The sequence below is a fragment of the Pseudomonas sp. HMSC057H01 genome (assembly GCF_001836405.1).
Lineage (GTDB): Bacteria > Pseudomonadota > Gammaproteobacteria > Pseudomonadales > Pseudomonadaceae > Pseudomonas > Pseudomonas aeruginosa.
The window spans coordinates 346,779-391,117 of sequence record NZ_KV828511.1 but is presented as its reverse complement, the minus strand read 5'-3'; the positions used below and the strand labels follow the sequence as shown (position 1 = coordinate 391,117).

General features: G+C 65.1%; 37 protein-coding genes (1 of these 37 only partly in view). 18 read left to right on the top strand and 19 right to left on the bottom strand.

Annotation, left to right across the window (positions count from 1 at the left end; genetic code table 11):
- A partial coding sequence (locus tag HMPREF2581_RS32520) for an S-type pyocin domain-containing protein (protein ID WP_177345069.1) occupies positions 1-573 on the top strand: 573 nt, incomplete at its 5' end.
- On the top strand, positions 573-1,034 hold the full coding sequence (gene imm3, locus HMPREF2581_RS32515) for a pyocin-S3 immunity protein (protein WP_003140552.1): 462 nt from the start codon (positions 573-575) through the stop codon (positions 1,032-1,034). The genes HMPREF2581_RS32520 and imm3, both read left to right, overlap by 1 nt.
- A 352-nt stretch (positions 1,035-1,386) precedes the next feature.
- On the opposite strand, the gene HMPREF2581_RS24640 is transcribed toward imm3, so the two are convergent.
- The 4 genes from HMPREF2581_RS24640 to HMPREF2581_RS24630 form a co-directional block, all read right to left on the bottom strand.
- Positions 1,387-1,941 (bottom strand): BRO-N domain-containing protein, encoded by a 555-nt coding sequence (locus HMPREF2581_RS24640; protein ID WP_003140549.1) that lies wholly within the window; start codon positions 1,939-1,941, stop codon positions 1,387-1,389.
- A gap of 782 nt (positions 1,942-2,723) precedes the next feature.
- Entirely contained in the window at positions 2,724-4,511 is a 1,788-nt protein-coding gene (locus HMPREF2581_RS32510; RefSeq protein WP_003140547.1) for an ATP-dependent nuclease, read from the bottom strand.
- Between the two features lie 115 nt (positions 4,512-4,626).
- Positions 4,627-5,874: a ribonucleotide-diphosphate reductase subunit beta gene (locus HMPREF2581_RS24635; protein WP_003086547.1), complete on the bottom strand. Its 1,248-nt coding sequence runs from the start codon at positions 5,872-5,874 to the stop codon at positions 4,627-4,629.
- A 263-nt stretch (positions 5,875-6,137) separates the two neighbouring features.
- Positions 6,138-9,029, bottom strand: a complete 2,892-nt coding sequence (locus tag HMPREF2581_RS24630) for a ribonucleoside-diphosphate reductase subunit alpha (RefSeq protein ID WP_003082358.1) — start codon at positions 9,027-9,029, stop codon at positions 6,138-6,140.
- A gap of 732 nt (positions 9,030-9,761) precedes the next feature.
- Here HMPREF2581_RS24630 and HMPREF2581_RS24625 point away from each other — a divergent pair.
- From HMPREF2581_RS24625 to HMPREF2581_RS24615, 3 genes are all read left to right on the top strand, one after another.
- Entirely contained in the window at positions 9,762-10,472 is a 711-nt protein-coding gene (locus HMPREF2581_RS24625) for a winged helix-turn-helix domain-containing protein (RefSeq protein ID WP_003082360.1), read from the top strand.
- An 83-nt stretch (positions 10,473-10,555) separates the two neighbouring features.
- A complete protein-coding gene (locus HMPREF2581_RS24620) occupies positions 10,556-12,172 on the top strand; it encodes an ATP-binding protein (protein ID WP_003109067.1) in 1,617 nt (538 codons plus the stop codon).
- A 319-nt stretch (positions 12,173-12,491) separates the two neighbouring features.
- Positions 12,492-12,701 (top strand): cold-shock protein, encoded by a 210-nt coding sequence (locus HMPREF2581_RS24615; RefSeq protein ID WP_003082372.1) that lies wholly within the window; start codon positions 12,492-12,494, stop codon positions 12,699-12,701.
- A 105-nt stretch (positions 12,702-12,806) separates the two neighbouring features.
- Here HMPREF2581_RS24615 and HMPREF2581_RS24610 read toward each other — a convergent pair whose 3' ends face one another.
- The 4 genes from HMPREF2581_RS24610 to ndvB form a co-directional block, all read right to left on the bottom strand.
- The gene (locus HMPREF2581_RS24610; protein ID WP_003082373.1) at positions 12,807-13,190 is read right to left on the bottom strand and encodes a hypothetical protein; all 384 of its coding nucleotides are present in this window, start codon (positions 13,188-13,190) and stop codon (positions 12,807-12,809) included.
- A 17-nt stretch (positions 13,191-13,207) separates the two neighbouring features.
- Positions 13,208-14,011, bottom strand: coding sequence for a putative RNA methyltransferase (locus HMPREF2581_RS24605; protein ID WP_003140543.1), 804 nt, complete (start codon positions 14,009-14,011; stop codon positions 13,208-13,210).
- Positions 14,011-15,162 carry a succinyl-diaminopimelate desuccinylase gene (gene dapE / locus HMPREF2581_RS24600; RefSeq protein WP_003140540.1) on the bottom strand — a complete coding sequence of 384 codons (1,152 nt, stop codon included), beginning with the start codon at positions 15,160-15,162 and terminating at the stop codon, positions 14,011-14,013. The genes HMPREF2581_RS24605 and dapE overlap by 1 nt, the downstream gene beginning before the upstream one ends.
- Before the next feature lie 114 nt (positions 15,163-15,276).
- Positions 15,277-17,886 (bottom strand): glycosyltransferase NdvB, encoded by a 2,610-nt coding sequence (ndvB, locus tag HMPREF2581_RS24595; RefSeq protein WP_003140539.1) that lies wholly within the window; start codon positions 17,884-17,886, stop codon positions 15,277-15,279.
- A 211-nt stretch (positions 17,887-18,097) separates the two neighbouring features.
- Between ndvB and tcdA the strand changes: the two genes are divergently transcribed.
- A complete protein-coding gene (gene tcdA / locus HMPREF2581_RS24590; protein ID WP_003086553.1) occupies positions 18,098-18,910 on the top strand; it encodes a tRNA cyclic N6-threonylcarbamoyladenosine(37) synthase TcdA in 813 nt (270 codons plus the stop codon).
- Here the strand turns inward: tcdA and HMPREF2581_RS24585 are convergent, their stop codons facing one another.
- Both HMPREF2581_RS24585 and HMPREF2581_RS24580 read right to left on the bottom strand, forming a co-directional pair.
- On the bottom strand, positions 18,911-19,639 hold the full coding sequence (locus HMPREF2581_RS24585; RefSeq protein WP_003082383.1) for a 4'-phosphopantetheinyl transferase family protein: 729 nt from the start codon (positions 19,637-19,639) through the stop codon (positions 18,911-18,913).
- A 227-nt stretch (positions 19,640-19,866) separates the two neighbouring features.
- The gene (locus HMPREF2581_RS24580; RefSeq protein WP_003140537.1) at positions 19,867-20,655 is read right to left on the bottom strand and encodes a dienelactone hydrolase family protein; all 789 of its coding nucleotides are present in this window, start codon (positions 20,653-20,655) and stop codon (positions 19,867-19,869) included.
- 175 nt (positions 20,656-20,830) lie between these two features.
- Here HMPREF2581_RS24580 and HMPREF2581_RS24575 point away from each other — a divergent pair, with 175 nt between their 5' ends.
- The 3 genes from HMPREF2581_RS24575 to HMPREF2581_RS24565 all read left to right on the top strand — a co-directional run bounded on the left by HMPREF2581_RS24575 (position 20,831) and on the right by HMPREF2581_RS24565 (position 24,457).
- Complete coding sequence (locus HMPREF2581_RS24575; RefSeq protein ID WP_003140535.1) at positions 20,831-21,502, top strand: polysaccharide lyase family 7 protein; 672 nt, start codon at positions 20,831-20,833, stop codon at positions 21,500-21,502.
- Positions 21,503-22,001: 499 nt separating this feature from the next.
- The gene (locus HMPREF2581_RS24570) at positions 22,002-22,322 is read left to right on the top strand and encodes a hypothetical protein (protein WP_003140533.1); all 321 of its coding nucleotides are present in this window, start codon (positions 22,002-22,004) and stop codon (positions 22,320-22,322) included.
- Between the two features lie 77 nt (positions 22,323-22,399).
- Complete coding sequence (locus tag HMPREF2581_RS24565; protein WP_003140531.1) at positions 22,400-24,457, top strand: lipoxygenase LoxA; 2,058 nt, start codon at positions 22,400-22,402, stop codon at positions 24,455-24,457.
- 43 nt (positions 24,458-24,500) lie between these two features.
- Here HMPREF2581_RS24565 and HMPREF2581_RS24560 read toward each other — a convergent pair whose 3' ends face one another.
- A complete protein-coding gene (locus HMPREF2581_RS24560; RefSeq protein ID WP_003086563.1) occupies positions 24,501-25,235 on the bottom strand; it encodes a TerC family protein in 735 nt (244 codons plus the stop codon).
- 456 nt (positions 25,236-25,691) lie between these two features.
- Here HMPREF2581_RS24560 and HMPREF2581_RS24555 point away from each other — a divergent pair, with 456 nt between their 5' ends.
- Positions 25,692-26,888: a lytic murein transglycosylase gene (locus HMPREF2581_RS24555; RefSeq protein WP_003140529.1), complete on the top strand. Its 1,197-nt coding sequence runs from the start codon at positions 25,692-25,694 to the stop codon at positions 26,886-26,888.
- Positions 26,889-26,919: 31 nt separating this feature from the next.
- Here the strand turns inward: HMPREF2581_RS24555 and HMPREF2581_RS24550 are convergent, their stop codons facing one another.
- Genes HMPREF2581_RS24550 through napE form a run of 6 tightly spaced genes read right to left on the bottom strand, consistent with a single transcriptional unit; the run spans position 26,920 to position 31,503 of the window.
- Positions 26,920-27,516 (bottom strand): cytochrome c3 family protein, encoded by a 597-nt coding sequence (locus HMPREF2581_RS24550; RefSeq protein WP_003082412.1) that lies wholly within the window; start codon positions 27,514-27,516, stop codon positions 26,920-26,922.
- A 10-nt stretch (positions 27,517-27,526) separates the two neighbouring features.
- Positions 27,527-28,018: a nitrate reductase cytochrome c-type subunit gene (locus HMPREF2581_RS24545; protein WP_003082414.1), complete on the bottom strand. Its 492-nt coding sequence runs from the start codon at positions 28,016-28,018 to the stop codon at positions 27,527-27,529.
- 10 nt (positions 28,019-28,028) lie between these two features.
- The gene (gene napA, locus HMPREF2581_RS24540) at positions 28,029-30,533 is read right to left on the bottom strand and encodes a nitrate reductase catalytic subunit NapA (RefSeq protein WP_011666721.1); all 2,505 of its coding nucleotides are present in this window, start codon (positions 30,531-30,533) and stop codon (positions 28,029-28,031) included.
- Positions 30,514-30,843 (bottom strand): chaperone NapD, encoded by a 330-nt coding sequence (locus HMPREF2581_RS24535; protein WP_003082422.1) that lies wholly within the window; start codon positions 30,841-30,843, stop codon positions 30,514-30,516. Before HMPREF2581_RS24535 ends, napA begins: the two co-directional genes overlap by 20 nt.
- Positions 30,836-31,327 (bottom strand): ferredoxin-type protein NapF, encoded by a 492-nt coding sequence (napF, locus tag HMPREF2581_RS24530; RefSeq protein ID WP_003140527.1) that lies wholly within the window; start codon positions 31,325-31,327, stop codon positions 30,836-30,838. Before napF ends, HMPREF2581_RS24535 begins: the two co-directional genes overlap by 8 nt.
- Positions 31,328-31,335: 8 nt before the next feature.
- Complete coding sequence (napE, locus tag HMPREF2581_RS24525) at positions 31,336-31,503, bottom strand: periplasmic nitrate reductase, NapE protein (protein WP_003082429.1); 168 nt, start codon at positions 31,501-31,503, stop codon at positions 31,336-31,338.
- Positions 31,504-31,724: 221 nt separating this feature from the next.
- On the opposite strand from napE, the gene HMPREF2581_RS24520 reads away from it, so the two are divergent.
- From HMPREF2581_RS24520 to HMPREF2581_RS24505, 4 genes are all read left to right on the top strand, one after another.
- Positions 31,725-32,327, top strand: coding sequence for an outer membrane protein (locus HMPREF2581_RS24520; RefSeq protein ID WP_003082431.1), 603 nt, complete (start codon positions 31,725-31,727; stop codon positions 32,325-32,327).
- A 79-nt stretch (positions 32,328-32,406) separates the two neighbouring features.
- Positions 32,407-33,084 (top strand): two-component system response regulator PhoP, encoded by a 678-nt coding sequence (gene phoP, locus HMPREF2581_RS24515; RefSeq protein ID WP_003082436.1) that lies wholly within the window; start codon positions 32,407-32,409, stop codon positions 33,082-33,084.
- A complete protein-coding gene (gene phoQ, locus HMPREF2581_RS24510; RefSeq protein ID WP_003082438.1) occupies positions 33,081-34,427 on the top strand; it encodes a two-component system sensor histidine kinase PhoQ in 1,347 nt (448 codons plus the stop codon). The genes phoP and phoQ overlap by 4 nt, the downstream gene beginning before the upstream one ends.
- A 101-nt stretch (positions 34,428-34,528) precedes the next feature.
- Positions 34,529-37,891, top strand: a complete 3,363-nt coding sequence (locus HMPREF2581_RS24505) for a diguanylate cyclase (protein WP_003086577.1) — start codon at positions 34,529-34,531, stop codon at positions 37,889-37,891.
- A gap of 3 nt (positions 37,892-37,894) precedes the next feature.
- On the opposite strand, the gene HMPREF2581_RS24500 is transcribed toward HMPREF2581_RS24505, so the two are convergent.
- The gene (locus HMPREF2581_RS24500) at positions 37,895-38,896 is read right to left on the bottom strand and encodes an AraC family transcriptional regulator (protein ID WP_003133812.1); all 1,002 of its coding nucleotides are present in this window, start codon (positions 38,894-38,896) and stop codon (positions 37,895-37,897) included.
- A gap of 335 nt (positions 38,897-39,231) precedes the next feature.
- On the opposite strand from HMPREF2581_RS24500, the gene dctA reads away from it, so the two are divergent.
- Complete coding sequence (gene dctA / locus HMPREF2581_RS24495; RefSeq protein WP_003082442.1) at positions 39,232-40,542, top strand: C4-dicarboxylate transporter DctC; 1,311 nt, start codon at positions 39,232-39,234, stop codon at positions 40,540-40,542.
- 74 nt (positions 40,543-40,616) lie between these two features.
- Here the strand turns inward: dctA and HMPREF2581_RS24490 are convergent, their stop codons facing one another.
- Positions 40,617-41,507 (bottom strand): LysR substrate-binding domain-containing protein, encoded by an 891-nt coding sequence (locus HMPREF2581_RS24490; RefSeq protein WP_003140526.1) that lies wholly within the window; start codon positions 41,505-41,507, stop codon positions 40,617-40,619.
- Positions 41,508-41,708: 201 nt separating this feature from the next.
- On the opposite strand from HMPREF2581_RS24490, the gene HMPREF2581_RS24485 reads away from it, so the two are divergent.
- The 3 genes from HMPREF2581_RS24485 to HMPREF2581_RS24475 all read left to right on the top strand — a co-directional run.
- Positions 41,709-42,338 carry a glutathione S-transferase family protein gene (locus tag HMPREF2581_RS24485; protein WP_003140525.1) on the top strand — a complete coding sequence of 210 codons (630 nt, stop codon included), beginning with the start codon at positions 41,709-41,711 and terminating at the stop codon, positions 42,336-42,338.
- A complete protein-coding gene (locus HMPREF2581_RS24480; RefSeq protein ID WP_003140524.1) occupies positions 42,335-43,354 on the top strand; it encodes an LLM class oxidoreductase in 1,020 nt (339 codons plus the stop codon). The genes HMPREF2581_RS24485 and HMPREF2581_RS24480 overlap by 4 nt, the downstream gene beginning before the upstream one ends.
- Positions 43,355-43,455: 101 nt before the next feature.
- Positions 43,456-44,339, top strand: partial view of an acyl-CoA dehydrogenase family protein gene (locus HMPREF2581_RS24475; RefSeq protein WP_003082447.1) — the 5' portion only. Its footprint extends 256 nt past the window's final position; the window shows 884 of its 1,140 coding nt (coding positions 1-884); its start codon is at positions 43,456-43,458; the stop codon falls past the right edge of the window.

Below are 44,339 nucleotides of genomic sequence, written 5' to 3'. Positions count from 1 at the left end.
CCCTCAAGCACCACTCCGGTCGTACCGCAGCCGGCTCCGGTGTATGAGGGAGCAACGATTACCCCAGTGCAGGCCGAACCGGAGTCCTATCCGGGAGTGCCGTTAGATCTGGACGATCTGATCGTGATCTTCCCGGCGGGCTCGGACGTTCCTCCGCTCTATCTGGTCTTTTCCAAGCCGCCGGTTAAGCCGCTGGAAGTGGACATTTATGGTAATTTTGCAGGAAGACCTCGTGATGGAAACCATCTTGACCATATGCCGGCTCAAGGTGCGTTGGCGACGAGTTTGAGAGCTATTTATCCAGACATCCCCTATGGAGAAATTCGCAAATTAATGAAGAAAGGGGGGAGTGTTGCCATACCAGCTAGAGTGCATCAGAGGTTCAGTGAAACCTACGGAGGACGTAACACCAAAGAAAAGCAACAGAAGGATGCCTCCGACTTGCGTGCAGCAGTCGATAGCAATTTCGATGCCGTCAAGAAAGGATTGCTAGAGGAGGGGTTCTCCGAAGATGATATTGAGAGGGCGCGCGCAGAACTACACATGGTGAACAAAGAACAGGGGTGGTACTGATGGAGAAGAAGCTGATCGTTAAATTAATTGATAGCATCGGAAAATCCCATGAGGAGATTGTTGGTGCTGGATTGGTTAAGTCTGGAAAACTGGAGAGCCCCTACGAACATTCTGAACACCTAACGCTCTCTCCAGAAAAAGGACTTGAACTAAACTTCCGAGCAGAAAACAAGATTCTTGAGAAGATTCATATTTCATTAATTGACACTGTGGAGGGTTCTGCTGCTTACTCAGGGGAACTGCCTGAACCTCTAGTTAGAAAAATGAGTAAAGAGCAAGTTCGTTCAGTGATGGGGAAACCATTTGAGACGAGAGAGTCTTTCAGAGTTCCTGTGATTGGAATTCTTGGCGGCTGGGACTACTTTATGCACCCCCAGAAAGCCAATTTACGTATTGGGTTCACATACACATCTGACTCGAATGTGTGCAATTTAACTTTCGCTCTTCTTGGTTCTAAATAGATAATTATTACTTTAGCATGAGGCTTCAATGAAGCCTCATGCTTTTGTATAGATATCATCCCAGTTGTCGCGCAAGCCTTTGGTAATATAGAAAGCGGAAACAAGGGCTTCTAGGCCTGAACGTCAGTCGCAAAGAGCGTGAACCCGCGGTGATGGATTGCAAGCCCGGCGCATGGATTGCATGCTCGCTCGCAATTAATCTGAGCCCAGCCTATCCGTCAGTCGCAGATAATTCTGGTTGGCCGCGATGGATTACAGGCCGGTGCTGATTGCAGGCCACGACAAGTAGTCATGTAAAAGCAGGTCACTCCGCTGCTTCAAGCCCTGACTCCTTTCAGGGCATGTGGCGGGGTCAGGCCCGGATCAGCGGGCGTGGGCGGTCGAGGAGTTGGGGGCAGTCGGAGAGGGGGATCCAGGTCTTGCCTTGCCAGTGCAGGGTGTCGATCTCGGCGGTTTTCCAGTGCAGCACGGCGCGCTGGGGCGTGGCTTTGGGGTGAGACTGGCTGCGCAGGCGTGGCAGCACCGAGCCGCTGACCCAACGGCGCAAACCCCGTGCCGCGCCAGGCACTGCGAGCCAGAGCAGAGCGTAGAGCCCGGACTCGCTGACCAGGCAGTCCTGGCGTGGCCCGTGGCGTTCGTCATGGAGCCAGGCGAGCCGCCACTGATCGGTGTCCAGATGCCGCTCCAGCACATGACAGAGGGCGAACAAGTGCTCGCGCTGTTCCGCCGTCGCCAGCGGCCACGGCGCCTCGTCACACAACGCCGCCGGCGCCCGACCACCCAGGTAACGGCCCAGCAGCCGTGCCAGGTCGGAGAGCACGAACCAGCCTTCCTCATCCAGCAGCACGGCGCGCAGGACCCGATGGTGGTGGGTGAAACGGCTGTAGTGGAGGGGGGCGTCAGACATGGCGCACCTCCGGGGAGGTGGTGGGATGAAGCGGTGTGGATGGAGATATGGGATTGGTGATAGGCATTTCCGTTACCTCTGCGTGATGTGACCAGCTTTCTTGGGGCTGGGGTGCCGGGAGTTAAGAAAACCCCACGCAGAGGGCCGGACATATTTCCCTTTCGGGTCTTGTATTCGTCCACTCCCGGCGTCGCAGAGATTTTGAGGGCGAGAGAATACCGCAGACTCAAAAAAGCCGCTTGGCTGTCGGGAGCGGTCTGGCCGCTGCGTGGTTTAGCGTTTCTTAGGCGCCGGTGGCAGAGTATTGAGACGAGAGGAACGAAACAACCGAGCGGAATGAGCGAAGCTGAAAGACTCTCTCTATCAAAGAAACCACATGAAACAAGGCTTTTTACCAAACCTGCGCCGCCCGGCGCTTGGCAACTCTGCCCCATCTTGCGAATCACGCTGTGCGTGATTTGCCCTACCTCTTCCAGAGAAATATCCGACGCTCCGGTCCGCCCCATCAGGAGGCCGAGCGGAATCGTCGTGTAGGGGGTTGAGCGGCAGGATGCCGCGAAAGCCGCCTCGGTCCATGAAGGACCGTGGCGGCGTGCCCCCGGAACGGCGATGGAGGGAGGGAACCCCAGTCGCGAAGCGGCTGGGGCCGGATGCAGGGGCAAGCGTTTTTGGTTACTTTTGCCGCGATTGGCAAAAGTGACTCGCCGGGGGGAGAAATAAAGGCGCACTGAAATCTATTCGTTTCAGAAAGGAAAATTCAACTATGCTTTGGATTCAGCTGTTTAAGCTTGTTCATTAATTTGTAGTAACTGTAAGATTTCTCTAATTAATATATGGAAATCTTCGTGTATTTCGTTTGGTAATAATTCATTTACTATTTTGTATTTGTCAACTTGGAAGACGCTTTGGATGCTATTTGTGTCTTCGGATAATATTGATTTTGCACGGCAGTCGAGGAGCGCTGCAGGCTCGTTTTGTTGAGTTACTATCCGGCCCGCAATGTTGATTGCAAAGTTATCTAATACGTGTCTTATTACTTCGTCTGCTGGTCGATTGGCTGCCCTTGCTATTGGGTCGGGGTGAAGGAAGTAGCCTTCAATGTATCTTCTTCGCCATTTTTTGAAGTAAAGTCTAGTCTGCGCATTTGGTGTGGGATATGTAGTATCCCGAAGGTTTTCGGCTATTACAGTGTTTATCTCTTCATTGTCTCTGTCGTTTAGGCTTATCCCTTTTAACTCAGGGATTTCAAGGAGGAGTTGGTTGAATAAATGCTTGCGCTCATGACCTTTAGAAGCCCAAGGCCATATAACGATTTTGTTTTCAATGTTGAAGCCAAGTTTTCTTGCGATATTGAATATTGTTCTTGCGTCAGATAGATTTTCTACAAATAGTATTTTTTTGGTCTTTTTTGTGTTGTCTAACAATGGGTAGTATTCGCTGCCTATGCCAGATAGTGATATTATTTTCCCTTGGTCGTCAGATAGATATGAGATTGAGTCTCTGTTTATTGAAAGAATTTTTTCTGCAGGGTGTGCCTTTATTAGCTCTGGAGAGTGAGTGCAGAAAAATATCTGCTTTCCTGCTTTTTCTGCTACTTTCTCAAGTTGTCTTATTATTTCATGCTGAAGAGTGGAGTGTAAGTGAGCGTCTGGTTCGTCAAGAAGTATCAAGTCGGTTTCTGGGGAAAGCGCAAAAGCAAATACACTTAGCCACTGTAGAAAGCCACTTCCTTCCGCAGTTAGATCTCTAGGGGTATAATTTGAGTATCGAGTAAATAGTCCTCGTTCATTGAAGTCTCCCTTGTAAGTTGTGAGCTTTATATAGGTGTGGTATGCCTCATTGTATGGGCTTACTGTAATCTCTGTTTTGAATACTTCTTTTATTATTGTGGAGAGGATCTCCCATGGGTCCGAATCCCTAATCTCTCGTAATTGGTGCCTAGGAATTCTGCCGCGATTGTCTTTAAAGGCTGCTCTCTTTGCTTGGTTGGTATTAAATAGATTGAGAAGAGTTGATCTAATGGTTGCGCCGGGTAGCCCTTGTCCTATCAGTCTTCTCTGTTGGGCAGGTGTCGCTTTTTGTTCCTTTGTTGTTATGCCTGCAAAAGGTGGTATATAAGCAATGTTTGGTGATTTTTCATCTTCCTGAATGTTGCTTGATATTGTTTTTATAAATATTCTATCATTTGCGAGTGATAGGCCTATTGTTAAATGCTTTGCGTTGTCCCTATCAGTCCAGTCAACTTTTATCCATAGAGTGTACCCATCATTTTCACTGTCTCTTTGAGTGTTAAGATTTGTCCATAGGTGTTTAAGAGACGGTGTGTTAATGACTAGGAAATCATCTGCTCCCATTCCTAGGCCTTGACCAGCGTAACCTTGCCGAATGCTAGCGCTGCCTTTCTCCATCTCAAGTACAGTTTTGCAGAATTCCCAAACTGCGAAAGCTTGTAATATGGTGGTTTTCCCTGCGTTATTAGGTCCGGCAAAAAGTGATAGTCCGGGTTTTATTGATATTTCTTTATCTCTGTATTTTTTAAAGCGATGGAGGGTTAGTTTAGTTATTTGCATTTTCATTCCTAATAAAAAACCCCGCACAAGGCGGGGCTTCGGTCTTTCTATCGCTTCCCCAACAATCCATGTGGTGGCACAGCGCTACTAATGGTCTCGACTTTTTACACCATCATCAATCCCAGCTCAAGGCACCGCCCGTCTGGTACTCGATAACCCGCGTCTCGAAGAAGTTCTTCTCCTTCTTCAGGTCCATGATCTCCGACATCCACGGGAACGGGTTGGTGGTCCCCGGATACTCTTCCTTCAGGCCGATCTGGGTCAGGCGCCGGTTGGCGATGAACTTCAGGTAGTCCTCCATCATCGCCGCGTTCATGCCCAGCACCCCGCGCGGCATGGTGTCGCGCGCGTATTCGATCTCCAGCTGGGTGCCCTGGAGGATCATCTGGGTCGCCTCGTCCTTCATCTGGGCGTCCCACAGGTGCGGGTTCTCGATCTTGATCTGGTTGATCACGTCGATGCCGAAGTTCAGGTGCATCGACTCGTCGCGGAGGATGTACTGGAACTGCTCGGCGGTGCCGGTCATCTTGTTGCGGCGGCCCATGGAGAGGATCTGGGTGAAGCCGCAGTAGAAGAAGATGCCTTCCAGCACGCAGTAGTAGGCGATCAGGTTGCGCAGGAACTGGCGGTCGGTTTCCGGGGTGCCGGTCTGGAACATCGGGTCGGAGATCGAGCGGGTGTACTTCAGGCCCCAGGAGGCCTTCTTCGCCACGCTGGGGATCTCGTGGTACATGTTGAAGATCTCGCCCTCGTCCATGCCCAGCGACTCGATGCAGTACTGGTAGGCGTGGGTGTGGATCGCCTCTTCGAAGGCCTGGCGCAGGATGTACTGGCGGCACTCGGGGTTGGTGATCAGGCGGTACACGGCCAGCACCAGGTTGTTGGCGACCAGCGAGTCGGCGGTGGAGAAGAAGCCGAGGTTGCGCATGACGATGCGCCGCTCGTCCTCGCTGAGGCCGTCCTTGCTCTTCCACAGGGCGATGTCGGCGTTCATGTTGACTTCCTGCGGCATCCAGTGGTTGGCGCAACCATCCAGATACTTCTGCCAGGCCCAGTCGTACTTGAAGGGGACGAGCTGGTTGAGGTCGGCGCGGGCGTTGATCATCTGCTTGTCGCCGACCTGCACGCGCGCGGCGGAGCCTTCGAGGTCGTCCAGGCCTTCCTGGATGTCGAGGTCGTTCAGGGCCTTCTTGGCGCGGGCGACAGCGTCGGAGTCGTCGGCGGAAACGGCGCGCGCTTCTTCCACCGAGCCGGCGGCTTCGTCGTCCAGCTTGTCATGGCCCTGGGCAACGGCCTGGGCGGCGGCGGGCGCGGCCTTGGCTTCGGTCGGGTCTTCTTTGTCGAATTCGTCCCAGCTCAGCATCTTGCTCTCTCCTGGTCTGGCGGCCGTCTCGGCGGCCTGGATATGGGGCGTGAGGTGCACGCGAAAGCGGTGGTCCGGCACGGTCTGGCCGGGCCGTTCTTCTCCCCCGGAGGGAAGAAGGGGATTGTTCCTGGCCTTGGCGAGGGGCCTTGCGCTGCCAGCGTGGCGCTGGACGAGCGACCGTCAGGCGCCGGGCAAGCCGGACCCACTCGAGGAGTCCGGCTTGCCCGGCCACGACACGGACGCCGTTCAGCGACGCGCGATCACTGGCAGGCTTCGCAGTCGGGGTTATCGATGCTGCATGCCTGCGGCACCGGCGCCGGCTTCGGCTCGGCGGCCGGGGCGGCTTGCAGGCCGTCGTTGCCACCGGCCGACACGGCGTTGAGCTTGCCGGTGTTGATGGTGGACTTCTCGGTGCTGGTGGCGGCCAGGGCACGGAGGTAGTAGGTGGTCTTCAGGCCGCGGAACCAGGCCATGCGGTAGGTCACGTCGAGCTTCTTGCCCGAGGCGCCGGCGATGTACAGGTTCAGCGACTGGGCCTGGTCGATCCACTTCTGGCGACGGCTGGCGGCTTCGACGATCCAGCGGGTCTCGACTTCGAACGCGGTGGCGTAGAGGTCCTTGAGGTCCTGCGGGATGCGCTCGATCTGCTGCACGGAACCGTCGTAGTACTTCAGGTCGTTGACCATGACCGGGTCCCACAGGCCGCGGGCCTTGAGGTCGCGCACCAGGTAGGGGTTGATCACGGTGAACTCGCCGGAGAGGTTCGACTTCACGTACAGGTTCTGGTAGGTCGGCTCGATCGACTGCGAGACGCCGGTGATGTTGGCGATGGTCGCGGTCGGCGCGATGGCCATGATGTTCGAGTTGCGGATGCCTTTCTGTACGCGCTCGCGCAGCGGCGCCCAGTCGAGGGTTTCCGACAGGTCGACTTCGATGTACTTGGCGCCGCGCTCTTCGATCAGCTTCTTCTCCGAGTCGATCGGCAGGATGCCTTGCGACCACAGCGAGCCCTGGAAGGTCTGGTAGGCGCCGCGCTCGTCGGCCAGGTCGCAGGAAGCCTGGATCGCGTAGTAGCTGATGGCTTCCATGGACTGGTCGGCGAAGGCGATGGCCGCGTCCGAACCGTAGGGGATGTGCTGCAGGTACAGGGCGTCCTGGAAGCCCATGATGCCCAGGCCGACCGGACGGTGCTTGAAGTTGGAGTTCTGCGCCTGCGGGACCGAGTAGTAGTTGATGTCGATGACGTTATCGAGCATGCGTACCGCGGTCTTGACGGTCTTCTCCAGCTTGGCGGTGTCCAGCTTGCCGTCGACGATGTGGTTGACCAGGTTGATCGAGCCCAGGTTGCAGACGGCGATCTCGTCCTTGTTGGTGTTCAGGGTGATCTCGGTGCAGAGGTTCGAGCTGTGCACCACGCCCACGTGCTGCTGCGGGCTGCGCAGGTTGCACGGGTCCTTGAAGGTCAGCCACGGGTGGCCGGTCTCGAACAGCATGGAGAGCATCTTGCGCCACAGGTCCTTGGCCTGGACGACCTTGTGCAGCTTCAGCTTGCCGTAGCTGGCCAGGGCCTCGTAGTACTCGTAGCGCTCCTCGAAGGCCTTGCCGTAGAGGTCGTGCAGGTCGGGGACGTCGGACGGCGAGAAGAGGGTCCAGGAGCCGTCGTCGAAGACGCGCTTCATGAACAGGTCGGGGATCCAGTTGGCGGTGTTCATGTCGTGGGTACGACGACGGTCGTCACCGGTGTTCTTGCGCAGCTCGAGGAATTCCTCGATGTCCAGGTGCCAGGTCTCCAGGTAGGCGCAGACCGCGCCCTTGCGCTTGCCGCCCTGGTTGACCGCGACCGCGGTGTCGTTGACCACTTTCAGGAAGGGCACGACGCCCTGGGACTTGCCGTTGGTACCCTTGATGTAGGAGCCCAGCGCGCGCACCGGGGTCCAGTCGTTGCCCAGGCCGCCGGCGAATTTCGACAGCATGGCGTTGTCGTGGATGGCGCCGTAGATGCCCGACAGGTCGTCCGGCACGGTGGTCAGGTAGCAGCTGGAGAGCTGCGGACGCAGGGTGCCGGCGTTGAACAGGGTGGGGGTGGAACTCATGTAGTCGAAGGACGACAGCAGGTTGTAGAACTCGATGGCGCGTGCCTCGCGGTCCTTCTCCTCGATGGCCAGGCCCATGGCCACGCGCATGAAGAAGATCTGCGGCAGTTCGAAGCGGATGCCGTCCTTGTGGATGAAGTAGCGGTCGTACAGGGTCTGCAGGCCGAGGTAGGTGAACTGCTGGTCGCGCTCGTGATCGATGGCCTTGCCCAGTTTCTCCAGGTCGAATTCCTTCAGCTTGGCATCGACCAGCTCGAACTCGGCGCCTTTCTCGATGTAGGCCGGCAGGGCCTTGGCGTACAGCTCGGCCATTTCGTGATGGGTGGCGCTCTCGGCCACGCCGAGGAAGCCCAGGGCTTCGGCGCGCAGGGTGTCCATCAGCAGGCGGGCGGTGACGTAGGAGTAGTTCGGCTCGCGCTCGACCAGGGTGCGCGCGGTCATCACCAGGGCGGTGTTGACGTCCTTCTCGGCGACGCCGTCGTAGAGGTTCTTCAGGGTCTCGCGCTCGATCAGCGCGCCGTCCACCTCGGCCAGGCCTTCGCAGGCTTCGCTGATGATGGTGTTCAGGCGGCCCATGTCCAGCGGCGACAGGCTGCCGTCGGCGCGGGTGATGCGGATGCTCGGGTGCGGCTGGGCGACATCGCTGGCGGCGCCGGCGTTCTTGCGCTCGGCGGCGCGGGCTTCGCGGTAGATCACGTAGTCGCGGGCGACCTTCTGCTCGCCGGCGCGCATCAGGGCCAGTTCGACCTGGTCCTGGATCTCTTCGATGTGGATGGTGCCGCCGGACGGCATGCGGCGCTTGAAGGTGGCGGTGACCTGCTCGGTCAGGCGGCGCACGGTGTCATGGATACGCGACGAGGCGGCGGCGGTGCCGCCTTCCACGGCGAGGAACGCCTTGGTGATGGCCACGGTGATCTTGTCATCGGTGTAGGGGACTACGGTGCCGTTGCGCTTGATCACGCGCAGCTGGCCCGGCGCGGTGGCGGCCAGATCCTGCGACGAATCGGCGGCCTGCGGCGCGCTGGCCTGCGGGTTCTCGCGTGTGGTGTCGGTATGCATGGGTGGGTATCTCCACGTTCTCGTAATGGTTTTGCTAGCGGGCGCCGGGGCGCCCATTCCCTTGAATCGATAAAGAGCCGGGCAGCCGGCCTCGCGGCGGCTGCTTCATTCGAATGCTGAGGGTGGGGACTGTGCGTGCCTCCCTGGCCCTGGCGGGTTCGTGGCGTTTTGCCGTCGAACACAATACCTAGTGGTGTTGACTGTCTGTTTACAGCGTCCGTTGCAACACCCGTACCGCTTTTCCATCGTCATGAAGGGCTCCTTGCGGTGAGCGCCGTCGATGCTTTCAGTACGTCTGGAAAATGCTTTTTTGCGGAGCCGCCGGAGCCATCAGAGTGGTCCGTGCGCGGTTGGTTCCGTTGTAGCCGTTCGTGCGCTCGAAACCCAAGATATAGGGGGTGGCGACGATGGGGATACAAGATAATGCGCTAATGGGGTGTTTGCAAGGTGACAGTCTGGGGGAAACCTGTGGATAAAGTGTGGGTCTTCTGTGCGTGAGTCCTAGGAAGCGTCCGTAGGCCGCGGCAGCGCTGGAGAATGCCATTCGTCGCCCTCGGAAAGCACCGGCGCAGACCTACTCCCCAACCTTTCGGGGCGCGCACCCTACCCACAATATGTAGTGTTTGCAAGATGTTCCTCGCGTGCTGCCGCGCGGCCCCCGTATTGGCTACAATGCGGGCCGCTCTGAGGGGGCCGCGCGGCGGCTCCGGGACCGCGATACGAGGAGGCTGTGTGGAGCAAGAAGCCTGGCGCATCCTGATCGTCGAGGACGATCGACGCCTGGCCGAGCTGACCCGGGAATACCTGGAAGGCAACGGCCTGAAGGTCGACATCGAAGCCAACGGCGCACTGGCGGCGGCGCGTATCCTCGCCGAACGCCCGGACCTGGTGGTGCTCGACCTGATGCTGCCGGGCGAGGACGGCCTGTCCATCTGCCGCCAGGTGCGTCCGCAGTTCGACGGTCCGATCCTGATGCTCACCGCGCGCACCGACGACATGGACGAGGTGCTCGGCCTGGAGATGGGCGCCGACGACTACGTGTGCAAGCCGGTGCGCCCGCGTGTGCTGCTGGCGCGCATCCGTGCCCTGTTGCGGCGCAGCGAGGCGCCGGAAGCGGGCGCCCCGGCGGCGGACAGCAAACGCCTGGCGTTCGGTCGCCTGGTGATCGACAACGCGATGCGCGAGGCCTGGCTGGACGGGACCACCATCGAGCTGACCAGCGCCGAATTCGACCTGCTCTGGCTGCTGGCGGCGAACGCCGGGCGGATTCTCTCCCGCGAGGAGATCTTCAACGCCCTGCGCGGCATCGAGTACGACGGCCAGGACCGCTCCATCGACGTGCGCATCTCGCGGATCCGCCCGAAGATCGGCGATGACCCGATGCACCCGCGGCTGATCAAGACCGTGCGCAGCAAGGGCTACCTGTTCGTCGGAGAGGGCTGAGGCGCTTATTTCCTGCGGGCCGGGGCGCGGGCGTCCCGGTCGGCCAGAATCAACAGCAGCGGACAGCGGCCGGGGGCTCGCCGATGAAATCCATCTTCCTGCGCATCTATGGCGGCATGCTCCTGGCCCTGCTGCTGGTCAGCGGCCTGGGCCTGCTCGGCCTGCACTGGATCAACGAGGTGCGCGGCGAGCACTACCGCGAGGAGCTGGCGCGCGGCACCTTCCGCCTGATGGCCGACAACCTGCAACCGATGACCGCCACCGAGCGCAAGCGCGCCCTGGCGCAGTGGAGCCGCTTGCTGGGGATTCCCCTGCAACTGCGCGGGCTGGATGAGCTGCGGATGGATGGACGCAGCCGCGCGCGTCTGATGAACGGCCAGGTGCTGGTGAAGCAGACCGCCGAGCACGCCGTCACCGTCTATACCCAGGCCAGCGCCGCCGAGAACCTGGTGCTCAGCGGCGAGGTGCAGCAGGTCAGCGAGCAACTGGCGCGGGCCACGGTTTACCTGCTGATGGACGAACTGGTGCGCTACCCGGCCAGCGAACAGCCTTACCACCTGGCGCGGATCGTCCGCGACAAGCGCTTCGGCTTCCCGGTGCATCTGCTCCAGGTCAAGGAGCTGGACCTCGACGACGACCAGCGCCGGCGGGTGGTGGAGGGCGACACGGTGATGGCGCTGGGCAAGGACGGCGACTCGATCCGCATCTTCGCCGGCATCCTCGACACGCCCTGGGTGCTGGAGCTGGGCCCGCTGTTCCAGATGAACCTCTATCCGCCGCAGCTGCTGTTGCTGCTCGGCGCGCTGTGCCTGAGCTTCATCGGCCTGATCACCTACCTGCTGGTGCGTCGTCTGGAGCAGCGCCTGCGCAGCCTGGAGGCGGCCGCCACGCGGATCGCCCGCGGCAGTCTGGATACCCGCGTCGAGGTGCGCGGCGGCGACTCGGTGGGACGCCTGGGCGCGGCCTTCAACCATATGGCCGAGCACATCCACCGGCTGCTGACGGTGCAGCGCGAGATGGTTCGCGCGGTGTCCCACGAGCTGCGCACGCCGGTGGCGCGGTTGCGCTTCGGCCTGGAGATGATCGAGACCGCCGAGACCGACGGCGCCCGCCTGAAGTACCTGGAGGGCATGGACAACGATATCCAGGACCTCGACAAGCTGGTCGACGAGATGCTCACCTACGCGCGCTTGGAACAGGGCTCGCCGCCGCTGACCTACCAGCGCCTGGAGCTGGGCGTGCTGGTGCGCCAGGTGGTGGAGGAGATCGCTCCGCTGCGCCGCGAGGTGCTGGTCAGTTGCGAGGAGGGCGCGCTGGTGCCTGAGGAGCTGGGCAGTTGGATCGAGGCCGAGCCGCGCTACCTGCATCGGGCCTTGCAGAACCTGCTGACCAATGCGCTGCGGCATGCCGATCGTCGGGTCAGGATCAGCTACCGGGTCAGCCTGGAGCGTTGCCGGGTGGATGTCGAGGACGACGGGCCGGGGGTGCCGGAGGCGCAATGGGAGCGGCTCTTTACGCCATTCCTACGCCTGGACGACAGCCGGACCCGTGCTTCCGGCGGGCATGGCCTGGGACTGTCCATCGTCCGGCGGATCGTCTACTGGCATGGCGGCCGGGCCTCCATCGGCCGCAGCGAGACTCTGGGCGGTGCCTGCTTCACCCTGGCCTGGCCGCGCAAGGCAGGTCTGCGCGACCGCTGAAAAGTTGACGGAAATATGGCGGCTAGCTATCTGCAAGTGCTTGCGCAGACGTATTCCAGGCGTAGCGAAAACATATCGAAAGGCCAGTCCCGCCGGGCGTGGCGGGTATTCCGCCAGGGGCTAAAAAAGTCCTTTTCAGTTGGACTCGTTTGTTTATACTCCGGGACGCGGTGGCTAGTGGAACGCCATTCGAAATGCCCGCTCCAACGGCATTTTGCCGGGGTCGGATAACAAGAACAGCGTTGCGCAGCCGAACCGTCGAAGTCTTCCCGGATTGGGAAGGCCACTTATAAAAAATTGCAAGTTGGAGAGTGTGGTAATGGCTGATCGTGAGGTCGGAACCGTCAAGTGGTTCAATGACGCCAAAGGTTATGGATTCATTCAACGCGATAGCGGTCCGGACGTGTTCGTTCACTACCGCGCCATCCGCGGCGAGGGTCACCGCTCCCTGGTGGAAGGCCAGAAAGTGGAATTCTCGGTGATCCAGGGCCAGAAAGGCCTGCAAGCGGAAGACGTCTCCAAGGTCTGATTCCCGCAAGCAAAAGCCCGTCGCGAGACGGGCTTTTGTCATCCAGTGCATCCACCCCGCCAGGCCCCCGTTGGGTGGCCCCTCGCAGCGCGGGGTTTTCGTCGTTCAGGCGGTGCGCCAGGTAATTTCCTCGACGCCCCCGGCGTCGACCCGCAGCCAGCGGTCGGCGTCCTCTTCGCCCTGGTTTTCCTCCCAGCCGCCCGGCGCGCAGCGGATCTCCACGCCGAGCGCGGCATGCGCGGCCCTGGCGCAGGCGAGGTCGTCGTCCCAGGGCGTGCTGTCGCTCTCCAAGAACAGGCTGTGCCACTTGCCCACCGCCTTCGGCAGCCAGGTGACGCGCACCGCGCCGTGCTCGCCGCGGGCGGTGCACTTGAGGGTCTGGCCGTGCTCCTGCCATGGGCCGCAGGGCCCCAGCGCCTGTTCCAGCCAGGCGGCGACGGCCGCGTGCTCGGCGTCTTTCAGGTAGATCTCGATATCCGGTTGGCGCATGGGGTCCTCGGGGACGGTCAGTCGCGTTGCAGCCAATCGTAGCGCACCGCCACGCTGACTTCGAAGGGTTCGGCCAGGATTCGCGCGCGGCGCTCGGGGTTGACCCGCCAGCCGTGCGGGGTCATGGCCAGGAGGTTTTCCCGCGCGTCGTAGCTGTCCAGCGCCAGGCGGAACTCGAGGGTCTCGGTGTGGCGCAGGCTCAGTTGCGCGGGCAGGCCGGCGAGGTGCTTGTCGTCGGCGTAGTCGCGCACGTCGTCATAGAGCCGCTGGCGCAGTTCCAGCAGGTGCGCGCTGGCCGGGCCCAGGCGCAGTACGCCGCCGCCGGGGGCGAGGACGCGCACGGCTTCGTTCCAGTCGATCGGGCTGAACACGCTGGCGATCAGCTCGCAACTGGCGTCGGCCAGCGGCAGCCGGGCCATGCTCGCCACCAGCCAGGACAACTGCGGCGCGCGGCGGCAGGCGCGTTTCACCGCCTCGCGGGAGATATCCAGGGCGTAGCCCTCGGCGCCGGCCAGGGCTTCGCCGAGCCGGGCGCTGTAGTAGCCCTCGCCGCAGCCGATATCCAGCCAGCGTCGCGGCGCGCGTTCGACGGCCAGTTCGGCCAGGCGCCGGGCCAGCGGCGCGTAGTGGCCGGCGCCGAGGAACTGGCGACGGGCCTCGACCATGGCGGCGTTGTCGCCCGGATCGAGGCTTTTCTTGTGCTGCACCGGCAGCAGGTTCAGGTAGCCCTGGCGGGCGCGGTCGAAGCGGTGCCCGGCGGGGCAGGCGACGCCGTTGTCGACCTCGCCCAGGGCGGCGGAGCAGAGCGGGCAGATCAGCATCAGGCGAGCAGCCTCACCAGGGTCTGGTAGTAGATTTCGGTGAGCAGCTCCAGGTCGCTGGCCAGGACCCGCTCGTTGACCTGGTGGATGGTGGCGTTGACCGGGCCGAGTTCGACCACCTGGGTGCCCATGGTGGCGATGAAGCGTCCGTCGGAGGTGCCGCCGCTGGTCGAGGGCCGGGCCTCGCGGCCGGTGACCGCCCTGATGCTGGCGGCCACCGCATCGAGCAGTTCGCCCGGCTCGGTGAGGAACGGCAGGCCGGACAGCGCCCATTCGACGTGCCAGTCCAGGCCGTGCTTGTCGAGGATCGCCTCGACGCGTTTCTGCAGGCCTTCGACGGTGGATTCAGTGGAGAAGCGGAAGTTGAACAGCGCGGTCAGTTCACCGGGGATGACGTTGGTGGCGCCGGTGCCGGAGTTCAGGTTGGAAACCTGGAAGCTGGTCGGCGGGAAGAAGGCATTGCCGTCGTCCCAGTGTTCCGCCGCCAGTTCGGCCAGCGCCGGGGCGGCCAGGTGGATCGGGTTCTTCGCCAGGTGCGGGTAGGCCACATGGCCCTGTACGCCGCGGATGGTCAGCTTGGCGCCAAGGGAGCCGCGGCGGCCGTTCTTCACCACGTCGCCGACCAGGCTGGTGCTCGACGGTTCGCCGACGATGCACCAGTCCAGGCGCTCGCCGCGTGCGGCGAGGCGTTCGACCACCGCCTTGGTGCCGTGGTGGGCCGGGCCTTCCTCGTCGCTGGTGATGAGGAAGGCGATGGCGCCCTTGTGCTTCGGGTGGTCGGCGACGAAGCGCTCGACGGCGACGATCATCGACGCCAGGCTGCCTTTCATGTCCGCCGCGCCGCGTCCGCAGAGCATGCCCTGGTCGTCGATCAGGGCGTCGAAGGGTTGGTGCTGCCAGGCCTGCAGCGGGCCGGTGGGGACCACGTCGGTGTGCCCGGCGAAGCACAGCACCGGGCCGTCGCCGCCGCGCCGTGCCCAGAAGTTGTCCACCTCCTCAATGCGCATCGGCTCCAGGGCGAAGCCGGCGGCTTCCAGGCGGCGCATCATCAGGGCCTGGCAGTCGGCGTCGAGGGGCGTGACGGAGGGGCGGCGGATCAACTCGCAGGCGAGTTCGAGGGTCGGCGAGAGACTCGGCGAAGAGGCGGTCATGGGGAGGGCATCCTGAGCGGGTCGAGCGGAAAGGGGGAATCTTAAAGCATAAACGTGGGCGAAGGGACGCCGTTTAGGCGAGCGGGGCCGGCCGTCCCGACGCCTCGCCCGACCTCAACCGCCGATCTGCTCGGCGCCGCCGGCCAGTTCCTCGCGCGGTTTCGGCAGCGACGAGAGCAGGGCCATGACCAGCGCCGCCAGGTAGGGCAGCGATTGCACCAGGAGCATGGCGACCCAGATCAGCAGGTCGCGGCTCGGCACGCCCTGAACCGCCACGATGCCGGCCGCCGCGCCCCACAGCAGGAGCATCACGAAGACTTCCTCGCGGGCCTCCGCCAGGGCCACCAGCAGGCCGTGGCTGGAGCGCATCTTCGGCGTGCGGAAGAACGGGATGCCGCGGGTGACGAAGCCGTACAGCACCGCCTTGGCGATGGTGTGCGAGAGCGACAGGCCGGCGAGGGCGGCGAAGAACGAGTCACGCAGGTCGACGCCGACGGTGCGCCGGTAGAGGAAGAGGATCTTGCCGACCTTGAAGGCGAACAGGGCCAGCGGCAGGATCGCGAAGATCAGCAGCGGCGGGTCGACGCGCTTGGGCACGATGATCATCGCCGCCGACCAGAGCAGCGCGCCGAGGGTGAAGAAGATGTTCAGGCCGTCGGCGATCCACGGCAGCCAGCCGGCCACGAAGTGGTAGCGCTGGCCGCGGGTCAGGCGGCTGCCGTCGGGACCGCGGCCGCGCAGCAGGGCGTCGGTATGCCGCTTCATGATCTGGATCGCGCCGTAGGCCCAGCGGAAGCGCTGCTTCTTGAAGTCGATGAAGGTATCGGGCATCACCCCCTTGCCGTAGCTGCGCTCGAAGTAGGCGGCCGACAGGCCCTTCTCGAACACCCGCAGGCCCAGCTCGGCGTCTTCGGTGATGCACCATTCCGGCCATCTCAGCTCGTCCAGCACGCTGCGCCGGATCATGGTCATGGTGCCGTGCTCGATGATCGCGTCGCGGTCGTTGCGGGTGACCATGCCGATGTGGAAGAAGCCCTTGTACTCGGCGTAGCAGAGCCGCTTGAAGGCGCTCTCGTGCTGGTCGCGGTAGTCCTGCGGCGACTGCACCACGGCGATCCGCGGGTCGCCGAAGTGCGGCACCATGTGCCTGAGCCAGTCGGGGTCGACGCAGTAGTCGGCGTCGATCACCGCGACCACCTCGACGTCCGCCGCCACGTGGCCCAGGGCGAAGTTCAGCGCGCCGGCCTTGAAGCCTTCCAGCGGGGCGACGTGGAAGAAGCGGAAGCGCTCGCCCAGGCGCGCGCAGTGCGCCTCGACCGGCTGCCAGACGGCCGGGTCGCGAGTGTTGTTGTCGATCACCAGGACTTCGTAGTCCGGGTAGTCGAGGCGGGCGAGGGCGTCGAGGGTCTGTTTCAGCAGTTCCGGCGGCTCGTTGTAGCAGGGCACGTGGATCGACACCTTGGGCCGATAGGCCTGCGCGGCGGTGATCGGCAGGAATGGCCGGCGCCGCTTGCGCGTCCAGACCGCCTCGGCCAGCTCGTGGGCCTCGGTGAACAGCACGATGACCACCCCCAGCGCGCCGACGCCCAGCAACGCGCCGACGGTCAGGCTGAACCAGGTGCTGTACTGCTGGCTGTAGTCGTAGGCGATCCACACCAGCACCGAGGCGCAGGCGAACGAGACCACGGCGAGGAAGGTCCTCCCGCGCTGGCGCAGCGAGGAACTGTCGATCAGCAGCAGGGTGAAGGCGAGTACCGCGAGTACCGCCGAGGCGATGGCCAGGGCGCGCCACTTGGGAATCGGCACCACCGGCCCGGTGAAGTTGAACTTGGCCTTGCGGTCGGCGTTGTAGACGCCCCAGTAGGCGCCCACCGAGCCTTCGGCGCTGACCTTCCAGGGCTGGTCGAAGGCCTCGATGACGAAGTAGCTGTAGCCTTCGCCGTTGAGCGCGTTGGTCAGGCGCCGCAGGTAGATGGCCTGGTCCGCGGGTGTCGCCTCGGCGCTGCCGCGCATGCGCCCGTTGCTCGGCCAGCCGACCTCAGCGAGCAGCAGCGGCTTCCTCGGGAAGGCGGCCTTGAGTTCGCGCGCGCGTTCGAGCACGAAGTCCACCGCGTCGGCCACCGGCGTGGCCTCCCAGTAGGGCAGGACGTGGGCGGCGATCAGGTCGACGTGTTGCGCCAGTTCCGGGTGTTCGCGGTAGACGTGCCACTGTTCGGCGGTGGTCACCGGAACCTTGACCGCCGCGCGGACCCGGTCGAGGTAGGCGATCAACTGTTCTGCCGTCACCTCGCGGCGGAACAGCGCCTCGTTGCCGACTATCACCCGCACCACGCTCGGCGACTCGTTGGCGATGCGGATGGCGCGGGCGATCTCGGCCTCGTTGCCGGCCAGGTCCGGGCCGAGCCAGATGCCCAGGCTGACGCGCAGGCCGAACGCCTCGGCCAGCGCCGGGATGTCGCCGAGCGCGCCCTGGACCGAATAGGTGCGGATGCTGTGGGTGTGCCGGGCGACCAGTTCCAGGTCGGCGCGCATCTGTTCGGCGCTGGGGTAGCGGCCGCTCTGCGGATTCTGGTTGAGGCGGAACGGCGAGAAGGAGAAGCCGGAGATGCGTTCCGGCCAGTCCGGTACGCTGACCGGACGGTTGTACAGGGCCCAGATGCCGGTGAAGAGGGCGGCCAGGGCGACGATGACCACCAGGTTGAGCCCGATCTTGCGTGAAGACATAGAGATGAAACCAGGTTCCGGATGTTTCGCTGAACACGGGGCGGCGGATGCTACCCCGCACCCCCCGGGGTGTACAGGCGCCGGGCCGGCGGGTCTGTTGCAAGTCTAGTCCGGCCTGCGCGACGAGCCGTAAGAACGCAGGCGACGCGGCGGCCGCGGCTTTTTATAATGCGCGCGGCAATCCGCGATTCGGTTTCAGAGGTGGTTGGTGATGCAGGTGGATGAACAGCGCTTCGGCGGTATCGGCCGGTTGTACGGTCGCGAGGGGCTGCAACGCCTGGCCGATAGCCACGTCGCGGTGGTCGGCATCGGCGGGGTCGGTTCCTGGGCGGCGGAAGCGCTGGCCCGCAGCGGCGTCGGCGAGATTTCCCTGTTCGACCTCGATGATGTCTGCGTGACCAACACCAACCGCCAGGTGCATGCCATCGAAGGCTCGGTGGGCAAGGCCAAGGTCGAGGTGATGGCGGCGCGCATCCGGGCCATCAACCCGGCCTGCCGGGTCCACGCGGTGGCCGATTTCGTCACCCGCGAGACCATGGCCGAGTACATCGTCGACTTCGACTACCTGATCGACTGCATCGACAGCGTGGCCGCCAAGGCCGCGCTGATCGCCTGGTGCAAGCGGCGCAAGATCCCGGTGATCACCACCGGCGGCGCCGGTGGCCAGGTCGACCCGACGCAGATCCAGGTCGCCGACCTGAACAAGACCTTCAACGACCCGCTGGCGGCCAAGGTGCGTTCCACCCTGCGCCGCGACTACAACTTCTCGCGCACGCCGGGGCGCACCTACAGCGTGCCCTGCGTGTTCTCCAGCGAGCAGCTGCGCTACCCGAAGCCGGACGGCACGGTGTGCCAGTCGAAGAGTTTCGTCGGCGAAGGGGTGAAGCTGGACTGCGCCGGCGGCTTCGGCGCGGTGATGATGGTCACCGCCACCTTCGGCATGGTCGCCGCCGCCCGCGCCGTCGAGCGCCTGGCGGAAGGCCGCGCGCTGCGGCCGTCGCGGCGCACGCCGGGGAACGCCTGATCAGGCGCCGACCGCCACCAGGCTGAGCAGGCGTTCGTCGAGCACGGCGAACTGGGCATCCAGCTCGCTGCCGTGGCGCCACTCCGGCGACAGGTCGGTGAGCAGGCGCAACCGGGCCTGGCCGTCGGCGCGCCATTCCAGCAGTTCCGCATGTTCGAAGTAGAAGCGCTTGCCCACCAGCGGATAGAGCGCCTTGAACAGGCTTTCCTTCAGCGAGAACGCCAGGGTCACCAGCAGGCCGGTGCGTCGCTCCAGGTCGTCGGCGAAGCGCAGGCGCTCGCCTTCGGTGAGGATCTCGCCATGCAGGTAGCGCGCCCGCTCGGCTTCGAGCAGGGTCTCCACGTCCAGGCCGAGCCCGCGCCAGTCGCCGCGCGCCGCCACCAGGGCGGCGGCCCAGCGGTCGCCATGGGTGATCGAGCCGCTGATCGCGGCCGGCCAGACCGGTGCGCGGTCCTCGCCGACGGCCGGGGTCTGGGCGCGGCCATCGAGGGCGAACAGGGCGGCGCGTGCGCAGAGGCGCCCGGCGAGGAACTCGGCCTGGCGCTTGGCCACCGCGCGGAGGATGTTCGCCGGCGGCTGGATGCCGGCCAGGGCGAAGTCGCCGGGTTGCAGCAGCGCCGGGTCGAAGCGGGTGCTGCGCAGTTGCACGCCGGGCAGCGCGACGGGCAGCGGCCAGCGGTCGTCCAGCGGGGTGCAGAAGGAGGGGAGACGGTCGTTCATGGCGCGCATTGTGCCGGTTCCCGACGTGGCCCACCAGTCACGTGGCGCTTACACAAGATTGCAAAAGCGCAACAAAGGAAAACGGACCGCAAGGCCCGGTTTTGACAGACTGCGCCGCGCATTCCAGTGGAATGCAGGTGAGGTTGTTTGTTGATGACGGGATACTGTCCTGTCTCGACCTTTCAAGACGGGAGTCCCTCCGGGGACTCCCGTTTTTTTATGCGTCGGCGCAGGATTCAACCCTGCCCGAAGATGTCCTTGAGGAACGCCTGCAGGTCTGCCCAGGAGCGTCGGTCGGCCTGGCGGTCGTAGCCGATGTCCAGGCCGTGGCCCTTGTGCGCGTCGGCGTCGGGGTTGGTGAAGCCGTGTTTGGCGCCGTCCTGGATCACCACCCGGTAGTCGGCGCCGGCGGCGCTCAGTTCCTGTTTCAGGGCGTCGAGGTCCTTGGCCGGGACCAGGCTGTCGGCGCTGCCGTGCTCCACCAGGATCTTCGCCTTGACGCTGCCCTTGCTGGCCGGGGTGGCGGTGCCGAGGGCGCCGTGGAAGCTCGCCACGCCTGCCAGCGGCAGGCCCTGGCGGGCCATGTCGAGGACGATCTTGCCGCCGAAGCAGTAGCCGATCGCGGCGATCTGGCTGGGATCGGTCTGCGGTTGCCGCTTCAGCAGTTCCAGGCCGGCGAGGAAGCGCGCCTTGGCGGCGTCGGCATCCCGGGTCGCGGCCTGCATGAAGGCCATCGCGTCCTGCGGGTGCTCGGTGTGCTTGCCTTCGCCGTACATGTCGATGGCCAGGGCGCTGTAGCCGAGTTCGGCGAGGTCGCGGGCGCGGCGCTTGGCATAGTCGTTGAGCCCCCACCATTCGTGGACCACGATGACCCCAGGGCGGATCCCCGGCTTGCTGTCGTCGTAGGCGAAATAGCCGACCATGCGCGTGCCGTCTGCGCTCCGGTAAGGCATATCGCGGGTCTGGATAGCGGCCTGGGCGCTGGCGGCGCAGGCGATGAGCAGCAGGGCGCAGAGCAGGCGCATGGCATCTCTCCGTGAAAGGGTCCCCGATCAAGATAGACGCTTGTGCGCGGGACGCGGGGAAAACCCTCGGTGCCGGCCTTGCGCCGCTCAAACGCGGGCCATTCGGCCAGGCAAAGCGTGCGCCGCTCATCTACCCTATGGGCGAGTCCCTTTCCCTCGCTAGGACACCGTCTGGATGCCTGACCTGAGTACCTGGAACCTGACCATTCCCCAGGGCCGCCCGGCCATCACCATCTCCACCAGCCAATTGCAGCGCGACTACCGCAGCGACTATTTCCAGCGCACCGCCGACGGCATTCGCTTCTGGGTGCCGGTCAACGGCAGCCACACGCGCAACAGCGAGTTCCCGCGCAGCGAGTTGCGCGAGACCCTGTCCAGCGGCAGGCCCTACAACTGGCGTTACGCCAGGGCCGACAACTGGCTGGAGGCGACCCTGCGCATCGAGGCGGTGCCCTCGACCCGGCGCATGATCATCGGCCAGATCCACAGCGATGGCAGCAATAGCGGCCAGGCCGCGCCGCTGGTGAAGCTGCTCTACCAGTTGCGGCTCGACCAGGGGCGGGTCCAGGCGCTGGTCCGCGAGCGACCGGACGATGGCGGGACCAGGGCCTACACGCTGATGGACGGGATTCCTCTCGGCCAGTCGTTCAGCTACCGCATCGGCGTGTCTCGCAGCGGATTGCTCAGCGTGTCGGTGAATGGCAGCGCCCTGGGGCAGCAACTGGACCCGCAGTGGGCCTACCAGGGCCTCTATTTCAAGGCCGGACTCTATCTACAGGACAACCGCGGGCCGTCCAGCGAGGGCGGGCGGGCGACGTTCAGCGAGCTGCGCGTTAGCCATCAATGAGCGGTCGAGGCGTCTGCGCCGCGGACTGCGCGTTGCCGTGGCATTTTGCAACTGCCAGATCTGGCAGGCGCGGAAGAGAGGAAACCGGGCGCGGGAAAAAATATCCGTATCGTTCCAAGGGGAAATAGGTCTCACGATCCGCTGATTCTGGTACTTCAGTACATGAAATCGCCTTGGCGGATCGCCCCGAATAAATGCCACGTTCTGCGCAACGCCCTGCCGGGTTTGCACGATGGGTCGAGGCCTGGCGGGATGAAATCGGCTATTGCCGTTGGCCGGCGTAGTTCTTTGCAAGTCAAAAGTTTGCCGTCAATAATTATTGTGGATAACTATTGTTTCAGGCTTTTCCTGTCAACTGTGCGAAGCGTCAGCTTATTGCCGATTTTCCCTCTCGCTATTGCTTTCTCCACGTTCCGAAGAAGTTCGGACGTACAGGTTTCTTTGCTGTTTTCAGCGAGAACCATTCGTTTCGATCATTTGAATACGTGGAGATTCAGACATGAAAAATCAGGTGAAAGCCCTGGCGGTTCTAAGTGTGGGTGAAATCGAACAAGTTTCTGGCGCCGGGACTTTCCTGGGCGATGCCATCATCAATGGCGTCTACGCGGCCAACTCCTTCCTGAACTCGCCGCTGTTCTCCAGCATCGGCAACGCGGCCAGCGCCATCGGCCTCAACCGTACCCACGAGCTGGTCGACCTGCTGGCCTTCCAGGTGCCTTCGGTGGCGGCGATCACCGTCGGCAAGATTCTCGGCGGGACCGACAACCACAATGTTCCGTTGCATTACAACAAGGAAAGCGGCGAAGGGCTTTACAGCTGATCGCAACCTGTTGAAAGAGCGATTCGATGCTCAGGCATCGAGTCGTTCCTGGTTAATGCATTGATGGAGTCGATGATATGAAACGCAGGAGTGTGCTCTTGTCGGGTGTCGCCCTGAGTGGAACCGCACTGGCCAATGACTCGATATTCTTTTCGCCCTTGAAATACCTCGGGGCGGAACAACAGCGATCTATCGATGCCTCGCGAAGTTTGCTGGACAACCTGATTCCGCCGAGTTTGCCGCAATATGACAACCTGGCCGGAAAGTTGGCGCGGCGTGCGGTATTGACCAGCAAGAAACTGGTATATGTCTGGACCGAGAACTTCGCCAATGTCAAAGGCGTGCCGATGGCCCGCTCGGTGCCGCTGGGCGAGTTGCCGAATGTCGACTGGCTGTTGAAGACCGCCGGGGTGATCGTCGAGCTGATCGTCAATTTCGTCGCCTCGTTGCCGGCGTCGGCCGCCGCGCAGTTCGAGCGGATCGCCGCCGGGCTCAGCGGCGATCTGGAAGCGGCGCGCCAGGTCCACGAGGCGTTGCTGGAGGAGGCGAAGAACGATCCGGCCGCGGCCGGCAGCCTGCTGCTGCGCTTCACGGAATTGCAGACGCGGGTGATCGCCTTGCTGACGCGGGTCGGCCTGCTGGTCGACGACATCCTCAAGAGCGCCAGCAACCTGGTTACCCAGGGTGGACAGGGCGACGGCCTGAATCGCTTCCGCGCGGTGTTCGGCACCCTGCGCCTGCCGGAGGTCGCCGACAGCTTCCGTGACGACGAAGCGTTCGCCTACTGGCGGGTGGCCGGGCCTAATCCGCTGCTGATCCGCCGCGTCGATGCGCTGCCGGCCAACTTTCCGCTGGGCGAAGAGCAGTTCCGCCGGGTGATGGGCGCCGACGACAGCTTGCTGGAGGCCGCCGCCAGCCGCCGCCTGTACCTGCTGGACTACGCCGAGCTGGGCAAGCTGGCGCCGTCGGGAGCGGTGGACAAACTGCTCACCGGGACGGGCTTCGCCTATGCGCCGATCGCCCTGTTCGCCCTTGGCAAGGATCGGGCGAGGCTGTTGCCGGTGGCCATCCAGTGCGGCCAGGACCCCGCTACCCATCCGATGTTCGTGCGTCCCGCGGAGTCGGAGAGTGATCTGTACTGGGGTTGGCAGATGGCCAAGACGGTGGTCCAGGTCGCCGAGGAGAACTACCACGAGATGTTCGTCCACCTGGCCCAGACCCACCTGGTGAGCGAGGCGTTCTGCCTGGCCACCCAGCGCACCCTGGCGCCCAGCCATCCGCTGCACGTCCTGCTCGCCCCGCACTTCGAGGGCACCCTGTTCATCAACGAGGGGGCGGCGCGGATCCTGTTGCCCAGCGCGGGCTTCATCGACGTGATGTTCGCCGCGCCGATCCAGGACACCCAGGCCACCGCCGGCGGCAACCGGCTGGGTTTCGACTTCTACCGCGGCATGTTGCCGGAGAGCCTGAAGGCGCGGAACGTCGACGACCCGGCCGCGTTACCGGACTACCCCTACCGCGACGACGGCCTGCTGGTGTGGAATGCGATCCGCCAGTGGGCGGCCGACTACGTGGCGGTGTACTACGCCAGCGACGGCGACGTCACCGGTGACGTCGAACTGGTGGCCTGGGTCGGCGAAGTGATCGGCAGCGGCAAGGTGGCCGGGTTCCGCCCGATCACCGGTCGCAGCCAACTGGTCGAGGTGCTGACCATGGTGATCTTCACCGCCTCCGCGCAGCATGCGGCGGTCAATTTTCCCCAGCCTTCGATGATGACCTACGCGCCAGCGATCTGCGCCATGAGCGCGGCGCCGGCTCCGGACTCGCCGAGCGGCAAGAGCGAGGCCGATTGGTTGAAGATGATGCCGCCGACCCTGGTGGCGCTGGAGAAGGTGAACATCTATCACCTGCTCGGTTCGGTCTACCACGGTCGCCTCGGCGACTACCGGCAGACCGGGTTCCCCTATGCGCCGGTGTTCTCGGACAGGCGGGTGACCGCCAGCGGCGGCCCGCTGGAGCGCTTCCAGGCACGCCTGAAGGAGGTCGAGGCGACCATTCGCACGCGCAACCAGGCGCGCCGCAAGCCCTACGAGTACCTGTTGCCGAGCCGGATTCCGGCGAGCACCAATATCTGAGACGGAGAAAGAGGACGGGGCGCCCCTGGGCGCCCCGTTGCTCTTAGCGGCCTTCGCTTTCGGCGGCGGCCGTCGGCGCGGCATGCCGCTGCTTCAACTGGCGGCGCGCCAGGAGGCTGCCGAGGAGGATCACGAACAGCGCGCCGAAGGCCGCCGCACCGTAGTGCAGGTAGGAATCCCATTGTGCGTAGGGCGCCAGCCAGGGTTTCAGCGCGCTGTCGGTGAGCAGCATGCCGCCGGCGATCCAGCCGAGCAGGCCGCCGCCGAAGAGGATGATCAGCGGGAAGCGGTCGATCAGGCGCAGGATCAGTTGGCTGCCCCAGACGATGATCGGGATGCTGATCAGCACGCCCAGGGAGACCAGGAAGAAATCCCCGGCCGAGGCGGCGGACAGGGCGATGACGTTGTCCAGGCTCATCACCGCGTCGGCGATGATGATGGTCTTGATCGCGCCGAGCAGGTGGGTGCTGCCCTTGATGTCGTCGCCGTCCTCCTCCTCCGGCAGCAGCAGCTTGATGCCGATCCACAGCAGCAGGAGCGCGCCGATCACCTTGAGGTAGGGCAGGTCGAGCAGGTGCAGGGCGAAGAACAGCAGCAGGATGCGGATCAGGATGGCGCCGGCGACGCCGCCGAAGATCGCCTGCTTGCGCCGGTGCGCCGGCAGGTGCCGGCAGGCGAGGGCGATGACTACGGCATTGTCGCCGCCCAGGAGGATATCGATGGCGACGATCTGCAGCAGGGCTGTCCAGAACGTCGGGTCGCTCAACCAGTGGATCAAGGTTGTACTCCGAAACGTGTAGTGAGGGTGGAAAGCCCGGGGCGGTGGCGGGTGGCGGCCGCCCGGCTTTCCTGCGGTGGTCTGGGACCGTCGGGGCCGGCTCCGGCTTGTGGACGGAGGCGGGGAACACTGCTTGGACAGGCGAACGCCCGGCCAGTGCCCGGAAAACGGACGCGCGGGTGGCGCAGCGCGTTCGGGCACGGATGTGACGCGGCGGATCGGCCGCGAGACACCCGGCATGCGTATTCCGTCGCCAGTCTGCCCGAGCAAGGTTTCACCCGCCTTTCAGGGCGGAGATGGCGCCGCACCCGGCGGGACGGTAGGCTAGTGGCCCGTGTGGCTGACTCGACCAGTCAAACGCCGATCACCGAGTCAACCGTACAGGCCACCAGGCCTTCGGCGCCGGGGGAAGCCCGCCGGTGCCATGGATGACCGTTCACCGTACAAGGAAACCCCATGCGCAGCCTTCTTCTCTCCTCGCTGGCCCTGCTACCCGCCCTGGCCCTGGCGCAACCCGACGCCTCGAGCTTCCCTTCCTGCCTCGCCGGCCTGCAGAAGAAGGCCCAGGCGCAGGGCATTTCCGCCGACAGTTATGAGCGCTTCACCAGCGGCCTGCAGGCCGACCTCAGCGTGCTCGACCTGCTCGACGCGCAGCCGGAGTTCACCACCCCGCTGTGGGACTACCTGGCCGGCCTGGTGGACGAGCAGCGGGTCAGCGATGGCAAGGCGATGCTCGCCCAGCACGACAAGCTGCTCGACCAGGTGGCCGCGCGCTACGGCGTGGACAAGTACACGGTGGTGGCGGTGTGGGGCGTGGAAAGCGACTACGGGCGGATCTTCGGCAAGCGTCCGCTGCTGACCTCGCTGTCGACCCTGTCCTGCTACGGGCGCCGCCAGTCGTTCTTCCAGGGCGAGTTCCTCGCCACCCTGAAGCTGTTGCAGGCCGGCGACATCCGCGACGCCGGCATCACCGGCTCCTGGGCCGGGGCCTTCGGCCATACCCAGTTCATGCCATCGACCTACGCGCGGATCGCCGTGGACTTCGACGGCGACGGTCGTCGCGACCTGGTAGGCAGCGTGCCGGATGCCCTCGGTTCCACCGCCAACTACCTGAAGAAGGCTGGCTGGCGCACGGGACAGCCGTGGGGCTATGAAGTGAAGGTGCCGGCCGACTTCCCCGCCAGCCTGGGCGGGCGCGGCAAGCGCCAGCCGCTGTCGGCCTGGGTCGCCCGTGGGGTGAAGCGGGCCGACGGCCAGCCGCTGCCGGGCGGCGACGAGAAGGCCGCGATCCTCCTGCCGACCGGGGCCCAGGGCCCGGCCTTCCTGGTCTATCGCAACTACGATGCGATCTATTCCTACAACGCCGCGGAAAGCTACGCGCTGGCCATCGCCCTGCTTTCCGACCGCCTGCGCGGCGGCAGCGGCCTGGTGGCGTCCTGGCCGACCGACGACCCGGGCATCAGCCGGCTCGAGCGCAAGCAATTGCAGAAGGCGTTGCTGGCGCGCGGCTACGACATCGGCGAGGCCGACGGGCTGATCGGCACCAGCACGCGCAAGGCGATCCAGGCCGAGCAGAAGCGCCTCGGCCTGACCCCGGCCGACGGTCGCGCCGGGCGCAAGATCCTCGAGGCGCTGAAGGGCGCCCAGCCCTGATCCCGTAGCGCCGCCCGGTCCGCGGGCGGCGCTACCAGCCCTTCACCCCGGTCATGTCCGGCAGGTGGTGGGCGATCCCCTTGTGGCAGTCGATGCAGGTGGCTTCGCCGCTGGCCAGGGCGGTGGAGTGCATCTGCCGCGCGCGCACGCTCTGCCGGGTGAAGTCCATGAACTCGAAGTTGTGGCAGTTGCGGCATTCCAGCGAATCGTTGGCCTTGAGCCGTGCCCATTCGTGCTCGGCCAGCTCGCGGCGGTGATCGAGGAATTTCTCGCGGGTGTTGATGGTGCCGAAGATCTTGCCCCAGACCTCCTTGGAGGCCTGCATCTTGCGCGCGATCTTGTCGGTCCACTTGTGTGGCACGTGGCAGTCGGGACAGGTGGCGCGGACTCCGGAACGGTTGCTGTAGTGGATGGTGTCCTTGAGTTCGACGAACACGTTGTCGCGCATCTCGTGGCAGGAAATGCAGAAGGTCTCGGTGTTGGTCGCCTCCAGGGCGGTGTTGAAGCCGCCCCAGAAGACGATCCCGGCGATGAAGCCGCCGAGGGTGAGGAAGCCCAGGCTGAAATGCACGCTGGGACGACGCAGGACCCGCCAGTAACCGGCCAGCCAGGCGATGAGTGCTTTCATGCGGCCTCCCTCAGGGTTTGCGCGCCGCATTGGCGGCTTCTTTCTCGAGGATCTGGTCGATGTTCTCGAAGCGGTTGTCGACCAGCGGCTTTACGTCCTGTTGCGGCACATGGCACTGCACGCAGAAGTAGCGGCGCGGCGAGACGGCGGCCAGCGGCTGGCCGTCGCGGTCCATGTAGTGGGTGATGCTGATCATCACCGCCTGGGTTCGCGCGCTGTTGGCGCGGCTGTGGCAGGACAGGCACTTGTTGCTGTCCTTGTCGATGCGATAGCCGACGATGCTGTGGGGAATGGTCGGCGGCTGCTCGGGGTAGTTGCGCTCGCGTTTCAGGTCCTTGTTTTCCTCGGCCGCCAGCGGCGGCGCGGGGCGGCTTTCGGCCAGCGTGCCGCCGGGGCGGCGGCCGTCGGGGGCGGGCGCGTCCAGCGGGTAGCCGAGGTCGGCGGCGAAGGCCGCGGGGGCACCGAGCAGGACGAGGAGCAGGGCAGTCAGCAGAGGTTTCATGGCGCGCTCCTCAGGCCAGGTTGAGCAGTTCGATGCGAACGGCGCACTTCTTGTAGTCGGTCTGCTTGGAAATCGGGTCGGTGGCGTCCAGGGTGACCTTGTTGATCAGCTTGTTGGCGTCGAAGAACGGCACGAACACCAGCCCCTGGGGCGGCTTGTTGCGCCCGCGGGTCTCGACCCGCGCGCGGATCTCGCCGCGCCGGCTCACCACCTTGACTTCGCTGCCGCGGCGCAGCTTGAGCTGACGCGCATCCTCCGGGTGCATGTAGACCAGCGCGTCGGGCACCGCCTTGTACAGCTCCGGGACCCGCGCGGTCATGCTCCCGGTGTGCCAGTGTTCGAGCACCCGGCCGGTGGCGAGCCAGAACGGGTAGTCCTGGTCCGGCGCCTCGGCCGGCGGCTCGTAGGGCAGGGCGAAGACGATCGCCTTCTTGTCCGGATAGCCATAGAACTGCACGCCGCTGCCCTTGCTCACGTAGGGGTCGTAGCCCTCGCGGTAGCGCCAGCGGGTCTCCTTGCCGTCCACCACCGGCCAGCGCAGGCCGCGCGCCTCGTGGTAGGCGTCGAAGGGGGCGAGGTCGTGGCCGTGGCCGCGACCGAAGGCGGCGTATTCCTCGAACAGCCCCTTCTGGATATAGAAGCCGAATGCGTCGACCTCGTCGTTGGCGTAGCCCTTGGCCAGGTCGCTGGCCGGGAAGCGGTCGACCTGGCCGTTGCGGAACAGCACGTCGTAGAGGGTCTTGCCCTTCAGCTCGGGGGCCTTCGCCAGCAGTTCGGCGGGCCAGACCTCGTCGGTGGTGAAGCGCTTGGAGAATTCCACCAGTTGCCAGAGGTCGGACTTCGCCTCGCCCGGTGCCTTCACCAACTGGTGCCAGAACTGCGTGCGGCGCTCGGCATTGCCGAAGGCGCCTTCCTTCTCCACCCACATGGCGCTGGGCAGGATCAGGTCGGCGGCCTGGGCCGAGACGGTGGGGTAGACGTCGGAGACGATCACGAAGTTGTCCGGGTTGCGCCAGCCGGGCAGCACTTCCTGCATCACGTTGGGACCGGCCTGCATGTTGTTGCTGACCTGGGTCCAGTAGACGTTGAGCACGCCGTCGTTGAGCATCCGGCTCTGCTGCACGGCGTGGAAGCCGACCTTCTCCTGGATGGTCCCGGCCGGCACCTTCCAGATCTTCTCCGCGGTTTCCCGGTGCTTCGGGTTGGTCACCACCAGGTCGGCGGGGAGCCGGTGGGAGAAGGTGCCGACCTCGCGCGCGGTGCCGCAGGCCGAGGGCTGGCCGGTGAGCGAGAAGGGGCTGTTGCCCGGTTCGCTGATCTTCCCGGTGAGCAGGTGGATGTTGTAGATCAGGTTGTTCGCCCAGACCCCGCGGGTGTGCTGGTTGAAGCCCATGGTCCAGAACGACACCACCTTGCGCTTGGGGTCGGCGTAGAGTTCGGCGAGGGCCTTCAGCCGCTCGGCGGGCACGCCGCTTTCGCGCGCGGTGCGCTCCAGGGTATAGGGCTTGACGAACTCGGCGAAGGCCTTGAAGTCGATGTCGCTCCAGGTGTTGGCCTTGTCGGCGTTCTTCGCCTTCTTCTCCAGCGGGTCGTCCGGGCGCAGGCCGTAGCCGATGTCCTCGGCGCCATGGGCGAAGCGCACGTGGCGCTCGACGAAGTCGCGGTTCACCGCGCCGCTCTCGATGATGTGGTTGGCGATGTAGTTGAGGATGATCAGGTCGGTCTGCGGCTTGAACACCATGGGCAGGTCGGCCAGCTCGAAGCTGCGGTGCTCGAAGGTGGACAGCACCGCGACCTTGACCTGCGGCGCGCTGAGCCGGCGGTCGGTGACCCGCGACCAGAGCACCGGGTGCATCTCGGCCATGTTCGAGCCCCAGAGGACGAAGCTGTCGGTGGCCTCGATGTCGTCGTAGCAGCCCATCGGCTCGTCCATGCCGAAGCTGCGCATGAAGCCCATCACCGCCGAGGCCATGCAGTGGCGGGCGTTGGGGTCGATGTTGTTGCTGCGCAGGCCGGCCTTGAACAGCTTGTTCGCCGCATAGCCTTCCCAGACCGTCCACTGGCCGGAGCCGAACATGCCGACCGACTCCGGTCCCTTGGCCTTGAGCGCGGCCTTGAACTTCTCGGCCATGATGTCGAAGGCCTGTTCCCAACTGATCGGCTGGAACTCGCCCTGCTTGTCGAACTTGCCGTCCTTCATGCGCAGCAGCGGGCGGGTCAGGCGGTCGCTGCCGTACATGATCTTCGACAGGAAGTAGCCCTTCACGCAGTTGATCCCGCGGTTGACCTCGGCCTTGATGTCGCCATGGGTGGCCACCACCTGGCCGTCGCGGGTGGCGACCATCACGCTGCAACCGGTGCCGCAGAAGCGGCAGGGTGCCTTGTTCCAGACCAGGCTGGTGACGTCCGCCTCGGTCACCAGGTTGCTGGCGCGGACCAGGATCGGCAGGCCGGCCGCCGCCGCGGCGATGGCGGCGGCGTTGGCCTTGGCGAATTCACGACGGGTGAGGTTCATCGATTGTCTCCTCGGGCGAGCACGGTATCGCGCGGTCGGTCATGGCCGCCGCGTCGTTGCTATCGTCGTCGTGCAGGATCTCGTGGTAGACCAGCACGGCGTTGAGCACTCCTGGCAGGTTCTGCAACTGGCCCAGGGTGTCGAGAATCTGTTCTTCGCGTTCGGCTTCCAGCACCAGAATCAGCTTGCCCTGCGGGCTTTCCTGGTAGATCTCCAGGCCGTCGAGCAGCGCCAGGTTGGCCTTCACCGCCGGCAGTCGCTCGGGCCGGCAATGCAGGATGAGGCTGGCGATCTGCAGGGCTTCAGGCATGTCGTGGAGACTCCTCGTTGGATAGCGCACGCAGTTGGATGGCCTGGCTCGGACAGGGCGCCAGGCAGGCGCCGCAGCCGTTGCAGCGCTGGCTGTCCAGCTCGGCCAGGGCGACGCCGCCGGGAGCCGGGCGGAAACGGATCGCGGCGGGTTCGCAGGCGTCCTGGCAACTGCGGCAGTGGATCCCGGCCAGGGCCAGGCAGGCTTCGCCGATCGTGGCGATCCAGGGGAAGGCCGGGCGCGCGCCATCGAACAGGCCGGCCTCGCAGCGGCTGGCGCATTCCCCGCACAGCGTGCAGCCGGCGCTGGAGAGGTCGAGTTCGACGAGCCGACCGGCGCCGAGCTTCAGCACGCCTTCCGGGCAGGCCTCGACGCAGGCGGCGCAGCCTGTGCAGCCTTCGGCGAAGTCGGCGGCGGTCCACGGCGGGCGCCGCGTCGGCGGGTGCCCGCCGAGGCGGCGGAACAGCTCTCGGCGACTGCTCATACCCGACCTCAGGCCGGCGGCCCGGGCGGGCCGGCCAGTAGCTGGTACATCCAGACGCAGAAACCGAAGCCGCCGACCAGGGCGACGGACAGCAGCGGGAACAGGCAGATCACGAGGAACAGGAAGAGCCTGGCTTCCATGCCCTTGACGCGTCCCTGGTCGGGTTGTTCGTTCATTGGCCCAGCCTCTATGCAGGCGACTGTAGAAAGCCTAGACCCTACTTGCAGTACGGGCAAAAACCTCGCCGAGCCGGCGCGCGGCAGCCTGGAAACAGAGCGTTCGCCGGCAAACGCGAGTCGTTCAGCCCGGGTTCAGCAAGCGTTCAGGGGCGGTTCAGTACCCTGTCCGTACTCTGCAAGCCGTGAACGACACGACTCTCGCAGAACGGAGAAACACCATGAAAGCACTCAAGACTCTCTTCATCGCCACCGCCCTGCTGGGTTCCGCCGCCGGCGTCCAGGCCGCCGACAACTTCGTCGGCCTGACCTGGGGCGAGACCAGCAACAACATCCAGAAATCCAAGTCGCTGAACCGCAACCTGAACAGCCCGAACCTCGACAAGGTGATCGACAACACCGGCACCTGGGGCATCCGCGCCGGCCAGCAGTTCGAGCAGGGCCGCTACTACGCGACCTACGAGAACATCTCCGACACCAGCAGCGGCAACAAGCTGCGCCAGCAGAACCTGCTCGGCAGCTACGACGCCTTCCTGCCGATCGGCGACAACAACACCAAGCTGTTCGGCGGTGCCACCCTCGGCCTGGTCAAGCTGGAACAGGACGGCAAGGGCTTCAAGCGCGACAGCGATGTCGGCTACGCTGCCGGGCTGCAGGCCGGTATCCTGCAGGAGCTGAGCAAGAATGCCTCGATCGAAGGCGGCTATCGTTACCTGCGCACCAACGCCAGCACCGAGATGACCCCGCATGGCGGCAACAAGCTGGGCTCCCTGGACCTGCACAGCAGCTCGCAATTCTACCTGGGCGCCAACTACAAGTTCTAAATGACCGCGCAGCGCCCGCGAGGGCATGCTTCGATGGCCGGGCCGGAAGGTCCGGCCGCATCTCATCCGGAGGAACCTCATGAAACTGCTGGTAGTGGAAGACGAGGCGCTGTTGCGCCACCACCTCTATACCCGCCTGGGTGAACAGGGGCACGTGGTGGACGCGGTACCGGATGCCGAGGAAGCCCTCTACCGGGTCAGCGAATACCACCACGACCTGGCGGTGATCGACCTCGGCCTGCCGGGCATGAGCGGCCTGGACCTGATCCGCGAGCTGCGTTCGCAGGGCAAGTCCTTCCCGATCCTGATCCTCACTGCCCGCGGCAACTGGCAGGACAAGGTCGAAGGCCTGGCCGCCGGGGCCGACGACTACGTGGTCAAGCCGTTCCAGTTCGAGGAACTGGAAGCGCGCCTGAACGCGCTGCTGCGACGCTCCTCGGGGTTCGTCCAGTCGACCATCGAGGCCGGCCCCCTGGTCCTCGACCTGAACCGCAAGCAGGCGCTGGTCGAGGAGCAACCGGTGGCGCTGACCGCCTACGAATACCGCATCCTCGAATACCTCATGCGGCATCACCAGCAGGTGGTGGCCAAGGAACGCCTGATGGAACAGCTCTATCCCGACGACGAGGAGCGCGACGCCAACGTCATCGAGGTGCTGGTCGGCCGCCTGCGGCGCAAGCTGGAGGCCTGCGGCGGCTTCAAGCCGATCGATACGGTGCGCGGCCAGGGCTACCTGTTCACCGAGCGCTGCCGGTGATCCGTTCCCTGCGCATCCGCCTGATGCTCGGCGCCGCCGCCCTGGCGGTGCTGTTCATGCTGGCGCTGCTGCCGGCCCTGCAGCGGGCCTTCGGCATCGCCCTGGAGAACACCATCGAGCAGCGCCTGGCCGCCGACGTGGCGACCCTGGTCTCGGCGGCGCGGGTAGAGAAGGGCCGCCTGGTGATGCCCGAGCACCTGCCGGTGGAGGAGTTCAACCTGCCGGAGGCCAAGGTCCTCGGCTATATCTACGACCAGAATGGCGATCTGCTCTGGCGCTCCACCTCGGCGGCCGACGAGTCGATCAACTACACGCCGCGCTACGACGGCCGCGGCAACGAATTCCACACCACCCGCGACGCGAAGGGCGAGGAGTTCTTCGTGTTCGACGTCGAGATCGACCTGCTGCGCGGCAAGCAGGCGGCCTACAGCATCGTCACCATGCAATCGGTCAGCGAGTTCGAGAGCCTGCTCAAGGGGTTCCGCGAGCAACTCTACCTGTGGCTCGGCGGCGCCCTGCTGGTCTTGCTCGGGCTGCTCTGGCTAGGTCTGACCTGGGGCTTCCGGGCGATGCGCGGGTTGAGTTCCGAGCTGGACCAGATCGAATCCGGCGAGCGCGAGAGCCTGAGCGAGGAGCATCCGCGCGAGCTGCTGCGCCTGACCCACTCGCTGAACCGCCTGTTGCGCAGCGAGCACAAGCAGCGCGAGCGCTACCGCCACTCCCTCGGCGACCTGGCGCACAGTCTGAAGACGCCGCTGGCGGTCTTGCAGGGGGTCGGCGACCAGCTCGCCGAGGAGCCCGGCAACCGCGAGCAGGTGCGGGTGCTACAGGGCCAGATCGAGCGCATGAGCCAGCAGATAGGCTATCAGTTGCAGCGCGCCAGCCTGCGCAAGAGCGGCCTGGTACGCCATCGCGAGCAACTGGCGCCGCTGGTGGAGACCCTGTGCGACGCGCTGGACAAGGTCTATCGCGACAAGCGGGTAAGCCTGCAGCGGGACTTCTCGCCGTCCTTCAGCGTGCCGGTGGAGCGCGGCGCGCTGCTGGAACTGCTCGGCAACCTGCTGGAGAACGCCTATCGCCTGTGCCTGGGCCGGGTCCGCGTGGGCGCCCGGCTGGGGCCGGGTTACTCGGAGCTGTGGGTCGAGGACGATGGTCCCGGAGTGCCTGCCGAACAGCGCGCACGAATCATCCGCCGCGGCGAGCGCGCCGATACCCAGCACCCGGGGCAGGGCATCGGCCTGGCCGTGGCGCTGGACATCATCGAGAGCTACGACGGCGAACTGAGCCTGGACGATTCCGAGCTGGGCGGCGCCTGCTTCCGCATACGTTTCGCTACAGTCTGAGACTTGGCGGCCGTTACCTACGTCTGAGGTGTTTCCGCGCTACGCTGAAGTCTGTTCGGCTGGCGCAGTTCCTTTGACGCAGGTACCGGGGATTCGAGCGGATGTTCAGTGGCAAAACCGACGACAGGGGCTTGTGGGCGGGCATCCAGGCCGGTGTGCTGTTCTTTCTCGCCGCCCTGGCCTGCATCTACCTGTCGCGCCAGCCTGCCACCATCGCGGCGATCTGGCTGCCCAACGCGATCCTCACCGCCGCCCTGCTGCGCGCGCCGCTGCGCCAGTGGCCGGCGATCCTGCTCTGCTCCGCCGTGGCCAACCTGGCGGCCAACCGCCTGTATGGCGACAGCCTGTGGATGAGCGCGGCGTTCCTGCCGGCCAACCTGAGCGAAGCGATCTTCGCCGCGATGCTGTTACGCATCAACCGGGTGCGCGAGGACTTCGAGTTCAACCTGCATTCGGCGGTTCGCGTGCTCTGGGCCGGCGCGCTGATCCCGCCCTTGCTCGGTGCCTCGGTGGGCGCGGTGCTGGTCAGCGTCTTCGGCATGGGGCGTTTCCCGGAAATGTGGGCGCGCTGGTACGTGGGCGATGCGATGGGCATGCTCGCGCTGCTGCCGTTGTGCATGGCCAGCAACCTGGCGGCCTGGCGTCACGCTCTGTCGGGGCGGGCGGGAGTGGACAACGCGATGCTCCTGCTGGTGACCCTGGTGATCAGCTTCGTGGCCCTGACGCGCCTGCCCTACGCCTTCATCTACGTGCTCCTGCCGCTGCTGGTGGCCGCCGCCAGCACCAGCGTGTTCGGCACCGCGCTGATCGGCTGCCTGAACACCTGTTTCATCGCCGTGCTGATCGCCCTCGGCGTGTTCGTCCCCGAGTCGTCCCAGCAGCGTTTCGGCGAGCCGCTGCTGTACCTGCCGATGGCCTTGACCCTCATTCCCGCCTTCCTGGTCTCGGTGATCATGGAGCGCAGCCGCCGCGAGCAGCATCAGGTGGCCATCGGCGAGGCGCAGTTCCGCGGCGCCATGGAATTCTCGGCGATCGGCATGGCCCTGGTGTCGCTGGAGGGGCGGCTGTTCAAGGTCAACGAGGCGCTGTGCCGGATGCTCGGCTATTCCGCCGAACGCTTGGGCGAGCTGTCGTTCCAGGAGATCACCTATGTGGACGACCTGGAACTGGACCTCGACCTGGTGCGCGACCTGCTCGCCGGGCGTATCAACTCCTACCAGATGGAGAAGCGCTACCTGCGCCAGGACGGCGAAACCTTCTGGGCGCGCATCAGCGTGTCGCTGGTGCGCGATGAGGAGGGAGTCGCCCAGTACTTCGTCACCCAGGTGGAGGATATCGACAGTCGCAAGCGTGCCGAGCTGGAGCGCGAGCGCCTCGCCGAACGGATCAAGCTGGCCACCGACGCCGGGCAGATCGGCATCTGGGAGTGGGACCTGGCGCGCAACCGCCTGCACTGGGATTTCCGCATGTTCGACCTGTACGGCATCCGCAGCGGTCCCGGGGAGACCACGGTGGAGCAGTGGAAGGCGAGCCTGCATGCCGAGGATCACGACCGCGTGCTGCGCGAGCTGGAGCGCGCCGTCAGCGGGTTGCAGAAATTCGACTGCGAGTTCCGTATCGTCCGCCCCAACCGCGAGGTTCGCCACCTGCGGGCGATCGCCACGCTGACGCGCGACGAGGACAACCGTCCGGTGCGGATGATCGGCATCAACAGCGACATCACCGAGATCCGCACCCTGGCGGAAACCCTGCACGAGGAAAAGGAACGCTTGCAGGTGACCCTGTATTCCATCGGCGATGCCGTGTTGACCACCGACGCCGGCGGCCGCGTGACCTTCATGAACCCGGTGGCCGAGGCGATGACCGGCTGGACCTTGCAGGACGCCATCGGCGCGCCCCACGAACTGGTCTTCAACGTGCTCGACAGCGACACCGGCGAGGCCCTGGAAAGCCCGGTGCGACGCTGCCTGCAGAACACCCGGGTGTTCTACCTGGAGGACGGCGCCACGCTGATCAGCCGCAAGGGCGAGCAGCACGATATCCAGAATTGCGCGGCGCCGGTGCGCACCCGCGATGGCGAGATCATCGGCACCGTGCTGGTGTTCCAGAACGTCACCAAGGCCCGGGCGATGCAGCGCGAGCTGAGCTATCACGCCTCCCACGATGCCCTCACCGGGCTGTTCAACCGCACCAAGTTCGAGGAGGAGCTGCAACGCGCCCTGGCCAACGCCCAGGAGCGGGCGACCCAGCATGCGCTGTGCTTCATCGACCTCGACCGCTTCAAGGTGGTCAACGATTCCGCCGGGCACGCGGCGGGCGACATGCTGCTGCGCGAGCTGAGCCGGATTCTCGCCGACCGTACCCGCGCCTCCGACACCCTGGCGCGGCTGGGCGGCGATGAGTTCGGCCTGCTGCTGTTCGATTGCGACCTGGCGGAGGCGGAGCAGGTGGCGAGCAAGCTCATCGAGCAGATCTGCTCGGTGCGCTTCCCCTGGGAAGGGCGGCTCTACGACGTGGGCGCGAGCATCGGTATCACCGCCCTTACCGCCACCTCGCGCAGCACCAGCGAACTGATGAGCCAGGCCGACGTGGCCTGCTACGCGGCCAAGCATGCCGGGCGCAACCGGGTTTCGGTGTACCAGTTCGGCCATGAGGAAGTGGAGCGCCAGCACCGCGACATACTCCTCGCCAGCGGGCTGCGCGAGGCCCTGGAGAACGACCGCTTCCAGTTGCAGGCGCAGGAGATCGTCCCGGTCGGCCCCCGCCGCGACGGCGACCGGCACTACGAGCTGCTGCTGCGACTGTACGATCCGGATGGCCAGATGACTCCGCCGGGCGCCTTCATCCCGGCCGCCGAGCGCTTCAACCTGATGGCCAGCATCGACCGCTGGGTGATCAACGAGGCGCTGATCAACTTCGGCGCGCGGATCGCCGCGGTGGAGGGCCTGAGCATCGGCATCAACCTGTCCGGCAACTCGCTCAACGACCCGCTGTTCCTGCCTTACCTGCTGGATCGCATCGAACACTCGCCGCTGAGGCCGGAGCGCCTGTACTTCGAGCTGACCGAGACGGCGTTGATGAACCAGTTGTCGGTGGCTTCGCGGATCGTCGCCAAGCTGCGCGACCTCGGCTGCAAGGTGGCGTTGGACGACTTCGGCTCCGGCCTGAGTTCCTTCAATTACCTGAAGAATTTCGTCGTCGACGTGATCAAGATCGACGGCAGCTTCGTCCGCAACCTGGACAAGAGCCCGGTGGACCAGGCCATCGTCGACTCCATCAACCAGATCGCCCACCGCCTGGGCGCGGTGACCGTGGCCGAGTTCGTCGAGAGCCGGGAAATCCTCGATCACCTGGCGCGCCTCGGGGTGGATTTCGCCCAGGGCTACGCGGTCGGTCGGCCGCAGCCGTTCGCCACGGTGCTCGACCAACTGCGCAGCGGGCTTCGTCGCCAGGAGTTGGGCTGAGCTTCAGGCTTCCGCCTGGTGCCGGTACGCGCCGGGGGTGAGGCCGGTCCACTTCTTGAACGCGCGATGGAAGGCCGAGGGCTCGGAAAAGCCGAGCTGCTCGGCGATGTCCTGGATCGATAGCTCGTCCCGACCCAGGTGGTAGATCGCCAGGTCGCGGCGCAGGTGGTCCTTGAGTTGCTGGAAGCTGCCGCCTTCCTCGCGCAGGTGGCGTCGCAGGGTCTGCGAACTCATGTGCAGCTGGCGGGCGACCTGGTCGAGGTCCGGCCAGCGCCGGCAGTCGCGGCCGAGCAGGCGGCGGATCTGGCTGGTCAGGCTGTCGCCGCCGTCCGGGCGCGCCAGCAGGTCGGCGGGAGAGTGCTGGAGGAACTGCTTGAGGGTGCGTTCGTCCTGCAGCAGCGGCATCCCCAGGTAGCGGGCGGCGAACAGCAGGCTGGTGCAGCCGGCGGAAAACCGCCGGGGGCAGGGAAACAGCAGGTCGTACTCGGCCTGGTGGTCCGGCGCCGGGTAGCTGAAGGTGGCTTCCTCCAGGCGGATGCGCTGGCCGATCAGCCAACTGGCGAGGCGGTGCCAGATCACCAGCAGGCTTTCGGCGAGAAAGTGATCCGGGTCCGACAGGTGGCGTTCCTCGAGGCTCAGGCGCACCAGGTCGCCTTCGCGCCGCAGGTGGATCAGCGGCGCCTGGGGGAACAGGCCGTAGAACAGTTCGCCGCGCTGCAGGGCCTTTTCCAGGGTCCGGCAATGAATCAGGGTGTGGCACATCATGGCGAAGGTGCCGCGCTTGCTGCGGACTTCGCCGAAGCCCATGTATTCGTCGTCCAGCACTTCCCAGAGCAACTGCATCAGACGGGTGAACTGCTCCGGCGCGATGCGTGCCCGCGGTTCGTCCAGCAGGGCCGGCTGGATGCCGGCGCGACGCAACAGGGCGGGGCCGTCCAGGCCTTGGCGCGTGGCCCCGCGCAACGCGGCGCGGACGAAATGGCTGGCGATGGTGCGCTCACGCATGGCGGCGTCCTTGTTGTTGGAACGGCGATGGTAGGGCGCCACCCGGAAGACGACAAGGGTGGTGGCGGACTCCCGCCATGCTCGCGCGGCACAGCCGGCCCGCCGGGCGGTAATCCGCCACGCTTAGCCCGCTATGCAATTTTCATTTTTTATTTAACTTGTTGATATATAAGGATTTTATTTAGAGAAAGAGCATCCTGGCACAGCCTCTGCAATGCCTGGGCAAGGTTCCGCCGCGGCGGTTCACGACAAAAAATCTCCCCAGCAAGGGGGGTAACGCTACCGGTGAGCGCGTTCCAGGGAACTGGCGAAGCGCCCCCGTGAGGACTCTGCCCATGACCAAACAACCCTTCTACAAGAGCCTGTACGTGCAGGTTCTGGTCGCCATCGCCATCGGTATCGCGCTCGGCCACTGGTACCCGGAAACGGCGGTGGCGATGAAGCCGTTCGGCGACGGCTTCGTCAAACTGATCAAGATGGCCATCGCGCCGATCATCTTCTGCACCGTGGTCACCGGCATCGCCGGCATGCAGAGCATGAAGTCGGTCGGCAAGACCGGCGGCATGGCGCTGCTGTACTTCGAGGTCGTCTCCACCGTGGCCCTGATCATCGGCCTGGTAGTGGTCAACGTGGTCCAGCCGGGCGCCGGCATGCACGTAGACCCGAACACCCTCGACACCAGCAAGATCGCTGCCTACGCCGCTGCCGGCGAGAAGCAGAGCACTGTCGACTTCCTGATGAACGTGATCCCCGGCACCGTGGTCGGCGCGTTCGCCAACGGCGACATCCTCCAGGTCCTGTTCTTCTCCGTGCTCTTCGGCTACGCCCTGCATCGCCTGGGCAGCTACGGCAAGCCGGTGTTCGAGTTCATCGAGCGCGTCTCCCACGTGATGTTCAACATCATCAACGTGATCATGAAGGTCGCCCCGATCGGCGCGTTCGGCGCCATGGCCTTCACCATCGGCGCCTACGGTGTGGGTTCGCTGGTGCAGCTCGGCCAGCTGATGCTGTGCTTCTACATCACCTGCATCCTGTTCGTGCTCATCGTCCTCGGCGGCATCGCCCGCGCCCACGGCTTCAGCATCCTGCGCTTCATCAGGTACATCCGCGAGGAACTGCTGATCGTGCTGGGCACCTCGTCTTCCGAGTCGGCTCTGCCGCGGATGATCGACAAGATGGAGAAGCTCGGCTGCAACAAGTCGGTGGTCGGCCTGGTGATTCCCACCGGTTACTCCTTCAACCTCGACGGCACCTCGATCTACCTGACCATGGCCGCGGTGTTCATCGCCCAGGCCACCGATACGCCGATGGACATCACCCACCAGATCACCCTGCTGCTGGTGCTGCTGATCGCTTCCAAGGGCGCCGCCGGCGTCACCGGCAGCGGCTTCATCGTGCTCGCCGCGACCCTTTCCGCCGTCGGCCACCTGCCGGTCGCCGGCTTGGCGCTGATCCTCGGCATCGACCGCTTCATGTCCGAAGCCCGCGCGCTGACCAACCTGGTCGGCAACGGCGTGGCCACGGTAGTGGTTTCCAAGTGGTGCAAGCAGCTCGACGAGGGCACCTTGCAGCGCGAACTGGCCGGCGAGGGCAACGCTTCGTCGCCTGCCAGCGATATTCCGGTGGGCGGCCGCGAAGCGGTCTAAGCTCAAACCTGTTCGGCAGGGGGAAGTGAAGAGCTCCCTGCCGCCCTTCGAACCCGCCCTCGTGGCGGGTTTTTTTATGCCTCGGCAGCGGCCTGCTCGCGCAGCCAGGCGAGGAACAGCGAGAGGGGTGCTCGTTGCGCCGCTCCTGGCAGGCTCACCGCGTAATAGGCGAAGCGGCTCGGCCAGGGCCGCTCGAGGGCGACCGCCAGGCGGCCGCTGGCGATCTCGGCGCGGGCATGGATCTCCCGTACCAGCGCGATACCCTGGCCGGCCTCGGCGGCGCGAACCAGCAGCAGGTCGTCGGCGAAAGCCGGACCTCTCTCGCTGCGCGGGTCGTCCTCCACCCCCATCGCCCGCAGCCACAGGCGCCAGTCATTGCGCTCCGACTCCTGCAACAGCGGGTAGGCCAGGCAATCGATCGCTTCGCGGATCTCAGGGCCTTCCGCCAGCAGGCGCGGGCTGGCCACCGGGATCAGCGGCGGGGCCATCAGCGCCTGCACGTCGAGTCCGGGGTAGTCGCCGAGCCCGTGGCGGATGGCGACGTCGATTCGTTCCCGGCGCAGGTCGGCGAGCAGTGCCGTAGCCTCCACGCGGACTTCCACCTGCGGGTGCGACGCGCTGAATTGACCGAGGCGCGGCACCAGCCAGGTGGCGGCGAAGGAGGGCTCGGTGCTGACCGTGATGGTCTGGCGGGCATTGATCGCCTCCAGCTGGGCAAGGCTCGCGGTGATCTGCTCGAAGGCCTGGCGGAGGCCGGGATAGACCTGCTCGCCCTCCGGCGTCAGGCGCATGCCATGGCTGAAGCGCTGGAACAGGACGACGCCGGTGCGCGCCTGCAGAGCCCTGAGCTGCTGGCTTACCGCGCCGGGAGTGACGCCCATGGCCGCGGCCGCGCGGGTGAGATTGCCATGGCGGGCGGTTTCGACGAAAGCGCGTAGCGCGAGGAGCGGGAGGACGGCACCCATGAATTCAGTTTTTCTATAAATAGGTTGTAGAAAGGATCGTTTTTCATCCGCCGACCCGGGCTTCAGCATGTGTGGCGAAACGAGAGACTTTAGCCTAGCTGCTTTCTTCGGTGTGCGGGAAGCGGCCGAGGCGGTTTCCCCGGTCGGCGCCGCCCCCATCGCCCAGGCGCCGGATAGTCCAGCGCTGCAAGGATACTTGCCATGCCTTCCCTCCAGCTCTACAGCGACAGTTCACCCAACGGATTCAAGATCACCATCGCCCTCGAGGAACTGGGGCTGCCCTACGCACTGCACCACGTTCGCATCGACCATGGCGAGCAACGCCGCCCGGAATTCCTGCGCCTGAATCCACATGGCCGGATACCGGTGCTGGTAGACCGGGCCGCCGGCATCACCCTGTTCGAGTCGGCGGCGATCCTGCAGTACCTGGCGGAGACCAGCGGGCGGTTGCTTCCCGACGCCCCCCGGGAACGCTGGGAGGCCCTGACCTGGCTGACTTTCCATGCTTCCAGCATGGGGCCCATCCTCGGCCAGCGCGTGCATTTCGAGATCTTCGCCGAAGAGCGGTACCCGCCGGCCATCGAACGCTATCGGCGGCTCTCCGAGGAGGTTTTCGCCACCCTCGACCAGCGCCTGGCCGGACGGCCCTGGCTGGCCGGTGAGCAATACTCCATCGCCGATATCGCCACCTTCGGCTGGACCCATACGGCGCGGATCGTCGACTTCGACTTCAGCCATTATCGCCACCTGGACGACTGGCACCGGCGCATGGCCCTGCGGCCTGCGGTGCAGCGCGGGATCGTCCTGCCGGAACCGGCGGTGGGTCCATGAGCGCCCTGCTGCAAGGCGCCTCGGCGCCGGCCTTCGTCGGGCACCCTGGCTATCGGCGCATGTTCGCCGCAGACGCGCTGACCCTGGGCCTGTTCCTGCCGTTGCGTTTCTACCAGGGCGACATGCGGGTGCTGCTGGGCCAGGCGCGGCTGGTCGAAGAAATCGATCGACTGGGATTCGCCGCCGTCTGGGTACGCGACGTACCGCTGTTCGACCCACGCTTCGGCGATGCCGGACAAGTGTTCGACCCGTTCACCTACCTTGGCTATCTGGCCGCGCGGACCCGCCGTATCGCCCTGGCCACCGGCAGCGCGGTGCTTGCCCTGCGCCAACCGGTCGACCTGGCCAAGGCCGCGGCGAGCGTCGACCGGTTGTCCGGCGGACGCCTGGTGCTGGGCCTCGCCTCCGGCGACCGGCCGGTGGAGTTCCCCGCCTACGGGTTGGAGCATGCGCAGCGCGGCGAGCGGTTCGCCCAGGGCCTGGACTACCTGCGCCAACTGCTGCACGGCTGCCGGCACGTCGCCTCGCCGCTCGGTACGCTGGACGACGCCGAACTGTTGCCGCGTCCGCCGGCCGGCGCCATCCCGCTGGTCGTCACCGGCTCCGCGCGGCAGCCGGCGGACTGGCTGGCACGCCAGGCGGATGGCTGGCTGACCTATCCGGAGTCGACTGTCGATGCGTCCGGACCACGTCGCCTGGCCGGGAAGATCCGCGCCTGGAGGATGTCCATCGCGGACGGCGGGTTCCGCCCGCACATGACCAACGAATGGCTGGACCTGGTGGACGACCCGGCGTATCCGCGTACGTCGTTGCATGGCGGCTACGTCCTGCGCACCGGGCGCAACGGCCTGATCGAGCTGCTCGGCGAATGGCGTGCGGCGGGCGTCAACCATGCCGCCCTGGGCATCCAGTTCTCCGCCAGGCCGGCAGCGGAAGTCATCCAGGAACTGGCCGAGGAGGTGCTGCCGCTGTTCCCGTCCCACCCGGGCGTGCAGCCGGCGAGCATGGACTGGTAGCTGACCGATTCGGTCAACCGAGCCTGAGCGCTCGCGTCATTGAGGGCGCCGGCCGGCGCCGCCTACCCTGCGGAACCACTGACCGCAGGGAGTCCCCGTACATGCAACGGCAGATCTTCGAGACCGAACACAACCTGTTCCGCGATGCCTTCCGCGCCTTTCTCGACAAAGAGGTGGTGCCGCACCAGGACGCCTGGGAAGAGGCCGGGGTGGTCGACCGCGCTGTCTGGAGGAAGGCGGGGGAGATGGGCTTCCTGCTGCCCTGGGCGGACGAGGAGTACGGTGGCGCCGGGCTCAAGGACTTCCGCTACGAGCAGATCATGTGCGAGGAGCTGGCGCGGATCAACGAACCGGGCTTCATGATCCCGCTGCACTCGGCGTTGTGCGGGCCGTACATCGCCGAATACGGTAGCGCCGAGCAGAAGGCCCGCCTGTTGCCGGGGATCGTCCGTGGCGAGACCATCCTCGCCGTGGCCATGACCGAGCCGTCCGCCGGCTCCGACCTGGCCGGCATGCGCAGCACCGCGGTGGACAAGGGCGACCACTGGCTGCTCAACGGCTCCAAGGTGTTCATCTCCAACGGCCTGCTGGCCGACCTGGTGATCGTCGCGGCGAAGACCGATCCGGCGAACAAGCACGCCATGGGCCTGTTCCTGGTGGAGCGCGGCATGCAAGGCTTCGAGCGCGGGCGCAACCTGAAGAAGCTCGGCATGAAGAGCCAGGACACCGCCGAGCTGTTCTTCAACAATGTGCGGGTGCCGAAGGAAAACCTGCTGGGCGACGCCAAGGGCGGCTTCTTCTACCTGATGAACATGCTCGCCCAGGAACGCCTGACCAACGCCTGCGGCGCGGTGGCCGGGGCCGAGGCGGCGTTGCAGGCGACCATCGATTACGTGAAGGAGCGCCAGGCCTTCGGCCGGCCGGTGGCGCACTTCCAGAACACCCGCTTCAAGCTCGCCGAAATGCGTACCCAGATCGACGTGGC

What these genes read in the sequence shown, in the direction of transcription:
- imm3 (WP_003140552.1), top strand. Translation starts at nt 573, where the DNA reads ATGGAGAAGAAGCTGATCGTTAAATTAATTGATAGCATCGGAAAATCC.
- HMPREF2581_RS24640 (WP_003140549.1), bottom strand. Translation starts at nt 1,941, where the DNA reads ATGTCTGACGCCCCCCTCCACTACAGCCGTTTCACCCACCACCATCGG.
- HMPREF2581_RS32510 (WP_003140547.1), bottom strand. Translation starts at nt 4,511, where the DNA reads ATGCAAATAACTAAACTAACCCTCCATCGCTTTAAAAAATACAGAGAT.
- HMPREF2581_RS24635 (WP_003086547.1), bottom strand. Translation starts at nt 5,874, where the DNA reads ATGCTGAGCTGGGACGAATTCGACAAAGAAGACCCGACCGAAGCCAAG.
- HMPREF2581_RS24630 (WP_003082358.1), bottom strand. Translation starts at nt 9,029, where the DNA reads ATGCATACCGACACCACACGCGAGAACCCGCAGGCCAGCGCGCCGCAG.
- HMPREF2581_RS24620 (WP_003109067.1), top strand. Translation starts at nt 10,556, where the DNA reads ATGAAATCCATCTTCCTGCGCATCTATGGCGGCATGCTCCTGGCCCTG.
- HMPREF2581_RS24615 (WP_003082372.1), top strand. Translation starts at nt 12,492, where the DNA reads ATGGCTGATCGTGAGGTCGGAACCGTCAAGTGGTTCAATGACGCCAAA.
- HMPREF2581_RS24610 (WP_003082373.1), bottom strand. Translation starts at nt 13,190, where the DNA reads ATGCGCCAACCGGATATCGAGATCTACCTGAAAGACGCCGAGCACGCG.
- HMPREF2581_RS24605 (WP_003140543.1), bottom strand. Translation starts at nt 14,011, where the DNA reads ATGCTGATCTGCCCGCTCTGCTCCGCCGCCCTGGGCGAGGTCGACAAC.
- dapE (WP_003140540.1), bottom strand. Translation starts at nt 15,162, where the DNA reads ATGACCGCCTCTTCGCCGAGTCTCTCGCCGACCCTCGAACTCGCCTGC.
- ndvB (WP_003140539.1), bottom strand. Translation starts at nt 17,886, where the DNA reads ATGTCTTCACGCAAGATCGGGCTCAACCTGGTGGTCATCGTCGCCCTG.
- tcdA (WP_003086553.1), top strand. Translation starts at nt 18,098, where the DNA reads ATGCAGGTGGATGAACAGCGCTTCGGCGGTATCGGCCGGTTGTACGGT.
- HMPREF2581_RS24585 (WP_003082383.1), bottom strand. Translation starts at nt 19,639, where the DNA reads ATGCGCGCCATGAACGACCGTCTCCCCTCCTTCTGCACCCCGCTGGAC.
- HMPREF2581_RS24580 (WP_003140537.1), bottom strand. Translation starts at nt 20,655, where the DNA reads ATGCGCCTGCTCTGCGCCCTGCTGCTCATCGCCTGCGCCGCCAGCGCC.
- HMPREF2581_RS24575 (WP_003140535.1), top strand. Translation starts at nt 20,831, where the DNA reads ATGCCTGACCTGAGTACCTGGAACCTGACCATTCCCCAGGGCCGCCCG.
- HMPREF2581_RS24570 (WP_003140533.1), top strand. Translation starts at nt 22,002, where the DNA reads ATGAAAAATCAGGTGAAAGCCCTGGCGGTTCTAAGTGTGGGTGAAATC.
- HMPREF2581_RS24565 (WP_003140531.1), top strand. Translation starts at nt 22,400, where the DNA reads ATGAAACGCAGGAGTGTGCTCTTGTCGGGTGTCGCCCTGAGTGGAACC.
- HMPREF2581_RS24555 (WP_003140529.1), top strand. Translation starts at nt 25,692, where the DNA reads ATGCGCAGCCTTCTTCTCTCCTCGCTGGCCCTGCTACCCGCCCTGGCC.
- HMPREF2581_RS24550 (WP_003082412.1), bottom strand. Translation starts at nt 27,516, where the DNA reads ATGAAAGCACTCATCGCCTGGCTGGCCGGTTACTGGCGGGTCCTGCGT.
- HMPREF2581_RS24545 (WP_003082414.1), bottom strand. Translation starts at nt 28,018, where the DNA reads ATGAAACCTCTGCTGACTGCCCTGCTCCTCGTCCTGCTCGGTGCCCCC.
- napA (WP_011666721.1), bottom strand. Translation starts at nt 30,533, where the DNA reads ATGAACCTCACCCGTCGTGAATTCGCCAAGGCCAACGCCGCCGCCATC.
- HMPREF2581_RS24535 (WP_003082422.1), bottom strand. Translation starts at nt 30,843, where the DNA reads ATGCCTGAAGCCCTGCAGATCGCCAGCCTCATCCTGCATTGCCGGCCC.
- napF (WP_003140527.1), bottom strand. Translation starts at nt 31,327, where the DNA reads ATGAGCAGTCGCCGAGAGCTGTTCCGCCGCCTCGGCGGGCACCCGCCG.
- napE (WP_003082429.1), bottom strand. Translation starts at nt 31,503, where the DNA reads ATGAACGAACAACCCGACCAGGGACGCGTCAAGGGCATGGAAGCCAGG.
- HMPREF2581_RS24520 (WP_003082431.1), top strand. Translation starts at nt 31,725, where the DNA reads ATGAAAGCACTCAAGACTCTCTTCATCGCCACCGCCCTGCTGGGTTCC.
- phoP (WP_003082436.1), top strand. Translation starts at nt 32,407, where the DNA reads ATGAAACTGCTGGTAGTGGAAGACGAGGCGCTGTTGCGCCACCACCTC.
- HMPREF2581_RS24505 (WP_003086577.1), top strand. Translation starts at nt 34,529, where the DNA reads ATGTTCAGTGGCAAAACCGACGACAGGGGCTTGTGGGCGGGCATCCAG.
- HMPREF2581_RS24500 (WP_003133812.1), bottom strand. Translation starts at nt 38,896, where the DNA reads ATGCGTGAGCGCACCATCGCCAGCCATTTCGTCCGCGCCGCGTTGCGC.
- dctA (WP_003082442.1), top strand. Translation starts at nt 39,232, where the DNA reads ATGACCAAACAACCCTTCTACAAGAGCCTGTACGTGCAGGTTCTGGTC.
- HMPREF2581_RS24490 (WP_003140526.1), bottom strand. Translation starts at nt 41,507, where the DNA reads ATGGGTGCCGTCCTCCCGCTCCTCGCGCTACGCGCTTTCGTCGAAACC.
- HMPREF2581_RS24485 (WP_003140525.1), top strand. Translation starts at nt 41,709, where the DNA reads ATGCCTTCCCTCCAGCTCTACAGCGACAGTTCACCCAACGGATTCAAG.
- HMPREF2581_RS24480 (WP_003140524.1), top strand. Translation starts at nt 42,335, where the DNA reads ATGAGCGCCCTGCTGCAAGGCGCCTCGGCGCCGGCCTTCGTCGGGCAC.